The organism is Kocuria rosea (assembly GCF_023715525.1).
GTDB classification, from domain to species: domain Bacteria; phylum Actinomycetota; class Actinomycetes; order Actinomycetales; family Micrococcaceae; genus Kocuria; species Kocuria rosea_A.
Genome location: NZ_JAMBOG010000023.1, coordinates 1 through 50,274 on the forward strand (window position 1 = coordinate 1; position 50,274 = coordinate 50,274).

A 50,274-nucleotide genomic window follows, 5' to 3' on the forward strand; every position below is an offset into this window, starting at 1 on the left:
CAGCACAATGCGCGCCCGCTGCACCAGCCCGGCTCGCACCGAGGAGGACCGCACCAGCCGAGTCAGCTCCGCCCGATCTCCGTGGCGCAACAGCAACGCCGGCGCCGGATGATTCGCCATACTCCATGGTCATCCCCACTGAAGCGTCAAGCAACTAACCACACGCGCCACTAGGACGAATACGGCGGCGGTAGTGGGGGCGGGTCCGAATGGCCTGACGGCTGCTGTGATGCTGGCTCGGGCGGGGCTGGAGGTGACCGTCCACGAGGCGGGGGACGCCCCGGGCGGGGCCTGTCGGTCGGGGCGACTGTTGGGGGAGGGTGTCATCAGTGACTTGGGGGCCGCCGCCCACCCGTTGGGTGTGGTCTCTCCGGTCCGTACGGGAAGATGTCCTCCACCAACACTGCTCGGGCCTTGACCCGTTCATCCCAGTGGCTGTGGAGTGTGCTGGTGTGTCGTCGGTGGCGCTCAATAGAGGATCGTCTGTGGCAGTCCGGTGTGCAGGGAGAGCGTGGCGGCCTCGGCGATGGCCTGCGCGCGCAGTCCATCGCCCAAGGTGGCCGGTGGGGTCGTGTGCTCGTCGAGGGCTGACACGAACGCCGCCAGCGCCGCCGCGTACGTGGGCTGGACGCGTTCGAACCATCCGGGGTGCAGGCCGTCGGTCGTGGCGGTGGAGCCGAGGAAACGTGTGAGATTGCCGGCGCGCATGCGACCCGATTCGGCCATGCCGGCCGATCCGAGGACTTCGATGCGTTCGTCGTAGCCGTAGCCGGTGTGACGCACGCTGTCGATCTGCACGAGTGCACCGGAGGGCAGACGCAGGGTCGCGATCGAGGTGTCGACGTCGCCGATCTGTCCGACCCGCGGATCGGACAGTGCCGAGCCCATCACGTGCACCTCGACCGGGTCGCAGCCGGTGATCCAGCGCGCGAGATCGAAGAAGTGCACGGTCTGATCGCGCAGCTGTCCGCCCGAGACCTTGAGGTAGTCGATCGGCGGCAGCGACGGGCCGCGGGAGGTGAGTTGCACCAGGGCGATCTCGCCGAGCTCACCGGAGTCGACCACGCGTTTGAGGGCGGCGTGGTCGCGGTCGAAGCGCCGGTTGAAGTCGACCATCGCAGGAATCCCGGCGGCCTCGACGTAGGCGACGACCTCTTTGGCGTGGGCGAGGTCGAGGTCGATCGGTTTCTCGACGAGGGCGGCGATCCCAGCATCGGCGGCGCGACGCAGATGCGCAGCATGCGTGTCGGTCGAGGAGGCGATGAAGACGGCATCCACCTCGGCGGGATCGAAGGCCTCCTCGAGGCAGCGGGCGGGGCGGGCGCCGTGGGCTGCGGCGACGTGCGCTGCGCGGGCGGGGTCGAGGTCGTAGACGTAGCGGAACTCCACTCCCGGGTGGGCCGCGAGACTGTGGGCGTGGACGGAGCCGATGAATCCGGCGCCGATCAGGGCGAAGCGCTGCATGCTCACCCTCAGGAGACCATGATGTCGAGCAGGTTGCGCATGGTGGTGGCGACCTTGAGGAAGTCGTGCTCGTTGGCCTTGTCGCTGAACATCTCCGACACCCACCAGCCGTCGTAGCCGGTGGACTGGATCGCCTCGATCCACTGCTGCAGCGGGATCGCCCCACCACCGATGACCACGTTGCGGTGCACGCTCTGGTCCGGCACGTCGTTCTGCCGGTCGAGGTCGAGCCCGTCGGAGATGTGCGCGGCCTTGATGAGCTCCTTCGGGGTCGCGGCGACCTCCTCGAGGGTGTCCCCGGTGGTCCAGTAGTGCCAGGTGTCCAGGGCGATGCCGACGTTGTCACGACCGGCGCGTTCGATGATCTCCAGCGCATGGCGGTGCCGGTTGAGGTTCGACCAGGCCAGCGGCTCGAGGTAGAGGTCCAGGCCGTGGCCGGCCGCGATGTCGGCGGCCTCGCGCACGTTGGACGCGGCCGCCGCCAGGGCCTCGTCCTCGGTCGATCCGAGCGTCCCGCGGTAGCGGGAGTCCTCGGCGGTGAGCCTCCCGGCCTTGAAGTCCTTGACGACGTTCCAGTCGACCGGACCCGTGCACAGCTGCACGATCGGTGCCCCGACCACCACGGCGATGTCGCACATACGCGTGACCTCGGCGAGGAAGCCGTCCCGCGCCGCGCCCTGGCGTTCGAGGTCCAGCACCGCGCCGATACCGGTGACCTCGAGATCCTCCAGCAGCGGCAGCAGCGACTCGGCGGAGTAGCCTGCGTCGAGGTAGCGGTAGAGCTTCGGGCTCTGCAGCTCGATCCCGCCGTACCCTGCCGCCTTCGCCACGGCGATGTCGTTGACGACGTTGCCGTAGAAGGTCGTGGTGACGTTCATCGAGAGCTTGGTCATGGTGCGACTCCTCCGGGCGACAACATTGTCCTGACAATAGGTCTGCCAGAAGTAGAGTGCACGCAACGGCTGACGTCAAGGTGGGTCTTGCGCCGCACCGATGGCGACCGGGGCGAGGAGGGACTCCCAGACCCGTACGGGCTTTCCCTGAGCCCCTCGATCCTTCCGTGTGCGCAGGTCCCCGCTGCTCCACCGGGCCGATGCCGTAGCCGCGGTCCTGTGCATCGCAGGGCTGTGTCCGGCGCTGAGCGCCTCGGCGGGGCGACACTGGTCTCGCCTCCTCCGGTGGGCTCGCCTCAGGCGTCCTCGGTCTCCGGGCCGGCCTCGTCCTGGCCCCGCAGGGCCGGATCCTCCGACGCGTCGCTGTCGCCGCTCACGACCGGTGCTACGGGCGCGTCCGCCTCAGAGGTTCCCGTGAGGGAGTCGGGGCAGGGCGCTGTCACGCGGTCTTGATTCTTGCCGCCGGGAGCACCGGGAACACCCGGCCCCCGGGTGCTGCGGGGTCCTGGTCAGGCCTTGAAGTGGGTGCTGGTCGGGCCCTTGCCCACCTGGGCGACGAGGTCGGCGGCCAGATCCCGCAGCTTGATGTTGCGGTGGCTGGAGGCCGCCCGCAGGATCTCGAAGGCCCTCTCCTGGGTGCAGCGGTTCTGGCCCATGACGATGCCCACCGCCAGGTCAATGGTCGTGCGCGATTCCATGGCGGCTTTGAGGTCGGCTGCGGTGTCGCGGTGGCGGGCCAGGCGCACCGCCAGGCGCAGCACCGTGGAGGCGGAAGCCACCTGGGCCTGGACCACCTTGATGGTCGCCGCGTCGTAGGTGTCGGCGGTGTCGGCGTAGACGTCCAGCCCGGCCTCGGCCTCCCCGCCCAGGTCGAAGGGCACCCCCAGGGCCGAGAGGATCCCCGCTTCGGCGGCGGCCTTGCCGTAGGCCGGCCACCGGGGATCGGTGCGGGTATCGGCCACGTACACCACCCGGTGCTCGCGGGCGGCGGTGAGGCAGGGCCCGTCGCCGTAGTGGTACTGGATCTCGTCCAGCGCCTCGGCCCGGTCGCTGGAGGCGGCCACGGTGGCGGAGCGCTTGGGGCGCAGCAGGGTCACCGCGCACCACACCTGCTCCCCGTCCCCGGCCAGCGCCTCGGCGATGGAAGCGGTGAAGGCGTCGAGGAAGCCGGTGATGTCCTCGCTGGCGAGCAGCAGCTCGTGTAGCTCCGCCACGGAACCCCCGCCCGGTGGGTGATCTGACATGATCGGTCCTTTGCTCGGTTCGGGGAGCACCCCGGTGCTCTGGCGCGAGGCACCCGCCCCGGGGTGGGTGGGGTGGGGCCCTTATTTCCCGGGTGTTCCGGGATCGGTGTCGTTGCGCCCCTCGCCGTCCTGGGCCGGGGCCCGATCGTCGGCAGCACCGTCGTGGACCGGGTCGGGGTGGCCCTGGAGCAGGTCCGCGGCGTAAGGGGCTTTGGGCGGGGCGAGGTCGGCGAGGATCTCGTTGGCGGCCTGGGCCAGCAAATCCCGCTGCAACCGCGGCAGGGTCAGGGCGTGGTGCAGATAGGCGTCCAGCTCCAGCTCGGACACGTCCCCGCCGATGCCGAAGTAGTACAACCACAGCTGGGCCCGGTCGATGCCGGCGGCGACCATGGTGACCCGCAGGCACCGCGCCTGCTCGTGGACGGTCGCCTCGTCGTCGGCACCCCACGGCGTTCCCATCAGCGATCCTCCTGTGGTCCTCGGGCGGTTCTGGGGGTGGTCCTAGGCCGTCTCCAGCACTGCGGCGGCGACCTCGGCCACCCGCCGCCCCTGGGTGCGGGCCTGCTCGAGCAGTACGGTCCGGGCGCCCTCGGCGCTGAGGTGGTCCCGGGCCATCAGCACCCCGGAGGCCACTCCGATGGCCTCCCGGGTGGCCAGCGCGTGCTTGAGTGCCGCGCTCAGGCGGGTCGGGGCCTCGGTGGGTTGGGCGGCCCCGAGCAGGGTGGCCGCCGCGGCGGCCAGCTGCCCCAGCAACTCCTCCTCGGCCTCCCCGAAGGCAGAGGGGGTGGTGGCGTAGACCTTCAGCGCCCCCAGCGCCCGGCCCTGGTGGACCAAAGGGGTGCTGTACACCGAGCGGATCCCGGTCCCGGCGGCTGCAGCCGACCAGTCCCTCCAGCGGGTCTCGGTGGTGGTGTCGGTGATGCGCTGGGGCTCCCCGGTGGCCCAGGCGCTCAGGCACGGACCCACCCCGAGTCCGTACTGCAGCGCGTCGGCGGCCTCCACGGCCGGGTCGGTGGCCGCGGTGGTGACCCGGGTGCCCTCCGCGTCCAGCAACGAGACCCCGGCTCCGGTCGCGGTGGGGATCAGCCGGTGGGCGGTGCGCGCCAGGCTGCCCACCGCGGTGGTGGCCTCGTGCTGGCTCAACAGCATCCCGTGCAAGCGGGCGAAGACGGTGGTCAGCTCCCCGGGAAAGGATTCAGGGGACATGGGTTCAACCGTTCGGCAGAGGTGGTCGGGCTGACACGATGGCCGCTGCCGGACCCGTCAGCGAAGAAAGCGCCTCAGTCTCACCGACTCCCCCTCAAAGACCAGTCTACTGCTGTTTGGTGATGTCGGAGATTTGCCGTGGATCCGTCGAGCAGTCAGGCCATGGCCCACCTCACCCACCACCTCAATCATCACCCGCGGCCGGCCGATCCGGCCGATCTCCAGGTGGTGACCAAGACGCTGGAGCATTGGCGCACCCAGGGGTGCCGGTACAGGGGTCAGGCGTCGATGACGACGACGGTGACCAAGGGGGCCCGGCGGTAGGCGCGGTCGAGGTGACGGGTCACGGTGTCGGCAATGATCGACTCGAGTTTGTCGAGGTCATCGATCTTGGCGGTGGCCGGTTTCGCCAGGGCGTGCTTCACCTTCGCGGCCGCGCCGTCGAAGATGTGCTTTTCGTGGACGAAGCCCTTCGCGATGAACTCCAGCGGTTCGGCCAGCGCGTTGGTGTCGGCGTCGACGATCGCCACGACGGTGACCACCCCGCCTTCTTGGAGCAGCCGTCGTTCCACCAGGGTCTCCTCGGTGACCTTGCCCACGGTGTGGCCGTCGACGTAGACCAGCCCGGCCTCGACCTGCCCGGAGATCCGCGCCTTGCCGTCCACGAGGTCGATGGTGGTGCCGTCGCGGGCGATGAGCACCCGTTCGGGGTCCACCCCGGTGCGGATCGCCAGTTCGGCGTTGGCGTGCAGGTGCTTGGACTCCCCGTGCACGGGCATCACGTGGGTGGGCTTCACGATGTTGTAGCAGTAGACCAGCTCCCCGGCGGAGGCGTGGCCGGAGACGTGGACCTTGGCGTTGCCCTTGTGCACGACCTTCACCCCGAGGTCGGTGAGCTTGTTGATGATCCCGTAGATGGCGTTCTCGTTGCCCGGGATCAGGGAGCTGGCCAGCAGCACGGTGTCGCCCTCGGTGAGCCGGATCTGGTGGGTCTGGGCGGCCATGCGCGAGAGCGCGGCCAACGGCTCGCCCTGGGAGCCGGTACAGATCAGGGCGACCTTGGCATCGGGCATGGACTGGAGCTTCTTGAAGTCCACCACCAGCCCGCGGGGGATCTTCAGGTAGCCCAGCTCGGCGGCGATGCCCATGTTCTTGACCATGGACCGGCCCACGAAGGCGACCTTGCGCCCGTGGGCGTGGGCGGCGTCGAGGACCTGTTGGATGCGGTGGACGTGGCTGGCGAAGCTGGAGACGATGATCCGGCGCGGGGCGGTGGCGAAGACCTGGTCGATGGCCGGGGTCAGCTCGCGTTCGGAGGTGGTGAACCCGGGGACCTCGGCGTTGGTGGAGTCGGTGAGGAACACGTCCACCCCCTCCTCGCCCAGGCGGGCGAAGTGGCGCAGGTCGGTGATCCGCTCATCCAGCGGGAACTGGTCCATCTTGAAGTCCCCGGTGTGCAGCACCAGTCCGGCGTCGGTGCGGATGGCCACGGCCAGCCCGTCGGGGATCGAGTGGTTGACCGCCACGAACTCGCACTCGAACGGTCCGGTATGGTGGCGGTCCCCGGCCTCGACGTGGACCGTGGAGGGGGTGATGCGGTGCTCGGCGAGTTTGGCGGTGATGAACGCCAGGGTCAGCTGGGAGCCGATCACCGGGATGTCCGGGCGTTCCTTGAGCAGATACGGGACCCCGCCAATGTGGTCTTCGTGCCCGTGGGTGAGCACGATCCCGACGATGTCGCCCAACCGATGGCGGATGGAGGTGAAGTCGGGCAGGATCACATCGATCCCCGGCTGGTGCTCCTCGGGGAACAGGACCCCGCAGTCGACGATCAGCAGCTTGCCGGCGTACTCGAAGACGGTCATGTTCCGCCCGATCTCGCCCAGCCCCCCCAGGGCGGTGATGCGCAACCCGCCCCGCGGCAGGGACGGGGGAGAAGAGAGCTTGCGTGCAGTAGTGGGCAAAAGGTCTCACTTTCAGGGTCGGACAATAACGGACCGGCCCCATATGGGCGGGCCCCAACCATGCTCACGAACAGGGTGCCACCGTGGAGGGAAAGGTGCACCCGGTGAATTCGGGATCAACCCGCATCGCAGGTAAAAATCATAGAAGAGGACAGAAAAAGCCCGGGGAAGGGCGTATGTGCGGGCAGCACCGCCCGCACGGCGAGCTCTTCCCGGGACGAGTTCATCCCTCACCCCGCCACCCCGGGACGGGGGTGGCCCTGCCGCCGCCACAGTGCACGGGATTCCGCCCTGGTCGTCGGTGCCGGCCCTGGTGGGCGGCATGGCGCGGAGGCACGGTGGGGGTGGTGGCCGGTGCCGGGGCAAAAAGGAATCGCCACCCGGGGTGAGCGGGCGGCGAATCCTTTCGGTGACGTCAGGCGGTTCAACCCGTCACTGGTGATCTCAGAAGGAGATCAGTGGGTTCTCAGGCAAGAACGGTGATGTTCGCGGCCTGAGGGCCCTTGGGCCCGTCCTGGGTCTCGAACTGAACGGTCGCGTTCTCCTCCAGGGAGCGGAACCCGCTGGAGTTGATGGCGGAGAAGTGCGCGAACACGTCCTTGGAGCCGTCCTCGGGGGTGATGAAGCCGAAGCCCTTGTCGGCGTTGAACCACTTCACGGTGCCAGTAGTCATGGTGGACCTGCTTTCTCAGAAAACGGAGCGTCCCCGACGATCGGGGTGCTCGGGCGTTGCGATGCCTGCCAAAACGTCTTCTCAGAAAAACTGCCGCACCCCAGATAAGGGCGAACTGCTCCAAATGCAAAAACGAAACTTCAACAACTGGTCTTGACTGTACACGCCACCACCGGAAAGCGCTGTGGCCCCCATCACCGACACCCAGTTCCACACCCGATGGGCTTTGCGGTCCTCACCGCCATGGTCGCCCCGACCCGGACTGACGGAGCTGGGGGCATGCGGGGGTCAGCACGGACACGGCGACCCAGTGCCGGGCCAAGGGAAAGGACCGTGGTGGCAGACAGGCAGGCAGGCATGCGGTCGGGACGAGTTGCGCCTGTGCGAGCAGTTCCGCCGCACGCGGGCCACGACCGGGGGCCGGAGGGCGCCAGGGCGCGAGGCATCGGTCCGTCGGGTCCCGTGAGACGGGGGCCCGAGAGGCTCACCCGTGGGGGAGGGACTGGTCCAGGGGCCTGCGGGCCGGGCCCGTCAGGGGTCCCCGGCAGCGGAGGGCGGGCCACCGGCCGGTGACGGCTCGGGGAGGATGAAGCACACCGGCTGAGCAGGACGGTGGGGTTCGTCGTGGTCGATCTGCCCATACAACAGGTCCAGCGAGCCCGCCTCGAGGTGCTCGACCGCGCTGAGGTCGACGATGACCTCGGTCGATGAGGTGAGGGCCCGGGCGCGGTGGATCATCGAGGACAGCACCTGCTGGTTCGTCGCGGTCAGGTGCCTGGTGGTCATCAGACGGACTAGTTTCTCATCCGGGGCGACCTCGACAATCACGGACAGCTGAAGTTCCACGGGAAGGCTCCTGGGCCGAGAGAGGATCATGGCCGGCTGCTGGACCCTACTTCCAGGCTAAGTGGGTGGGTGCCCGCTGACCAGCAGCGTTGGCCATCTCGTTCCCCTACTGGGGCGGTGCATCAGGAGGCAGGCCGTGTCCACGATCCAGGAGTGTGGTGGAACGGCCACCGGTCACGGGAGTGTTCTGCGGGGTGTCTGCCCAGAGCAGGGTGGATTCAGAAGTGATGGGGGCCTCGGTGGATGTGCCGGGCCCAGGACGGACCGGCCCTCTAACAGCCAGTTGCTCGAGCACCGGCCGGCCGGTCCAGTAACCCGTCAGAGCCTGGTGTCCGGTGGGGGAGGAGCCCCTGTCGGTTTCCGCCCCCCGGTCGGTGTCGAGGCGAGAAGGAAGCGGTCCGCGCTCTTGTGGCACGTCGGGCCTGTGCCTACCGTGGGTCATGAACACGAACCAGCGCGTCATCGCCGCCACCGCCGCCGCGATCGCCGGGCTCTTCCTGGCCGGGTGCGACAACACGGAAACCGAAGAAGCCCCGCAAGCCCCCGCCGACACAAGTGCTCCCCTGAACGAGACCGGTGGCGTGGGGGAGGGCGATGAGGCTGATGGTCCCGACAGCGAGACCGGTGGGGTGGGTGACGGCGACCTGGGCGGCAATGACGGCGAGGAGGGCACCGGCTGAGGCAACCTCGCTTCCGGGGCGCGCCGACCGCGGAGCCACAGCCCAGCCTGCCTGGGGGACGCCGGCCGGCGCCGCACCGGGAGCAGACCCAGGCGTCCCGACAAGAAGGCCGAGGGCGTTTTTCCTGGGGCGTGTTCTGGCCTGGGTGTCAGAGGCGGGGGATGGCCAAGGGCCTGGGGCTGAGGTGCCCGGCGACGACCCGCAGGTCCGGGAGGGATGCTCCCTCCACCCGGGGCAGCACATCGGTGGCCAACAACTCCGTGGCGTTCGAGGCAATGGGCAAACCCATCTCACCACCGAACTGCCGGCCAGGCACGCCACTACGAGAGAGCGGGGTGATGAGATAGCGCCCGTCCCTGGGCCTGAAAGACGCCTGGCCATGGCATCACCCAACGCGACGTCATGGCCATTGGCTGCGCCCAGGCAGGGGACTGTCGCCTCCGGCCACCCGGTGCGGTGATACCCGCCCCCCTCCGGTGCCCTTTGTCCTCGCCGCGCCGACCAAAATATGCCCTGAAGAGGTCGCCGGAACTGGGGATCGGCCCAAGGTGGTCCCTACCATTGGGGGCATGTCCTCACGTCAGCGCGGCGGCAGCCCCGGTGTCGGTGTGGTGATCCCGGCCTTCAACGAAGAGGCCGTCCTGCGCAGATGTCTACTGGCCGTGCTGGATCAGACGGTGGCCGCCGAGCAGATCATCGTGGTGGACAACGGCTCCACGGACGGCACCCGCGCCGTGGTGACCCGGGTGCAAGCCCAGCACCCGAAGGCCCCGATCACCCTGATCCGACAGTGTGCAGAACAAGGCCTGGTTCCTACCCGCAATGCTGGTCTCGATGCCGCCGACGCCGAGGTGCTGGGCCGGATCGATGCGGACTCCGTGCTGGCCCCGGACTGGGTCGAGCAGGTGCAGCAGGCGTTCCAGGACCCAGAGCTGGCCGCCGTCACCGGCCCGGTGCTCTACTACGACCTCCCGATGCCCCGGCTGGGACTGGCCATCGATGCCGCCGGGCGTCACCTGGTGATGAAACTGGTCGCCGACCGGCACCCGTTCCTCTACGGCTCCAACATGGCCATCCGCCGCACCGCGTGGGAGAGGATCCGCTCCACCACCTGCCGGGACGAGCACGACCGGATGCACGAGGACGTCGACCTGTCCCTGCACCTGGCCGAGCACGGGCTGAAGGTCGCCTACCGGCCGACCATGATCACCGGGGTCTCAGCCCGGCGCATGGACGACTCTCCCGCGCGCTTTCGCTACTACGTGGGCCGCTACCGCCGCACCTACAGCGCCCATCAGGTCACCAGCCCCATCCCCCTGACAGCGACCATCATCCTCCGCTGCCTGTACTGGCCACTGAAGCTGGTGAGGTTCTTGCGTCGCCCTCCGCTGTCCTCCCCCACGACCGGTCCACCGCTGCCCTTGACCACCCAGGGCACCACAGGTGGCCATCCGCCAACGTCCACCTGATTCACGGCCGAGTCCCTAATTTCGCCCAGGTCGGCGAGGGCTTCGCCCCCGTCCAGTGCACTATCCACGTTCAGGACCGGCCACGCCGCTGGGCACTCAGCAATCTCGCACCCTCTACGGGTCTCGATCGTGGCGGTGCGCCATCCCCGCGGCAGCGCACCGACCTGCTCGCTCACCGTGATCTGCAGCCCCGAGCGAGACCGGCGGGTGCCGTCATTAGCCACACCCCATGACCGGGGGGACTGTGCACCATGATGGTCGCTGCTCAGGAGGGGTGCTGGCCGGCGCGGGCGCGCAGCACCAGCTCGAGCTCGAACCTCGCCTGCGGGTCGTTGAGCGCCTCACCGAAGATCTCGCGCAGCTGGTTGACCCGGTAGCCGACCGTCTGCTCGTGGATCTCCAGCTCCGCGGCCATCGCCGCGCGCTGGCCGTGGTGCTTGAGCCAGGACAGCAGGGTCGCCACCAGCCGCTCCTGCTGCGCGGGCCGCAGCCGCTCCAGCGGCGCCAGCCGCTGGGCGCCCAAATCCTCCACCACGGTGCGCTCCCCCAGCAGGACGAGCTCCGCCAGGCGCTCCGAGACCCACAGCGGCCCCTCCCCGCCGGTCCCGCCGGGGTCGTGGGCCAGCAGCTCCCGGGCCATGACGGCGAGCCGCAGGGAGTCGGGGGCCGCCTGCCAGGGCCGTCCCGGGCCGACCACCGCGGCCCGCCCGGCCAGCACGCGCCCCAGCTCCTGGCGCGCCGTCGGGGAGGCGGGCTCGGGCACGACCGCCACGACGTCGCCGGGGCGGGAGGTGAGCAGCGCCCGCCGGCCCAGGCGGGAGCGCAGCCCGGTGCGCCGGTCGGCGGGCAGGGTGACCACCACCACGCGCTCGGGCAGGGTCCAGCCGGCCGCGTGCACGGCCGCGCGCACGGACTCCTCGTCGGCGTTGCCGCGGATCAGCATCTCCGCCACCGTGTCCAGCAGCCGGTCCCGCTCGCCCGCCCGCTCGGACTGCTCGGCGGCGTAGCCCTCGGCGCTGGCGGCGGAGAGCTCCTCGATGTAGGCGAACACCGACTCTGCCAGGCCGATCAGCACGGAGGCCTCGAAGCCGGCCTCCATGGCCACGCGGGACAGCGAGCGCAGGGTGGTGCGGGCGCCCGAGCGGTAGGCCGCGAACAGGGCGTCCATGGGCCGGCCCTGGTGCACCTCGGCCCGGCCCAGGCCCTCATAGACGGCCCGGTCCTCCTCGCGCAGGGCCGGTTGCTCGGTCTCGGCCAAGTCCAGGACCCGGGTCAGGGCCGCTTCCACCCCCTGCCGGATTTCCTCTTGCAGAGGACCGTCCAAGGGCCCGGCATAGACCGGGACGTCCTGGCGCACCCCGGCCAGCAGCTCTTCTGCGATGACCGGCGCATGGGCTCGGAACAGCGGCGTGAGAGACAGCGGCAACGCCGTCCACGGCAGATCCCGATCCACTTCCACCACCGTGCACCCCCCTTTGTTCGTGCTCAGGCCACAGTCTCTCGATCCCGCCGCCGACGGGCAACGCTGACCGCCACCGGCAAATGGCCACGGCTGGCGACCCCGTCCGCTGGCTCCTGCTCCCCTGCCCTGCTCGGGCCCATGCTGGGCACCGGGAACTGAGCCGGTGGAACACCTGGACGGTCGGCTGAGCGCAACGGCAGAAAGAGGCGTGAGCGCACAGTGGGCTGGTACTGCCGGTTTCGGCGCCAGTCGGCTGTGGCCTGCGGTGAAACCTGTCTATGGTTCCACCGTCGATCCGGCACACCGCCCCCCAGGATCCGGACACCGAGGGGGCCCGAGGTGCCGTCCCGGCGCCCCGGTGTGGTCACGACTGCGGCTCAGTGGCAGGGCCCCCACCGTCAGCGACCGCACCCCTATGCGCAGACCAGGTGGCGGGGGCCATGCGCGGTCAGCATCCCATGCGGAAAGCCGGCCCCTCCATCCCCGCAACTGGTGCCGTCGCGCCGGTGTGTCACTGTGGGGCCGCGGGGTTCCCACGGTCGGGGGAGGACCCGTGCTGTTCGGGACCATGGTGCTCAGCCCGCCCGGGTGCCGAAGACCGGGCAATGGAGCGGCCATCCCGTCCCACAGGTCCGGCTACCGGAGCTGATTTCGCCGGCCGAGTCCTCCGATCACCGGGGCGAGGCAGTTGCCGGCCCGGTCAGCCGATGACGGTCAGGGCCGAGGGGGCGGATTCGACCCGCACCCGGGTGTTCGCCGCAACGGAGCGGACCTCCCCGTCGAGCTGATAGGGCATCGGTTTGAGGGTGGTGAACTCGTAGCGGGCCACACTGGGCTGGTCCCCCAGCCCGGTCGTGGTGGCGCGCGCCGCTTTGAGCAGGATGCGCCACTTGGCGGTGTGCGGGAAGAGGATCACCTCGAAGCGCCCGTCGGCGGGGCGGTCCTCGGCCTCGCTCAAGGTGGCGTACTTGGCCATCTGCGGGATGTTGGCGAAGACCAGGCTGTCAATCCTCTGCCGGGTGCCGTCGGGGTGGGCGATGCGGAAGGGGCGGAACTTCGCAAAGGTCCGCACCACCGACACCATCTCCTTCCAGGCCCCTTTGTTGCCCTTCTCCATGTCGATGGCCACCACCGGGGTCAGCCCGAAACCGATGTAGGAGTGGGCGTAGACGGCCTCCGCCCCTGGCCCGGCCCCGGTGCTCAGGTGCAGCAGGTCCATCTGACGCACCTTTCCCTCAGCGATGGCCTCGGGCAGGGGCTGGCGAGCGGTGGTGCGCTGGTGGTCGTTGGCGTTGCCGGCGCCCACCACCGCGCACACGGTGTCGGTGGTGGGCGCAGCCATGACGCCGTTGACGACCTCGTTGTAGCCCCCGTCGCCGCTGACCGAGACCACCAAGGCGTTCGGTGTCGTAGCCGCCTCACGGGCCAGGTCCACGGCGTGCCCGGCGTACTCGGTGGGCAGCAGCCGGATGTGCGGGGTGTAGGGCAGGCCCGTGGTGAGCTCATCGCGCAGTTTCGCGGCCAGCTCGGGGGCGTCGCCGGTGCTGTTCGGGTTGTAGATCACGAAGACGGCATCGAACCTGCGGCCTGCGCTGGGCTCGGTGGAGCCGGTGGTGGTGGGGTCGGTGGTGGTCATGACGGCTCCTGGGGAATGGGCTCAGGCATCGGGCTGGTCGGGTCGCCCCGGGTGACTTTCGGGTCCGCCGGGAGCGGTGGGGCGGAGCTGGGCGGCGAGCCCGTCCAGGAGGATGGTGATGCCCGCCTCGAGTTCGGCCGCCCCGTCGTAGTCGGCCAGCACCGGGGCCAGGGCGCGCAGCTGAGGGAACTTGCGGGCGGGCAGCCGGTGCAGGCCCAGGCGCAGGAGGTCCTCGTTCTCCTCCGGGTCCACGACGATCTCCTGGAGCTCGTTGAGGACGTGCCCGTAGAGGAACCCGTAGTAGGCCCGGTAGACGTGCAGGGCGGACGCCGGGGCGAAGCCGGCCCCGGTGAGCAGGGCAAGGATGTTCTCCAGGGGCCGCAGAGTGCCCAGCGGGCGCAGCCCCAGGGGCGTGGACAGTGGCCGGGTCACCAGCAGCGGCACCACGTGGGGGTGGGCCAGCGCCAGGGCGCGGAAGTCGTGGGCAGTGGAACGCAGCTGGGCCTGCCAGTGGCTCCCGTCGGTGGGGATGACCAGTTGGTCCAGCACCAGTTCGGTGATCCCGTCGAGCAGATCCCCCCGGTTTCGGGCGTAGCGGTACAGGCCCATGGGGTCCCGGCCCAGCTCGTTGCCCAGCCTGCGCATGGTCAACGCCTCCAGGCCCTCGCTGTCCACCAGGCGCAGGGCTGCGGTGAGCACGACCTCCCGGCTCAGCCGCGGCCGGCGCGCCCGGGGCTGCGGCGTCGGCGCCGGTGCGGAGTCCTCGTGAGGGCCGGGCTCGAGAGCGCCGGGGGCGGGGTCTTCGGGGGAAGACGGGGGAGAGGGGGGAGGCATGACGTTCAGGTCCTTCGGTAAGCCAGCTTTGCTTTCCCCTAGTCTACAGCTAATGTCTACACCGTAGAGCCGGGGTGGGGTAATCCCACCGCGGCTCTACTTCCCAGCGCTGACCGGCACCCCTTCCGGTTGAGCGCCGTGCCGATCCGGCAACCCACACTTTTCAGGAGATCTCCTTGACGACCACTGCCTCCCACGCCGCCACCGCCACGACTGCTGCTGACCGCCCGGTGCGCCGCACCGCCGAGACCAAGGCCGCGACGAGGACCACCGAGCTCCTTGCCTACCTGGGCGTGCTGGTGGCCATCGTCGTGACCGCCAGCCTGGTCGGGGACAACGGGGCCGAGAACCGGGTGGACCTCTTCGATGCCCGTCAGGCGGTGGAGTACATCACCTACCTGACCATCGGGTACCTGGGGGCCCGCGGACTGGCCAAGTCCGGCAGCCGCGAGCACCACGCCGCCTGAGCACTGCTCCGCCTGAGCACCCTTTCGGCTCTGGCCGTTCGCCCGGTCCTGGTTTTCCAGGCACGTCGTGCACGTGCTCGCGGGCATCCTGTTGATCCGACCCCCGGCCGTCACCGCTCTACCGGGCCGCCGCCTCGTGTCGGGTCTTTCCTTGCTCGCTCCCGTGCCGGTTTACGGTGGTTTCTGCACCTGGGTGAATACCCGGAAGGGGCCTCGTCGTTGAGTCTTCGACACTTCGTGCGTCGGCCACCGGCAGTCACCGCGCAGGAGGCCCTGAGCCTCATCGACGCAGGTGCGCTCATCATCGACGTCCGCCGCGAGCAGGACCGGCGTCGGAACCACATCCCGGGGGCGTGGCACATTCCGCTGGACCAACTCGAACAGCGCGCTGTCGAACTGCCGGAAGACCAGCTGCTCATCACCTTCTGCACGGGTGGGCTCCTGTCCTCGGGAGCAGCGAACCTCCTTCGCGAACTGGGATTCGACGCCGTCAACAAGTCCCGGGGGCTCATCGACTGGCGGGTGATCGGCGGGTCCCTCATCAGCGGCACCGGCTAGGTGCACCCGGTCATGCGGTTCGTGGCAGACGGCTGATCGGTGTGGGTCGGGGCCAGCAGCCGAAGCGCGGTGGGCACTTCGGTGATGTCTTCGCTACCGAGAAAGTGCCCGCAGCCCAGCACGATCGTGAGGACGAGCAAAAATCCCCGACGACCCCGCCCTCCGGGCGGCCTTCACCGCCGGCCTGCCGGGCTGGTTGCACTACGGCCCCGACACCAGCTGTACCGCGCCCGAGGACAGAAACATCACTTAGACGCGCGTCCGGCTGCTGGAAGTCGGCTCCTGACTCCGCCGTCCCCCTCGAGCGTGACCCTCTGGCTCCGGGCGACGCGACACGTGATGACAGTGTGCTGACCCGCCCTGTCTGCCATCTCCTGCCGCACCTGCGGTGATGCCCAGCGGCGCCACAGCTGGACGAAAGTCCTGGAAATCGACACGGCTAATCCGTAGGGTGACCCCGGTTGTCCGATGACCCCCATCACGGTTCAACCGCGCGCCCATTTCCCTCCATCAGCGACGGCGCAGGACCACGCACCTGCACTGGGCCCCGTCGCAGAAAAGGACCCCTCATGCGCACCCCCTCTCCCCGGACCCGCAAGATCGCCGGGCTCTCCGCCGCCCCCGTCGCCGTGCTCGTGGCCGGCCTGATGGTCTGGCAGGGCTCCACCGCCGCCTTCACCGCCACCACCCGCAACTCCGGCAACTCCTGGGCCACCGGTCAGGTCGCCCTCACTGACGACGACGCCGGCCGCGCCGGCTTCACCGTGGAGAACCTCGTCCCGGGTGCGACCGGTGAGCGCTGCATCGTGGTGACCTCCAACTCGACCGTCGCCGGCGAGGTGCGCGCCTACACGCAGAACCTCTCCGGCTCCGCCGCCGGACTGGAGGACCACATCGACCTACGGGTCGAGCGCGGCACGGGCGGCTCCTTCGACTCCTGCGACGGCTTCACCCCCGTCCCCGGGGCGCTTCCGGCCCAGTCGCTGACCACTCTGGCTCAGGCCAACCGCGACTACGCCACCGGCGGCGCCGCCTGGGAGACCGAAGGCACCTCGGGGGAGTCCACGACCTACCGCGGCATCTGGACCTTCGACACCGCGAACATGTCTCAAGCCCAGATCGACGCGCTCCAGGGTTCTCGCGTGAGCGTGGACCTGGTCTGGGAGCTGCAGAGCAACGACGCCGCCTGACCCGCTCCTCCGTGTGGAACCAGTCCGACCCCGCACCCAGCTCCACCGCCGAGCCAGCTCCTGAGAACGTGACGGCCGTGCTGTGGGGCTGGGTGCAGCTGTTTATCGGCACCGCCGCCCAGATCTACCTCGTGATGATCGCCGCCCTGGCGTCGATCGCCGTGATTCCGGCCCTGTTCGGCTGGCACGCCACCGTCATCGAGACCGGGTCCATGGAACCGCACATCGCCCCCGGCGATGTCGTCGTGCTCTCCGACCTTCCCGCTGACCGGGCGGTGCCGGTCGGGGGAGTCGTGCAGTTCACCAGCCCCGCCGGAGCCCAGCCCAGCGGGGTGGAACGCTCGATGCTGCACCGGATCGTGATCGACCACGAGGACGGCACCTACGCCACCGCCGGAGACGCCAACGCCGACGTGGACTCCACCCTTCTGGTCCGAGACCAGATCACCGGCCAGGCCCGTCTGCTGGTGCCGTTCATCGGACTGCCCGCCCTGTGGCTGGGCGCCGGACAACATCTGCCCCTAGGACTGTGGGCCGCGGCCACCGTAGCAGCGCTGCTGCTCACCCTGACCGGATTCGTTCCGCGCGGTCACGACGACGAGGACGATGGAGTCTCTGATACCCAGGAGCTCCCGGCGCTCGCCCGCCGCGGCGCCATGACCGTGGCCGGCGTCGCGGTCCTGGGCGGGCTGACCGGCCTGCCTGCGCCACCGAGCACAGCCGCCTTCACCGCCCGCACAGGCACCGCAGCCTCGTGGCGGTACGTGGGGATGCCTCCGATCACCCTGGGAAGGGCCGGACCGTTCGCGCTCCTGGCTTCCACCCGACTCACCGACCACACCCCCTTGGGGCACCCCTCATCGGTGGGCGGCAGCGTGGGCTCCCACCCCGGCCTGGCTATCGAGGGCCTGCAGTCCAGCGGGGCGCGCCGCAACGTCTCCGGGACGGTCGAGCCCGGCACCGCCACGGCGGCCAACGCCATGACAGACGCCCGTGCGCTGGAGAGCGCACTGCTCGCCCGGCCAGCCACCGCCAGCCGGCCCACGGTACTGACCGGCCGGATCACACCGGGAATCCACACCAGCGCCACCGGAACCTTCACCGTCACCGGCGACCTCACCCTGGACGCCCAAGGCAACCCGGCAGCACAGTTCATCTTCCGAGCCGCCACCATCACCGCCACGGACAGCAGTCGTGTACTGCTGAGCAACCAGGCGAGAGCAGCCCACGTCTACTGGACCGCCACCGGGAACATCACCCTCGGGATCAGCACCACCGCCCGGGGCACCTACCTGACCCGCGGCAACATCGCGGCCAACCTCACCCCCGGCAGCCCCACCCAACGGCTCACCCTGGAGGGCCGCCTGATCAGCCTGGGAACGACGTCACCGGGCGGCACCATCGAGGTGAATCGTCCCACCACCACCCTCCCCGCCTGAGCCGCACCGGGCCGCCCGTCCGCCCACATGGACTTCACGGTGATGGCTGCACTGGCCTAGGCGGAGCTGGAGATCAAATGGGAGCGGATCACCGACTCAGGGGTCAAATGGCGGGCCGCAGGCACTGTGGCGGCAGCCATCTGCGACACCTCGCTGAATCCGACCGTCGCAACGGGTCCCAGGGTTCGAGCACCCGGGGTGGGCACTGCTGGAGAACTGTGGCCAGATGGCGCTGTGGTGGTCCCCGGTCCAGCCGCAGCTCCACGACGTCAGGTCTGGACCGGAGTGAAGGGGTGGGCATTGATGGCCACAGACAACTTCCCGGGCAGCTCGTCGAGGTACTTCGAGGTGGTGGTCAGCGTGGCGCGGACCAGCAGCCGGGCGACGACCTTCACGTCCCACCCCTCGGCCAGCATCAGAGTCGCGGCGGTGTGGCGCAGCCCGTGCGGGACCACCGCCCTCGCACGGGCAGGGTCCGCAGCCCGGACGCGCATAACCGCCCGCCCCAGGAGACGTTCGAGGTCGCGCACCGCCAGGCGCGCGCCCGGTGGGGAGAGCAGCAGCGGGGCCGGGGCTCCGGTGCCCAGCCGTGCCCGGTAGGCGGTGATCAGCTGCTCGAGCCAGGGCGGGGCCGTGACAGTGCGCCAGGTGCGGCCCTTGCCGCAGACCTGCAACGACCTCGAGGCGGTACCCGGGCGCTGGAGGGCCGGCCCGCCCATCCCATGCTGTTCCGGAACGACCATGCCCTGGAGCCATGCCGTCGTCTCCTGTGCGGCGGAGGTCGTCAGCGCGCCCGTACCGCGCGCGGGATCGTGGACCAGCACGGCAGCACACCGGTGTGGTGAGCAAGGACGGTCGGGTGCGTCGGGGTGGGCTGCGGTCAGACTAGGGTCATGACGGATCAGGAACGGGATCGACTGCGTGAGCTGCTCGACGCGGTGCTTGATGAGAACAACCGCACTCTGGAGGACATGGCCGGTGACGCCTGTTCCTCGCCGTACCACTTCAGCCGCCAGCTCAGCCGTGGGGCTGGAGAACCGCCGGTGACGATGCGGCGCCGGGTCTTGCTCGAGCGGGCCGCGTGGGAACTGGGCACCGGTCGATCGGTGACCGAGGCGGCATGGTCGGCCGGTTACGAGTCCGTCGACGGCTTCACCCGCGCGTTCACCCGTGCGTTCGGTCATTCGCCCAGCGCCACCGCTGACCGGACCACGGGCCACTGGTTACCGGCTCCCAACGGCATCCACTTCCACCCCCCGACCTCCCTGTGGGTCGACGCCCAGGAGGCCGCCACGGCCCGACCGGCGGCGGGTGTGACGGAGCTGATGCTGCACCACGACGTCGAGGACGTGGGGAAGCTGCTGCAGCTGGCCCAAGGGGTGTCCGCACCGGACTACCGCAGGGTGCAGGTGCCGGGCAGCGCACCGTTGGGCTGGGACGGGCCTGATGAGACGCTCGCGCAAGTGCTGGCCCACCTGGTGACCACCAAGGAGATCTGGCTGGCGGCCATCGAAGGACACGACACCCCGGACACCGGCAGTGACGACCTTGCGGCGCTGGCGGACCGGCACGGGCAGATCGCACCCCGTTGGCTGACCATGGTCCGGGACATCGACCGCAGAGTCGCCTGGAGCGACCGGATCATCGACGCATTGTGCGAGCCGCCGGAAAGCTTCGTGATCGGCAGCGTCATCGCCCATGTGCTCACGTTCTCCGTCCACCGGCGCCAGCTGGCCCGGCTGATGCTGCGCCAGGCCGGAGTCACCCCCGATCCCGGGGACCCGATCGAGTGGTGGCAACAACGTACAGGAGGCCTCCGGTGACCCGCACCGTCTTCTACACCGCCACCACCCTGGACGGCTACCTCGCCGACGAGCAGGACCGCCTGGACTGGCTGTTCGCCCAGGACATCGACAGCACCGGCCCGCACAGCTACGAGAAGTTCCTCGCTCGTGTCGGGGCGGTCGTGATGGGGCGAACCACCTACGAGTGGGTGCTCGAGCACCTGCACGCCACCGGTGAGGGCTGGCCCTATGAGATGCCCGCCTGGGTGGTCTCCCACGCGCAGCTGCCGGCGATCACCGGGGCGGACATCCGCTTCGCCCAAGGAGAGGTGGCCCCGATCCACGCCGGGCTCACCGACGCCGCCGGCGGGAAGGACATCTGGGTCGTGGGCGGCGGGGATCTGGCCGCCCAGTTCGCGGACGCCGGACTGCTGGATGAGCTGATGGTCTCCATCGCGCCAGTCACCCTCGGGGCAGGCCGCCCCCTGTTCCCCCGCCGGTTCGATCTGCACCTGAAGGACGTGGCACGCAACCGAGCATTCATCTGCGCGACCTACGACGTGGTGGGCCCACCTCCCGCTCCAAGCACGAGCCCGGCCTCGTGACAGGAACCGGCAGGGCCCGGCCGCAGATGTCCGCCCGACACAGGACCGGGCGAAACCATGACGTTCCCACTACCGCGTCGATCGCGGTAGAACCTGGCGCCTGCCATGGGGCACGACCCGCCAGATCGAGGACCACGTAAGAATGACTCGGCCCGTCGACCCCTGGCGCCGACTCCTGGCCCGCTCCCTCTCAGAGGCCTGTCGGGCTGCTACGACACGACATCGGAACGGATATGGTCCCCAGCCGATCGAGGCGTTGACCGGTGGGCTGGCAGGGTGTTGCGGTGAATGGTGCGGTGGCTCGTGGCGTGGGAGGCGGCGAACGGCTCAGCCCATCTGGTGGAAGTGCGCCGACCGGCCTTGCCGCAGGAGAACCGCTGGTGCGGCGGTGCCTCGGAGGGATGCGGTGTCGTGCCGCGCAGCCGCCCGGTGGTCCTGCCGCGGCCGTGCCGTCGCCGGGACGCCCCCGGTGCAGGGCGGCTTCGACTTTGGGGGACGCTTCCAGGCACCTGGTGAGTGGTGCGGCCATCGACCTCCCCGTCCATCTTCAGACTATGGCTCGCCGGGGGGCTTGCCGCAAGGCCCCCGGCGAGGAGAAGAATGAGCGGCCGCAACCAGATTTTGCGGGACGTAGGGCGGCGCAGCGGGATACTGCGTCGCAGGGTCACGGGCCGGCGCGTACGTTCCTGGAGTGGAGGGTTCCATGGTCGACGTGATCATTGCCGGGGGCGGACCGACCGGGATGATGCTGGCCGGTGAGCTGCGGCTGCACGGGGTGGAGGTGCTCGTGCTGGAGAAAGACCCGCAGCCGAGCCCGCAGGTGCGCTCGCTGGGCCTGCATCCGCGCAGCATCGAGATCATGGACCAGCGCGGGCTGCTGGACCGGTTCCTCGCTCACGGGCAGCAGTATCCCGGTGGCGCCCGCTTCGCCGGGATCGACAAGGCCTGGCCGGCGGGCCTGGACACCGCCCACGGGTACGTGCTGGGCATCGCCCAACCGGTCACCGACCGGCTGCTGGCCGAACACGCCGCCGAGCTCGGGGCGCGCATCCGGCGGGGGGTCGAGCTGGTGGGGCTGGACCAGGACGAGGAGGGGGTGAGCGTGGAGCTGGGAGGGGGCATCCGGTGGCGCTGCCGCTGGCTGGTCGGTTGCGACGGCGGGCGCAGCCGGGTGCGCCGGGTGGCCGGGGTCGGGTTTCCCGGGGAGCCGGCCACGGCCGAGTGGCTGCTGGGGGAGGTGCGGGTGAGCACCCCACCGGATGAGCTGGCGGCGGTGGCGGCCGAGGTCCGCAAGACGCACCAGGGGTTCGGGATCGGCCCGGCCGGCAACGGGACCTATCGTGCGGTGGTGCCGGCCGCGACCGTGGCCGAGGACCGCACGGTCGCCCCGGCCCTGGAGGAGTTCCGGGACCAGCTGCGCGCCTGTGCGGGCACCGACTTCGGCGCGCACTCCCCGGCCTGGTTGTCGCGTTTCACCGACGCCACCCGGCTGGCCGAGCGCTACCGCACCGGGCGGGTGCTGTTGGCCGGCGACGCCGCCCACGTCCACCCGCCCTTGGGCGGGCAGGGACTCAACCTCGGGATCCAGGACGCGTTCAACCTCGGCTGGAAACTCGCCGCCCAAGTCAACGGCTGGGCCCCGGCAGTGCTGCTGGACAGCTACCACACCGAGCGCCACCCGGTGGCCGCCGAGGTGCTGACCACCACCCGCGCCCAGTCCGAGCTGATCTCCCCGGCCCCCGGGCCGCAGGCGGTCCGCCGGCTGCTGAGCGAGCTGATGGACTTCCAGGACGTGAACCGGGCGCTGATCGAGAAGGTCACCGCCATCGGCATCCGTTACGACGTCGGTGAGGGCCACGACCTGCTCGGCAAACGGCTACGCGACATCCGTCTGGGGCGGGGTCGTCTCTACGAGCTGATGCGCCAGGGCCGTGGAGTGCTGCTCGATGCGACCGGGTCGCTGTCCGTGGCGGGCTGGGCGGACCGGATCGACCACGTCATCGACACCGGCGCGGAACTGGAGCAGATGGACGCCCCCGCGGTGCTGCTGCGACCGGACGGCCACGTGGTGTGGGTCGGTGCGGACCAGGCCGGTCTGCTCGACCAGGTGCCCCGGTGGTTCGGCGCCCCGGCCTCCGCATCCTGACGCTGGAGAAGGCCCGGTCGAACGGCTGCCTCGTGCACCGTGGTGTGCGGGCAACCCGGTGAGCGTGTTCTCCCCAACAGCGACGGTCCTCGGGTGAACCCGTGACTGTTGCTGTGGGGAACGCCGTAGAACGCCCTGTTCTGGAATCGCTGTCGGTGTTGCACCAGGACCGGTGAGGGCGGCAAGCCGTTCATCCGATCCGTGGGCTGGACAGGGAGCGACGCACACAGGTGGCCGGCGGTATCTGCATGGTGACCCCGGCCTGAACAAAGCCCGGCAACGGCGGCGGACGCGCGGGCCGGCCTCACATGCAGTGGCTCTCGCAGCCGCGGAACCGCTGGCGGTGGTGGAAGGAGGACTGGCGCTCGCTGCCCGGACGCCGGCGCTTGGGGTGCGGGTCCACGGGGTCATCGGCACTGGCCAGCAGAGCGGCGGTGACCAACAGCATCCCGCCGTCGTCGCCCTGGAGGTGGCCCGACTCCAGCACCGGGGTGGAGCGCTGACCTCCGGTCGCTGGTGACTCCGGCGGTGAAGCCGGTGGCCGACGCGCTCGCCGGGACGGCCGCGGGGCGCTCCATCGCGGTGACGTCCACCTCGGGCAGCTGTTGGCCGGTGAGGCGGTAGTCCGGCAGGACTTGCTCGCCCAGGGAGAGCAGAGGCGGCACCGGGGTGGTGGGCGCAGGGGTTCCCGGGTTGCTCGGCCCGAGGATCAAAACGCTCGAACTGCTCATCGAGGGGTTGTCGAGCCGCTGCGGGCTGGTCCGCTCCGGGGTGGGGCAGGACTGCAACGGAATGCAGTGGACAGCAATGATTGTGACGGGCGCTGGACGAGGCGGATTCATCGCAGGCAACTGGGATGAGCTCCTGTCCTGCGGGTGGGTGGGAAGCAGGGGCCAGGAGATGGGCGCGGTCGAACACTGATGGACGCTCACGGGCATCGGCCGGTCACCGCTTGCGCAGTAGGACCGCCTGCCCAGGCCGTGCCGCACGCCCCCGGGACCGGTGGGCACCCCACGGGGAAGAGGGTCGAGGAGCATTCTTGCCGTGGGCGGGGCCGCCGGGGCTGGGCCTTCACCGGGGGAGATGACCCCGTTAGGCTCGGTTCTCACCCGGGAGCGAGAGCTCGTGTCCGTCCCGCACCGGACAAGCACAGTTGGTGCGGGCGGCATGTCCCGGATCCTGGAAACCCCTGATGTGAGGAGATCCCGATGGCCCGCCAGACCTTCAACCAGTTGCTCGTCCAACAGGTGGGCCATGAGTTCGCGGCCTCCCACCAGTACGTGGCCGTAGCGGTGTGGTTCGACGGCCAGGACCTGCCCCAGCTGGCCAGGCACTTTTACCGGCAGTCGCTGGAGGAGCGCAACCACGCCATGATGATCGTCCGGTACGCCCTGGACCGGAACCTGCCCCTGACCATTCCGGGGGTCGGTCCGGTGCGCAACGACTTTGCCGACGTCCACCAGCCCCTGGCCCTGGCACTGGCCCAGGAGCAGGAGGTCACCGATCAGATCAAGGCCCTGTTCGCCGCCGCGCGGGCCGAGAACGACGCGCTGGGGGAGCAGTTCATGCTCTGGTTCCTCAAGGAGCAGGTCGAGGAGATCGCCTCGATGACCACCCTGGTGAACATCGCACGCCGGGCGGAGAACCTCTTCGATCTGGAGAACTTCGTGGCCCGGGAGCAGGTGGGCGACGGCGGTCACGGCTCGGGGGCCCCGGAGGCCGCCGGCGGGGCCGTCTGACCCCGCCGGCACCCCACGGGTCCGGGCTCGACGCAGTCTTCAGGCCACCGGCTCCAGGCGGACGTTGTCGAAGGTGACGGTTGCGGGTTCCAGCAGGGTCAGCTCGTGGGCGTGCTCCCCGTGGTGGGGGAACTGCGGGGCCTGCAGGCTCGCGCGCAGGGTGTAGTCGCCGGCCTCGGGCACGCTGAAGTTGTGGGCGTAGTGGAAGAACTCCGCGTGGAAGAACATCAGCTCCTTCTCGTCCACCACGGTGCCGTCCTCGTCGAGGACCTCGAGCCGGATCGGCACCTCGGGCACGATGCGACCGGTGGCGGCCTCGATCGGGATGATCTCCAGGTGGTGGGTCTCGCCGGCGGCCGGTTCCCGCCGGGTGGGCTCCCCGCCGGTGGTCTCGAACCACGGCTCGGCGGGCTCCACGATGTAGGCCACCTCCCAGTCCCCGGAGGTGGTGCGCCCGCCTTCGGCCTCCACCTCCTCGTTGAGCACCGCGTACTGGGCGGCCACCCCCTCAGGCACCGCACCGGCCGCCTCGGCCGTGGTGGCCGCGCCGGTGTCCGGGGTGGTGCCAAGGGTCTCCGCGCCGGGGCTCTCGGCGTCGGTGGTCTCGGTGCTGGCGCCGGTGTCGGCGCCGCAGCCGGTCAGCAGCAGGGTGGTGAGGGCCGCTGCGGCGGCCACGGGGCGGTACTGGGACATGGTCATCGTCTCCCTCGCAGGCAGGTGTGCAGAACAGGACGTGCCGGACACGAGGTGTCCGGTGCTGGCCGAGGGGTGACGAGGAGCCCGCCCCGCGCCCCGCAAAGCGGTGTGCTCCCCCTCGTCACTGCCAACTTAGGCCATCCTAACCAAGGTGGTTCCACCGGTGCGCGGGACGACGTGGTACTACACGGGCCCCGTGCCGTAGCCGGCCCTGTGACAGCACCCCGGGCATGCTGGGTATGGCGCGCTGCTGTCGCGCCGGCCCCCACGGGTGCGTCCAGGCCTGGTCTCATCACCCTGTCGGTTGCTGCCTGCTCCCTGCGTCATCGTCGACGGGGACGTCATCCTGAGGAGGGAGCAGGCACGGGTGGTGCGCTGCCGGCTGTGGGCGCCGTTGGCTCCACGGATTCCCGTCCCACCCCCGGGCTCAGGAGCGAGGTGGGTGGCCCTGGCTCGAGGGCCGGAACGCCTCGAAGGCGCGCTGCTCGGCATGGCCGGCCGGGTTCATCGGCACAGGGAACGATGCGGTGCCAGGGTCACGCAGAAGGACTCGGGGGTGCCCACCCGATCCGGGTCGAGCTCGTTGCCGCACTGCACGGCCCCACCCCTGGGGTGGGGAGGTCATCGCGTAGGCGTAGTGGCGAAGGGGGTGGTGCCTGGATCGCGGTGATCTCCACGGCCTCGAGTTCCTCCCAGTCCTCCACCATCACCACCGCGGGGGGGCTGCGCTCATGTGGCGCAGTGGCCGGCGGTGGAACCGAGGACGGGCCGGGCGTGCCGGACGCAGCGTTGCGGGCCGGCCGGCGGGGAGGAGGCGGCCCCGTGCATCTGGCACAGCCCGGCGGTGTCACCGGTGTGGTAGGCCGGCGGCGTGAGAGAAGCCCCCGCCGGCAGGCGCCCCCTCGGTCGCCTCGGCGCTGCCGAGGAGGTCGCCCACCTCGTGAGCTTCCTCCTCTCGTCAGGGCCTCGTTCATGACCGGCGGCTACTCCCTCGTCGAGGGCGGCTACACCGCCGTGTGACCTCGCGGCCGGGCAGGATCGGGTCCTGCCCGGCACCAGCGGTGTGCGGGGCGATCGCCGAACGGTTGCTCCACGAACGGCCGCCACGGCGGGGAATCGTGGCAGCGGATACCCGTTGCGCGCTCAGCGCTCCATTGCGGGCATCGAGAGCAGGATCACGGTCCCGCACCGGTGCGGCTGAAACCATTCCCGAGACCCTGCCGAGCATTGCGCACGGTGTGACCCGCGCCGTGAATCATGGTGGCGGTTCGTCAAGGTGTGCAGTCGGGGCGGGTCTGCCTTCCAGGAGGCGCCGTGCTGCATCCGATGGCCAGCGTAGGAGGCAGCAGTTCGTCCGCGGGGCGGGGGGCGCCGGGAGTTAGCTGAGCCAGCAGCACTTCGGCGGCCCTGCGTCCTGCGGCGTGGCTGGCGTTGTCCACCGAGGTCAGACTGATTCGGCGCATCCGGGCCAGGGGAGTGTTGTCGTAGCCTGCCACCGAGAGGTCTCCGGGCACGGACAGCCCCTGCTCCTCGGCGGCGGACATGACCCCCAGGGCGGCCATGTCGTTGACGGCGAAAACAGCCGTGGGCCGATCCGTGCCGGCCAGCAGCTCCATTCCGGCCTGGTAGCCGGCTTCCTCCGTCAGATCCCCATCGATCCAGCGCATCCGGTCCGCCAGGCCGGCGGCGCGCATGGCCTGTTCGTAGCCTCGGCGGCGAGCCGCCCCGACCGCCGTCGACGCCGCGCTCACGTGGGTGATCGCACGGTGGCCGAGGCCCACCAGGTGGTCCACGACGGAGACGGCGCCGGCGACGTCGTCGTTGGTCACCACGGTGGCGGAAGGACCGGGCCCAGCAGGGGCGCCCAGCACGACGGTGGGCACCTGCTCGAGCGCTGCGACGAGGACCGGGCTGTCCGGCATGGTGCCCACGAGGACGAGTCCTTCGACGTTCATCTCCAGCAGCTTGGACAGCAAGGACCCGCCGCTGCGCCCGTCCAGGCGGAAGTCCCCCATCAGCATCTGCATGCCTCCCGCGATCAGTCCGGCGTTGAGCCCTTCAACGGCCGGGACGAACCACGGATTTCGCATGTCGTGCAGGATCACACCCACGGTGCGGCTGCGCGATTCGACCAGGGCCCGGGCTGCCGCATTGGGCCGGTAGCCCAGCTCCTGGGCGGCCCATTCGACGGCAGCACGCTTCTCGGCGCTGACGTAGCCGGTGTTGCGCAGCACCAGGGACACCACCGACTTTGACACCCCGGCACGGGTGGCGACATCGACGATGGTCACGCCGCGGCGGCGCCGAGGAGCAGTCACGGGATCCTTCCGGGCAGATGCGGGCGGTTGACGTGGCGGAGACCACATGCGTAGCCTACCGGCGATGTAGGAACGTTCCAATATCTCAATTTCCGGGGCGCCCCGGCTCTGGTGCTGCGAAGGAGCAATCATGAAGGACATCACTGTGGGACTGGTCGGGGTGGGGCGCATCGGCGTCATGCACGCGGCCAACCTGGTCGGGCTCGGCGAGGTCCTGCATCCCCGGGGGATCGACGTGCGCCTGAGACTCACGGACGTGGCGACCGAGCACGCGCAGCGGGTGGCGCAGCAGCTGGAGGCCGAGTACCTGCCCTCGGTGGAGGAGCTGCTCGCCTCGGGGATCGACGGGCTCGTGGTCGCCACCGGCACCGCAACCCATCCCGCCCTGATCCGGGCCGGGGTGGACGCCGGGATCCCCGTGTTCTGCGAGAAGCCCGTGGCCCTGGACGTGGCCGACTCGCTGCCGGTGCTGGAGCATGTCCGGGAGCAGGGCGGGGTCGTGCAGATCGGGCACCAGCGCCGTTTCGACGCGGGCTACCTGCGGGCCAAGGAAGCCTTCGAGGCCCGGGAGCTCGGCTGGATCCACTCCCTGCGGGCGGTCACCTGCGACATGACCCCGCCGCCGGTGGAGTTCCTGGCCTCCTCCGGCGGGCTGTTCCGCGACTGCTCCGTCCACGACTTCGACATCCTGCGCTGGCTCACCGGGCGCGAGATCGTGGAGGTCTACGCCAAGGGCTCCAACAACGGCGACCCCGCCATCGGGGCGGTCGGCGACGTCGACACGGCCCTGGCCGTGGTCACCTTCGACGACGGCACCGTGGGCACCGTCTCGGCGAGCCGCTACAACGGCGCCGGCCACGACGTGCGCCTGGAGCTGCAGGGCTCGGCCGCGTCTTTGACCGTCGGGCTGGACGAGCGGGCCGCCGTGCGCTCGGCCGAGCCCGGGGTGGACTTCCCCTCCGGGACCCCGCACCGGACCTTCGCCGAACGCTTCGCCCAGGCCTACCGGGACGAGATGGTGGCCTTCGTCGAGCTGATCCTGGGGCTTCGCCCCAATCCCTGCACCCCCGAGGACGCCGTGGCGGCCGCCCGCGTGGCGGACGCCGCCCAGCAGTCCCTGGCCACCGGCGCGCCCGTGCGGGTGGCATCCACCCCAGCCGGCTCTGCCCTCTGACGCCCGGACAACACCGAGGTGGAGCATCCACAGATGGCCACCATCATCGGCTACCTGCCCGCCGCCCCATTTTCGGGGAGCGGGGTGCAAGGCCGGCAACCAGGGTTGCCGGCTGAGCCCCGAGCGGGTCTTGAGCAGGAAGGAAGACCAAAATCTCCTCGGCGCGGCGGGTACGACAGCAAGGACTCCCTCGGGTGGACGGCAACGACATGTGGTGGCGATGTCCCGGGCGCCCGGGGAGAGGGTGGGCGCCGAGGTGCCGGCACGGCGGCGGTTGATGGATGCCCGCGGTACCGCAGGGCGTGCCGTGCCGGATCCCCGCAGCGCACCGGAGAAACAACGGTCGGGCGGGCGCCCCGTCGGTACCCGTTCCCATGGACCAGCGGGCTTCCGCCGTCGATAATGAGACGCCAGCACACTGACGGATCGACCCGCGCAGGGCCGCTCCCGCGGAAGGGGAACGCACCATGCAGGAGTTGACCGAGCGGTTCATCGACGCGCTGCACAGGTTGCACACCGACGACGACGTCGAGCCCATGGTGGCGCTGTATGCCGAGGACGCGCAGCTGTCCAAACTGGGCCAGCAGCATCACCAGCGTGGCCCGGAGGGAGCGCGAAGGTTCTGGCGGACCTATCGGGACGTCTTCGACGAGATCCAGGCCACCTTCGTCCACACCGTCCGCAACCAGGACAGCGCGGCCCTGGAGTGGACCTCCACGGGCACACTGCGTGATGGCGGGCCCATCTCCTACGCGGGCGTGAGCGTGCTGGTGGGACAGGAGTCAATCGCAGCCTTCCGCACCTACTACGACTCCGCGCCCTTCCTCAACGACCAGGCATGACACCCCAGGGGTGGGCGGGTCGTCGCGGACGCACGGGTCATGCGGTGCAACAGTGGTTCCCGGCGGGAGCCGGAGCCGGTGAGCCGGGCCCGTGCCCTGTTCTGGGTGGGAGGCTCCCACCCCGATCGGCGGACCCCGCCCGTCCTGCGGTCAGTAACGCGGGCGACGCAGATGGGTTAGCTCTGCCTGCGGGCCTCGCCGTGTCGGGCTTGAGGTGGCCGCAGTTGGCGCCGGCCCAGGCATGGAAGAGTGGGAGTCGGCGGAGATCCGTGCAACCACGGCCAGTATGAGTTCCTGTCCGGGGTTGGGAAGAGGCAGGCGCCTTCCTTGGCGCCGGTAGGCGCCTCCAAGAAACCACCATGGACACAAGGCCAATGGCCGACGACAAAAGGACACCACCAGGTTCCCAGCCGGTGACAAGAACACCGAGGTCACATGTTTCCGTCGATGAGCGCAGCCAGCTCCGTACTGGCTTGGCGATAGGCGTGGAACCACCCCGTGGCGGCAGTGGAGTCATCGGGTGGCATCGGCATTCCTGCGTGCGGTCGGTGCTGGGGATGATCGACACGAGCTCGAGCGGTCTCTGCCCTGTCCTGGCCGTGCCAAGAAAGCGCCTCATGTGCTGATGGGACCCCACTACGGTTGACCGGCCTCACGTTTCGATAGGGGGTCCGGTCAGCGACAGGTCACCGCCCATCATGGGGCGGGTCCCGGTCGGTGCGGCGGGCCTCGTCTCCGGGCACCTGGCCCGGAGACGAGGCCCGCACAGCGCGACGGAGCTCAGCACGCCGCGATCTGTGCTGATCCTAGTGCTGCTGGGCGAACCAGGCGGCCACGGGCTTGGCGAAGGCGGTGATCAGCCAGAGGATGTCGACGATGAGCACGGCCACGCCGATGGCGATCAGCGCGATGGCCCAGCCGCCGAAGATCAGCGAACCCACGAACCCGAACACGGTGCCGATGATGCTCAGGATGGCCAGGACGATGCCGAGGACCCTCGCCCAGTTCTTGCCCTTCTTCAGGCCGGTGTAGACCAGCCCGTACGCGCCGAGGGCGATCATCAGGATGATGAGGCTGAACACCGTGGAGCCACCGGACTGGTCGGCCATGGCCTGGGCCTGGTCGGCCGGCACCCCGAGGCGTTCGTAGGCGCCGGTGAGGTCGGTGGTGGCCGTGGCGATCATCGAGACGATGCCGTTGAGCACGTACAACGCGGCGGAGACCAGGGTCAGGGTCAGCAGCCGCCGGTGCTGCGGCGGGGCCGGGACGGGCCCGCGGTGCTGCCCGTAGAGTCCGGTCCCGTACTGGTCGCCCTGCCCGTAGGCCGGGGTGTAGCGGGGCGGGCCCGCCGGGGCCGGGCTCACCGGGTGGGCGTGCGGGGTGTCCCCGGGGTTGGGGGTCGAGGAGGTGGTCATGGCGGTGTCTCCTTTGCCGTGGCGGGTCGCTGTGGCGGGGCATCGAAAGCCAGGGACACGGCCGCTGTCAGCTTGCCCGGTCCGCGTCCTTCCGGAGATCGAGGTTCCTGCCCCTCACCCCCAGTATGTGCGATAGCGAAACCTGTGTGGGGTCGTGCCGGTGTCCGCACTCCGGGGGCGCCGTCATTGACGGGCGCGGATACCGCTCCTCACGAAAAACCGGCCTCAGTGCTTGGCCGATCGGTGGGCTCGGTGTCATGGAGCCAGGCGTTGTCTGCGAGTGGGGGGACAGGTGTCCCATGCCGGAGACGATCTTCGAAGGACCCCGCTGATGCCGGCTCCTGTCGTGGTCCGGATGTTCAACGAGCACGGCTGCCCGTGGCCCTTCTTCGGCCCGGACAGCGTGATGAGCCAAGCGGAGTTCCCCCTTCCTCCTGAGCTCACCCAGCAGGTGCTGGCCTGGACTGCTGACGTCGATGACCATTACGACCCAGAGCCGGGGTGGGCCTCGACCGCCGCCCGTGACCGAGGGATGTCGAGGTCAGTTCTTCTTGCTGCATCGGTGGGCGCCCGTGCCGATCATCTGAGCGGGCATGGGACTTCTGGTCCGGTGGGCGCGCAATGCCCGTTTCGGAGGACGCAGTGCGGGGTGGGCCCACCGCGCAGCGATGTTTCTTCTGGGAGTTCCTTGCCGGTGTCCGAACCGGTGCGCTGCCGTGACAGCGGACGGCCGGGGTCGCTCCGCCGCCGATATACGGTACGCCCTCGAGGGCCTCGGGACTGCTCGCCACCGACTCGGCAGGGGACAAGCACACAGCGGATGTCCTGACGATCAACTGATCATCGCCTGCCCATCTCCTCGTGACGCCGAAGGGGTGGAGCCGTCATGGCGGCTCCACCCCTTCGTCGTGGGCGGGCATCAAGGCCCGACGATGCGTGCCCGCGCCACCGTGATCAGTCCCGCTCCGGACCGGCGCGGTCCGTCCGATGGCGTGGGGTTTCGTTTCAGCGGCGCCGGGTGGGGCGCTGAACCGTGCCGCGGGCCTGCTTCTGCCGCTGATGCCGCAGGACGCGCCCGATGATCATGGGGGCGAGGGTGAGAAGGAGCTTCTTCATGGTGGACCTCACTGGTCGTGGTGGGGATGGGGCGGTGTCACCGGGCCGCCGAGGAGGCGACTCGGTCACCAGGGGTGGGCCTGGCAGAGGGCCGCCGGACCGGGAGCGTCACAGGGGCCGATGCTCCCCAGCTGCTCCTGGTGCGGAGCCCGGCAACGCTACCTCACCGTGCCTTGGTGCGTTGCCTCGGGCAGGGGCGGCCCCCGGCCGATGGGATGACCAACGAGGCGGGGGCCGGCTCACCTCCATCCGGCCGGCTACTTGACCGGATGACAGCAAGCTCACTTAGTGTCTCACGGCTGTTCGGTGGACACCGCACCCGGACCACAGCGGCGCGATCCTCGACGGGCGCCTGCGGGGAACTCCACCGGCAGTTCTTTGCCGGCGTCCTGGTCGGTGGTGCCGTCATCGCCGGGCCGCTCTGCCTGACGGGTGCCGCAAGGCTCCTCGCCTGCCGTTTTCACCGTGCTGTCCTCCGGTGACGATGCTCCCCGCACCGGATTCGTGGTCGATGCCGGGCCGGCTCCACCGGTCCGGGAATCGGCGGAGCTGGCGGTGGCGGCTGTCGCGGGCGCACGGGGTGCACCGGGGAGCAGCGGCGCCGGTCCCCGAGCCCGGGAGCGGTCCCGGAACAGGGCGTGGCAGACGGTGTCGGGGCGGCCTGTGATACGGTCCAGCGCACCGGTGGCCACCTGCTCCCGCCACGGAACCATGGTGGCCACCCGGTCCCTCGCCGGTGGGTCTGCGCCGAGCACGGCGCTGGTGACAGACCTCTGCGTGCTCCTGTCCCTCGAGGAAGCGACCCGGGAGCGGATCCGGGGCCGACCCCAGCGCGGCTCTGGGCAGGGCGTCACGGGTGCGCGGGGGCGAGGAGGTCGCTGTGGCGGGTGTGGAGTTCGGCCACCAGGTCCTGGTGGCGGTCCAGGGTCACCGGATGCGCCCCCTCGGGGGAGTCCAGGTATTCGCGCTCGAGCTGGAGACAGGCCCGGGAGTGGAGCACCTGCAGCTGTTCCAGGGTCGGCTCGGCGAGCTCGGTGGGGAAGTCCTGGGCCGGGTCCAGGTGCGTGCTGGCCCCCTCCGTTGCACCGGGCACGTGCTGATGCTCCTGCATGCCGGTGTCAGCGGGGCTCACCGGGGTGGGCCGGTTCATGCCGCCACCGTCCCGGCGCAGACCAGCACCGGCGCCGGCGAGGACGCAGGCCACAACACCTGCACCGGGGCGCCCCGGCCGGTGAGCTCTGCGTGGTGGAGTGCTTCCTGGAGCAGTCGGGCACCGGCGGCCTCGACCCGGAGGGCTCCGGTGAGGTCCACGGTGACACGGATGCCCGGGATGAGAGTGCGCGCCCGCCGGATCAGCGGGTACAAGCCTTGCTGGGAGACGGCGGTGAGCGCGCCGGTGACCTTGATGATCACTCGTGGGGTGTCGAGGTCGACCTGGACGAGCACGGAAAGTTTCGGGGGCACAGCAGCGACTTTCTTGACTCCGCGGACAGGAGGGAACAAGGGCCGCTACTTGACCAGGGCACCAGCGTAGAGCACCACCGGGCACCCGGGGCAGTGCAGACGCTGATGGCGTGCGTCACAGCCGTCCGGACCGGCGACAGGACAGATCAGCAGTTCGATCGGCATCCCGTTCGTGCAGGTGCTCGCGCAGGCGATGGTGCTCTTCCTCGACGCCGCCGCCCGCAGCCGGCTCAACACCGCCTGCGTGGTCGGCAACGTCATCGGTGGCGCCATGGGCTCGACCCTGACTACCCTGCTGTGGTCGCTGGGCGGGTGGGCGGCGGTCACCACCGGGGGCATCGTGCTCAGCGTGACCGGGCTCATCGTGTGGGCCACGGGCCGCCGCGGCCCCCTGCGCGCGCCCTGACCCGGGCGCCGGGTGCCCCGCTGCCACTCCACTGTTCCAGGAGCCGCTGACACCCGGCGCCCCGTCCATCCCTTCCGTTGAACGCGGCACGAACCGCCCACGGCGCGTGCCCGTCGCAAGGAGAACCACCATGCCCACCTCCACCCCCATCGACCGGCAGCGCGTGCTCGTCCTGGGCGCCGGACCCGGCCTCGGTACCTCTGTCGCCCGGCGCTTCGGCCGTGAGGGCTTCTCGGTCACGCTCGTCGCCCGCAGCGAGGAGCACCTCGCCGACCTCGCCGACGGGCTGCGCGGCACGGGCATCAGCGTCGACGCCGTCGCGGCCCACGCCGCCGACCCGCACGGGTTCCGGACAGCCCTCGAGGGACTGGCCGGGTTCCTCGCCCCCGAGCGTTCGCGGTCTACAACGCCGCGGTCATTGCCAGCGACAACGTGCTGAGCAGCGACATCGACTACCTGCAGTCGACCTGCTACGTCGATGCTCTCGGAGCCATCAGCGCCGCCCAGGTGCTCGCCCCGGAAGAACACCCTGACCGCCTTCGGGATCACCGTGACCCTGTGGCTGCTGCCGGCCGTGGCCAGCCTGATCGGCGGCACCGACTCGGCCGCCTACATCTTCCTCGACGACCGCCTCGACGAGGGCATCGTCGCCGTGCTCGGCGCCTCCCTGCTGTTCGTCCTGCCCACCAACTGGGCCAAGCGCGAGGCCACCCTCACCTGGTCGGACGCGGCGAAGATCGACTGGGGCACCATCATCCTCTTCGGCACCGGCATCATCTTCGGCTCCCTGCTGGCCGCCACCGGCCTGGCCGAGACCATCGGCACCGGCGCGGCGGAGAACCTGGCCATCACCAACGTCGTGGCGATCACCGTGTTCTCCGCGGTGCTGGCCATCCTCATCTCGGAGACCACCTCCAACACCGCCTCGGCGGCGGTGATCGTGCCCATCGTCATCCCGCTGTGCCAGGCCATCGGGGTGGACCCCTTCGTCCCGGCCCTCGCGGCCACGTTCGCGGCGTCCTTCGGGTTCATGCTCCCGGTCTCCACCCCGCAGAACGCCATCGTCTACGGCACCGGGGCCGTGCCCATCACCCGCATGATCCGCACCGGCATCGTCTTCGACATCCTCGGCGCGATCCTCATCGTCTCCATCGTCCCGGTGATGATCGCCCTCGTCGGCATCGGCGGATAACCCTTCCCACCCAACCCCCACGCCCGGACCCGGTAACCATCGGACGGGTCGAGGACCACGAACCCTTGGGGCCCCACCACCACGGTGGGGCCCCAGGGGCGTTCCCGAGGCAGCCCTCCACCCATTCCGCGTGGGGACCCTCGCGAGAGGGTTACCCTCAATCCGGCCCTCAGTACCGTGGACCCCGCTCGGTCCCTTTCTCGGCCTGCGTGCTGTCGCAGTGGTCCCGGAGGCGCCGGCACAGAACGCGACGCCGTCCAACGGCGCGGGCGCCCCCGAGAGGAAAGGCCTGGACAATGCAGGAGGACCGGTCATGACACCTTCACCATCACTCAGTGGTGCCCTCTGCCTTTCGGTACCGGTGCCGGGCATCACCTCGACAGCCTCCCTGGCCTGGCGGGACTCGTGAGGCGTCCGGGGCTGGAGGCAGCCGCAGTGGTCGCGGCCGTGCTGGTGACCGTCCTGACCAGCATGCCGGTGTTCCTCCTGGGAGCACTGGCCACCGAGATCACCGCCACCGTCCACGTCCCCGCCTCCGGGATCGGCGTGGCGGTGGGAATCTACTGGGTGGCCGCTGCCCTGACCTCGGCCGGTACCGGTGCGATCGGGCGGGGGCTCAGCGAGAAGCGCATGGGGATCACCGCCGTGCTGCTGGCGGTGCTGAGCCTGTCCGGCAGCGCGTTCTGGATCCCCGCGTGGCCGTGGCTGATCGTGTGGGCGGCCCTGGGCGGCGCCGGCAACGGCCTGGGGCACCCGTCCTCCAACCACCTGCTGGTCACGCACATCCGATCGTCGTCGCGTGGTCTGGCGTTCGGGGTGAAACAAGCCGCCGTGCCCCTGGCAGGCCTCATCGCCGGCGTATCCATCCCGCTGGTCGCCCTCACTCTCGGGTGGTCGGTCGCGTTCCTGCTGATGGCCGTCCTGGGGGTGCTGGTGCTGGTCGCGACGGCTCTGATCCGTGCCGCACCCTCCGCCGAGGGCGGGACCCGTCCGGCGGGACAGCTGGATCCGCGCCTGCGTCCCGCGTTGCTGCTGATGGCCATGATGACGATGTTCGCCGCCGGCTCGGCCAACTCCGCCGTCGCGTTCTGCGTGACCGGCGCGGTGGAGCGCGGGATCGACGCCGGTGCGGCAGGGGTGCTGCTGGCCGTCGGCAGCGCCGCCGGCGCGATGACCCGCATCATGGTGGGACGGGTCGTCGATCGGGGCGTCGTCTCGGCTCTGCCGCTGATCCGTCTCGCCGTCGCGGCGTGCGCCGTTGGCCTGTCCCTCATGGCGATCCCGTCGACCTGGAGCTACGTGGTGGGTTTTCTGCTCGCTGCAGGCCTCGGGTGGGGGTGGCCCGGGCTGGTGCACTTCTTCGTCTCCCACCTGGCGCCGGATGCCGCAGCGCCGGCCACGGGTCTCGTCCAGACCGGCTCCTACATCGGCAGCGCCGTCGGCCCCGTGCTCACCGGCGTGGTCCTCGCCCTGGGCAGCTCGAGCCTGGCCTGGGCCATGCTGACCACCATGGCCGTGGTCGCGGTCGCCCTCTCATTTCTCGTCGGACACCGGCTGCGAAAGGCCGGCCTGACGCCATGACCGCCCAGATGGACCCACCCCCCCCTCCACCAGCAGCACCCGCCCTGGTCCCTCAAGCTCCTGCGGCATCGCCAGGAGCGTGGAACCAAGTGGTGCCCGCCTATCCCTCGGCGCTGCGGTCGGGGTTCCTGGGCGGGCATTTTCACGGGGCGGGTCTGACGTGCATGCCAGAGCTTTCCGGGGGCCTGCGCCACCGGTGAGCATTTCAGCGCCCGGCTGCGGTCTGACTTGCGGGCGCGACGGCGCGGCCTGGAAGCTAGTGTGCACCCAGGGTGGATGGCGCGTGGCAGCAAAGCCACCCACACCTGGGCCTGCTGGTTGCACGGCGTGCCGCAGGCGCTGGTCCAGCTGAGGGTCGGTCGGCCGGGAGGGGAATAGATGCGCATCATCGGAATGCTCGGCGGTATGAGCTGGGAGTCGACGGCCGAGTACTACCGGCTGACGAACGAGCTGGTACGTGATCAGCTTGGCGGGGTGCACTCGGCCCGTATCCTGCTCGATTCCATGGACTTCGCCGACATGGAGCAGCTGCAGTCGGCGGGGCGGTGGCAGGAAGCCGGCGAGCTGCTCGCCGCCAAGGCCTCCGCGCTGGAATCAGCGGGTGCGCAGATGCTCGTCCTGTGCACGAACACCATGCACGTCGTCGTCGATGCGATCGAGCAGGCCGTGACGATTCCAGTGCTCCATATCCTCGATGCCACGTCGGCGAGAGTCCGGCAGGAAGGCCTCAGTCGCGTCGGAGTGCTGGGCACCGCGTTCACCATGGAGCAGGACTTCTACCGTGACCGCCTCGCCGCCGGCGGGATCCAGGCCATCGTGCCGGAACCGCAGGACCGGGCGACCGTGCACCGGATCATCTACGAGGAGCTCGTCCGCGGTGTGGTGACGGAGGCATCGCGGGCGCGATACCGGGCGATCATCGATCGCCTGGTGGCCGGCGGGGCGGAGGGCATCGTGCTGGGGTGCACGGAGATCGAGTTGCTGGTGAGCGCGGAGGACAGCTCGGTACCGGTGTTTCCCACCACGCGCCTCCACGTGGAAGCGGCCGTGGAGATGGCTCTCACCTGAACGGGAGACTTCCCCCGGTCTGCACTGTGGGTGCCTCGGCGCAGCCGCAGCGGCAGTCACCGCGGCTGCGCCGAGGCACGTGTCCCGTGCTGCAGTATGGGTTCCTCTTGGTGCGCCAGCCGGGTCCGTGAGGTCCGCGCCGTGGTGGCTCCTGTCCAGGGTGTCTTACTTCTCGACGCGGGGGCATTGTGGCGTGGGCCTCGACTAGCGTGGGCGGTCACGGCCATCACCGGGGCGAGGAGGATCGCGATGTCGACCAAGCTGACCGTCGTCACCGGTGGCGGCCGCGGGATCGGGGCGGCGATCAGCCGTCGTCTGGCCGCGCAGGGCCACGACGTGGTCATCGCCTACCGGCGGGACCGGGACGCCGCCGAGGCTGTCGCCGAGGACGTGCGCCGCAGCGGCCGCCGCGCCCTGACCGCACCGGTGGAGATGACCAATCCGGGCTCGGTCGCCGAGCTCTTCGACCGGGTCCAGGCGTTCGGACCCCTGACGGGATTGGTGAACAACGCCGGGGCCGCCGCGGCGGTGGGCCCGTTGGAGACCAACGACCTCGAGACGATCCGCCGGGACCTGGAGGTGAACCTCTTCGGGGTCATCGCCTGCACGCAGCAGGCGATCGGTGCGCTCCGGCGCGCCGGCGGTGGCGCGGTCGTCAACATCTCCTCCGTTGCCGCGTCGTTGGGTGGGCCTGGCATGTACGTGCACTACGCGGCGGCCAAGGCCGGAGTGGAGGCCTTCACCGTGGGCCTGGCCAAGGAGCTGGCCGTCGAGAACATCCGGGTCAACGCGGTGGCCCCGGGCACGGTGTGGACGGATTTTCACCGGGATCCGGAGCGGCCGGCCAAGATCGCCGCGACGATCCCGATGGGCCGGGCCGGGCGGCCCGAGGAGATCGCCGGGGCGGTGGCCTGGTTGCTCTCCGACGATGCCTCGTACGCCACCGGAACGACCTTGCGGATCAGCGGAGGACTCTGACGCGCCCGTGATCCGCGCACAAGCACGGCCCGGCTCTGCGCGTAGGCGCCGGGGACGTCCTGTTTTGGTCGCCGGCACACACGGTCAGCGCAACCAGCAGACCTGCACGGAGCGGGTGAGCGGCGGACTGTGCTGCGGTGGGGGTGCGGCTGTCGGGTGCTGCCGGGCTGGGGCTACCATCTGGCCATGACGCCACCGCCCCGGCACCACTCGCTGAACTACGTTGAGCTGACCGTCACCGACCTCGCCGCGGCGAAGGCCTTCTACGCGCAGGCCTTCGGCTGGCGCTTCGTCGACTACGGTCCCGACTACGCCGGCATCGCCTCCCCGGAGGGTGACGGGGAGGACGTGGGAGGGCTGCTGGTCGCTGCTCAGCCACGCCCCCAGGGCGGTCCGTTCGTGCTGCTCTACTCGGAGGACCTCGAGGAGACGGAGTGGGCCATCGTGCGGGCGGGGGGTCGCATCGTGCAGGCACCGTATGGGTTTCCGGGGGGCCGGAGGCTGCACTTCGCTGACCCCAGCGGCAATGAGCTCGGGGTCTGGGGGCAGTAGGAGCCGGCGGGGCAGACCGTCGGTCTGCATCCGTTCTGCGGACTCTGCCGGTGCCGCCGGATGTCTTGAGGATCGCCCGCGCCGGCTGCACCGCACCCGGGGCCTCCGTGCTGTGCTCCCGCCTCGACGTGGCGCCAGGAAGGCCGGTCGGCTTCCGGGTGCAGGCACCTCCGGTCGATCCGTTCAGTGCTCCCTGTCCTCGGTATCCGGGCACGGCTGGCTACGATGACCCCCATGCTCCATGGCGCCTCCTTCCGGTCGCTCAGGGCCTTGCTGACAAGGGCCACGCTCGGGAACCTCACCTGGCGCCGGGAGCGGTTCTCGGTGATCGACGTGCACACACGGGCGGAGCTCTCCCACTACACGCACCTGGACCTCCCACCGCGGGGACTTCGGATGGATGGCGCAGACCGGGACGGAGGCCGTGGGTGTCGTCCGGGCCCAGTACCTGCCCCCGGACGACCCCGGGTACGGATTCCTCGCCGAGGACGCCCCGGAAGCGAGCCTCTGGGTGCGAGGCGACTGGCGTGGCCGTGGCCGGGGAACAGCGCTGCTGCGCCGGATGCAGGACGAGGCGGAAGCACGGCGGGTGCCGCGGATCAGCCTCTCGGTGGAGGCCGGCAACGACGCCAAGCGGCTCTACCTGGCCGAGGGTTTCCTGGACGTCCCCGGGCGCGAAAGCGACGGCGTCATGGTGTGGACCCCACAGTAGGCGCCGTGCTGGTCATCGTGGTGTTCCCGTCGGCGCTGTCCTACCTGCTCTAGAACAGGTTCCTGACCGTCCTGCCGGCCGGCGGCGCCGGGGTCCTCCTCAACCTCATCACCGTCTTCACCACCACACCGACGATCCTCACCGGCCACGCCTGCACCCTGTCGCGACTGATCGGCGGCGCCGTGGTCATCGGCGGGGTGATCATCACTGACGTCCCCCTTCCACCGCCGCACCACCTCACAGGAACAGGCCGCCGTACAGCTGGAGCTGGAGATTGCACGCGGACGGGTCACTGACTCGGTGGCCGAGCGCGGGGCCACCGGCAAGGACCTCGGCGGGCTGCGCCGAACCCTCACCGACGCCCAGATCCGCAACTTGTTGCGGCGCGTCGGCGGATCGGCCCGGTCCGGACAATCAAGGGCGGGACGATTACTATAGGAAACATGCTTTTCGATGTAGTGGATGCGGCTGAGACGGCCCGCCTGCAGGCCCTGCACGCTCTGGACGTGCTGGACACCCCGCGGGAGGAGCGCTTCGACCGGATCGTGCGCCTGGCTCAAGAGGTCTTCGGGGTGGACGCCGCCGCGGTGAACCTCATCGCCGCCGACCGGCAGTTCACCAAGGCCGAGGTGGGCCTGGACGGGGCGGGCAACTGCGCCCGTGAGGACTCGTTCTGCACCCACACGATCCGGCAACCCCAGGCCCTGGTGGTGGAGGACGCCCTGCGTGATGAGCGCTTCTGGGACAACCCGTTCGTCACCGGTGACCCACACATCCGCTTCTACGCCGGGTACCCCCTGCACGCCGCGGGCGGGCACAGGGTGGGCACGCTGTGCCTGATCGATCCCGCTCCCCGGGCCTGGGATGCCGGGCAGGAGCGGATCCTGGCGCAGATGGCCGGGTGGGCGGAGGCCGAACTGGTCCGGGCCGCCGAGCTGGACCGGGCCGCGCAGGTCCAGCAGGTGCTCATGCCGACCACCACCCCGGATCTGCCCGGGTGGGAGGCCGCCGGGCGGTGCGTGCCCACCCAGGCCATCGGTGGGGACTTCTACACCTGGCACGGCCTCCCGGACGGAAAGTTGCAGGTGCACGTGGCCGACGTGATGGGCAAGGGCATCCCGGCGGCGTTGATCGCCGCCTCGATGCGGGCGACGCTGGTGGGGGCGGCCCAGTTCAACGACCAGCAGCAGACGATCCAGCGCACCGCGGCCGCGACCCAGCAGCTGCTGGAGGACACCGGGGCGTTCGTCACCGCCTTCTCCGCCCGCCTGGACCCGGCCACCGGGGTCCTGGAGTACGTCGATGCCGGGCACGGGCTGGCGTTCGTGCTGGGCGAGGACGGCTACCGCGGGCTCGAGCACTCCGGCCCGCCCCTGGGCATCTTCTCCGACACCACCTGGCAGACCCACCGCACCACCCTGGCCCCCGGCGAGACCCTGGTGGTGGTCTCCGACGGGTTCCTGGACTTCTTCCCCACCCTGGAGGAGACCCTGGAACGGGCCCGGCAAGCCCGGCTGCACCGGTTGCCGGTCGCGGAGCTGGTCGAACGGGCCACCGCCTTCGCCCGGGCCACCGGCCACCCCGACGACGTCACCGTCGTGGCCGTCCGCCGCTGCCACCCGACCTGAGCCCCACCCACCACGGGCGCCTCCGCCGACGCCGTCGTGGGGAGAGGGACACCGCCGTGGAAGACCCGCCCCCGTCACAGCCGGTGGACCGGGACCCCTGCGGTGCCCGGGAGATCGTCACGCCTGGACGGCCGCCTCCGCCCGACTGCGCGGGGACGACGCCCCAGTTCCTCACCACGCCCAGGCCTTCGGGGACGCCCATCAGGCGCCGCAGGGATCGTGGACCGCCGAGGAGCCCTGGGCCGAGCTGGTCACCGACCACGGCCCCTGGTGCGGCATGGACCGGTCCGCCCTGATCGAGAACACCTACGATCCTGGTGCGCTCCTCCACCCCCACGGTGTGGAACACCGGGCCGGCGGCACCGGACAGCTCCACCATCCCGGACCCCGACCCAGGTGCGGGCCGAGGCCGGCTGGTCCCGCCGCGGCCCGGTCGCCACCCACGCACCGGCTGGATGGACCGGCGGCCGGGACCGCGCGTCGCCCAGCAAGCGGGGCGGTGGAGGACGTCTTCCACCATGCGGCGGCGGGCCCGCCATGCCGGTGACACGGGCGCTCCGCAGTGCCTGGTGGGTGGCTGCGGCTGCACCGAGGCCATCATCGGGCGAGCAGGGGCGGATGGATGACGGGACGGTCGCCCGGGCGCAGGCACGGCGGATCCGTCTTCACCGAGTCCTCGATCCGCAACGCGCTGCGGCTGATCGACGCCGGAGAGCCGGCCACCCAGGTGGCACGTAACCTCGCCATGTCGAGGGCGACGCTCTACCGGCGCATCCGGGAACGGCCGTCAGCGACGACCATTTGAGGTCGGCGGCCCTGGCGGAGTTCGTGATGCGTGTGGTGCCGGACGGTCCGTTGCGCCCGCCGGTCCGTTGCGCCCGCCGGGAGGCGCGGGCGAGGGCCGTTAGGATGCGGTCATGTCGATGGTGAGTCGTTGTCGTACCTTGGCGGCTGGGGTACTTGGTGTGGTCGTTGTCCTATCCGCGGCCGGTTGCATCTCTTCCGTCGGTGTGGAAGAGGAAGACGGCCCGTTGCGGATCAGCGCGATCCCGGATGTGGATCCTTCCGATCTGGCTGAGCGGGAGGAGGCGATGGCGGCGTATCTGGCTGAGGAGCTCGATGTCGCGGTGGAGTACGTCCCGGTCAGCGACTATGCGGCGTCGGTGAGTCTGTTGGGCACCGGTGATCTGGACCTGGTGTTCTACGGGGGCTTGACCGGGGTGCAGGCCCGGTTGCGCACCGAGGGGGCGAGGGTGCTGGCGCAGCGAGACATCGACGAACGCTTCCGCAGCGTCTTCATCGCCCATCGTGATGCCGGGCTGGAGCCGGTCGACGACGTTGCCGGTTTGTCGGAGCTGGCCGGCTCCCGGTTCACCTTCGGCAGCGAGTCCTCCACCTCGGGCCGGCTGATGCCGGCGTACTTCCTCGAGCAGGCCGGGATCGACCCGGAGGCCGACTTCGCCGGGGCCCCGGGCTTCTCGGGCTCGCACGATCTGACGATCGACCTGGTGGAGGCCGGCAGTTATGAGGCCGGGGCGCTGAACCTGCAGGTCTGGCAGGCCCGTACCGAGGCCGGAACGGTGGACACCGACACGGTGCGGGAAATCATGAGGACTCCCGCCTACGCCGACTACCACTGGGTCGGTGCCCCTGGGCTGGACGAGCGCTTCGGAGGCGGGTTCACCGATGATCTGCGGCAGGCGTTGCTGGATGTGGACGGATCGGATGCCGAGGAGACGGCGCTGCTGGAGCAGTACGGGGCGGAGGCGATCGTCCCTGCCGAGCCGGGGGACTACGAGCGGATCGAGGAGATCGCCCGCACCCTTGACCTGATCCGATGAGCTGTGAACCGGTGGTGCCCCGTTCCGGGAAGGTCGGCCAGGATGATGCGGGGATCGCGCTGCGCGTGCAGGGTGTGAGCGTGGCCTACGGGAACCGCTTGGCCCTGGACGGTGTGGACCTGTCCGTGCGCCAGGGTGAGCGAGTGGCCCTGGTGGGACCCAGCGGGGCGGGCAAGTCCACGCTGCTCGGGCTGGGCAGCGGCACCGTGGTCCCCACACAGGGACGTCTGGAGGTTCTCGGCGTCGATCCGTGGGCGGTCTCACCGGGCGCTCTGCGGAGGCTGCGGGCCAGGATCGGCTCGGTGCATCAGCAGTTGCATCTGGTCGGGCCGTTGCCGGTGGTGCACAACGTCAACGCCGGGCGGCTGGGGACATGGGGCCGGCTGCGGGCCCTGCGTTCTCTGGTCCGTCCGCTCCAGGTGGACGAGGCGCGAATGGCGCTGGATCGGGTGGGCATCGGCCCGTACCTGCACGTGCGCACCGATCGGCTCTCTGGAGGTGAGCAGCAGCGAGTCGCCCTGGCCCGCCTGCTGGTGCAGGACCCCGAGCTGGTGCTGGCCGATGAACCGGTCGCCAGCCTGGACCCGGCCCGGGCCGAGGAAGTGATGAGCCTGCTCTGCGGGTTGCTCGAGCAGCCCGCCGGCCACCGGCGCACCCTGGTGGTGAGCCTGCACGACTTCGATCTGGCCGTGCGCCACTGCGATCGGGTGGTGGCCCTGCGCCAGGGCCGGGTGGTCCTCGACGTCCCTGTCGAGGAGGTGGACGAGGGCACCCGTGCGCGGATCTACGACCTGGCCCCCGACACGTGAGACCCAGCGGCGTAGGCGCCTCCACCCGGTGGGAGGTGGCCGCTGGCCCCGGGGGCCGGGCCGGCATGTGGCGGCCGCCCGATGGCGGACGGGCGTGGGCCACGGTGTGGGCGCTCGCGGTGGCGTGGTCGGTGGGCGGCTGGCTGATCGCGGAAGGCTTGGTCATCAATGCCTCGGGCTGGTCACGGTTCGCCGAGTTCTTCCGAGCCGCGCTGACTCCCCAGCTGTCGGGGGAGTTCCTGGCGAGGACCGGTGCCGCGGCCCTGAGCACACTGTCGTACGCGGTGCTGGGCACCCTCCTGGCGGTCGTCGTGGGCCTCGTCGTGGGGGTGCTGGTCTCGGAGACCTGGTGGGCCACCGGAACGGGGGCCCGGACCCGTCGGAGGGCGCGCCGGGCCGGATGGCTGCTCACCCGGCTCGGACTGGCGCTGCCGCGGGGCGTCCACGAGGCCGTCTGGGCGCTGCTGCTGCTCAGTGTGCTGGGACGGGACCCGCTGGTGGGGGTGCTGGCGATCGCGATCCCGTTCGGGGCCATCACGGCCAAGGTCTACGCGGAGATCATCGACGAGTCAGCCCGTGGACCTTACGAGGCGTTGCGCGCGGCCGGGGCTGGGCGCGCAGTGGCGCTGTTGTATGCGGTGCTGCCGATCGCGTGGCCGGAGCTGGTGTCCTACGCCTTCTACAGGTTCGAGTGCGCGGTGCGGTCCGCGGTCGTCCTCGGCATGGTCGGCGCCGGGGGCCTGGGCTTCGAGCTGGTCCTCAGTTTCTCCGGATCCCGGCACGCCGAGGTGTGGACGTTGATCTACACGATCGTCGTGATCGGGGCTGTGGTCGAGCGGTGGGGCGCCGGACTTCGACGCGCCGACGGGGTCCGGCGCTCCGGAATCTCCGCGGTGGCGGCCCTCGGGCTGCTGCTCGCCGCCCTGGTGCACCTGGGCCCGGACCTGTCCCGGGTGGTCTCCTCGCGGACCGCTGAGCTGCTCGTTGGCCTCATGGCGGAGATGGTCCCCCCGGGCCTGCCCGAGGGCGGATGGGTCCGACTGCTGGAGGAAGCGCTGGTCACGCTGCAGATGTCCCTGGTGGCCGGCACGATCGCCGCGGTGGCCGCGGTGGCCGTGGCCTTCGTGGCCGCTCGCGGCGGGACCACCCCGGCGCACCGATCCGCCGGGATGCTGGCGCGCTGGCTGCTGCTGCTCACCCGGTCACTGCCACCGCCGGTCTGGGCGCTGCTGTTCCTGTTCCTACTCCTGCCCGGCCCCCTGCCGGGAGCACTGGCGCTGGGCGTGTACAACTTCGGCATCCTGGGCCGGCTCTGCGCCGAGGTCGTGGAGAACATCGACCGCCGGCCCCACGACCATCTCGTGGCCACCGGGGCGCCAGCGGTGAGCGCGTTCGGCTACGCCATCGTCCCCCAGGCCGGTGGACGCTTCCTCGCCTACGGCCTGTACCGCTGGGAGGTCGCCATACGTGAGACCGTCGTCGTCGGGATCGTCGGAGCCGGAGGACTCGGACGGTTGCTCGAGGACCAACGCGTCGCCTTCGACCTCGACGCCATGGCCGGCACCGTCCTGGCCCTCATCGCACTCTGCGCCCTCGTCGACATGATCAGCACCGCCGTCCGCCGCACCCTGCGCTGACGACCACGAGCCCGCGGTGCCACCACAGCAGGGCAGGCGGCACGACCTGCCCCCGTTGGCTAGAGCCAACGACCACGAACCGCCCGCCCCACGGGCAGCACCTGGGCGAGGCCGTCGTCGTGCTGGCCTGCTCGCTGTCCTCCGTGCTCCTGCCGGCAGCCACCGCAGACCCCGGGGTCGGCGGTACGATCTCCCCGCCGGTCGCCGCCGCGCTCGCGCTGCCGCCCCTGGGTCTGACCGGCCCCCCTGCTCGGCCGCATCGCTGCGCAATCTCCATGCCGTCACCCCCACTACCCCTCGGCGAGGCGCCACGGCTCGCCACTGGGCCGGCACCGACCCGGATCCGGGAGCTGGCACCGACCGACCTGGCCGTCACCTGACCCGGGCCGCGGCCCCGGTATCCCGCCACCTCAGCGCCACCGTGCGCCGCGGTCAGTGGCTCATCATCGAAGGCCGCTCCGGGGCTGGCAGATCCACCCTGCGGGCCGCCCTCCTCGGCCACCTGCTCGCCATGGAGGGCTCGTGGCAGGCCAACGGCTCCGGGAGCACCGCCTTCAACGCCGGGCAGCTGCGGCGGCGCATCGCCTGGTGCCCCAGGAGGCGCACCTGTTCGACTCCACCATCCGCGGCAACCGTCTGCTCGCCTGAAGACAGGACGACCCGTCCACCGAGGAGAAGAGCACGAGGTTCCCGCCCGCGTGGGCTGGCGCTGCTCACCCGCGCCGACGTCATGCTCCTCGGCGAACCGACGCCCACCTCGACGCCCCCGCCGCCGACTCGCTCAGGGCGGACCTGCGGGCCGCCCTGTCCGACCGCGTCGTCGTCCTCGTGACCCGCCCCGCCGAACCATGCAGCGAAGCGGACAGCCTCCTGCGTCTGCCCGCCGCGCATCACCAGCCGACACCACAGCACACCGAAAGAGCGCACACGGGGAGCGTCGAACGGTCGTTGACGCCGGTTCTCCGCCCCGGTGATGCCGGTGACCACACATGCCTCCAATCCGGTTGGTCCGCAGTAAGCGGGAACCAGCGAAACGCAGCGTCTGTGGCGCTCGCTGTGACGAACTCGAGCCAGCAGGTGGGGCACTCGGGGGAGAGGGCGCGCTCGCGCTGCCTCCACGGGTCCCGGGTGTGGGCAACAGCGCGGGAACGGGGCAGCGGATGGTCTCGGTGGTCGGGGTGGCGAAGACGTCGTCCTGCGCGCAGCGACAGGAGAACGGGTGGACGGCGGTGCCAGCGGCGGCGTTCACCCGTTCTCGTTGCCCGGCGTTGCCGGATTGTTCCCGATGCTCCGAAGGCACCCCGCTGCGGACAGGCCTGCACGGGCGGTCTCACTCAGACCAGGTGGCGGGCGGCCGTGCCGGGCCGGGTCCAGAGCCCCTCGGCCTCGAGCAGCGGCAGGACGCCCTCGCCGAACCAGTAGGCCTCCTCCAGGCACGGATAGCCGGAGAGCACGAACTCCTCGAAGCCGACGGCGGCGTACTGCTTGATGAGCTCGGCGACCTCCTGGTGCGAGCCCACCATGGCGGTGCCGGCCCCGCCGCGGACCAGTCCGACCCCGGCCCACAGGTTGGGGTGGATTTCCAGGCCGGTGCGGTCCCCGGCGTTGAGCTCCAGCATCCGGCGCTGGCCCTCCGACTCCGACTCGCGCAGCTTGGCCTGCTGCTGGGCGACTAGCTCCTCGGGGATGGCCTCCAGCAGCCGCGCCGCCTCGGTCCAGGCGGCCTCGGAGGTGTCCCGGGTGATGGTGTGCAAGCGGATCCCGAAGCGCACCGTGCGTCCCTGGGCGGCGGCGAGGTGCCGGATCGTCTCGATCTTCTCCGCCGCCTGGGCCGGGGGCTCCCCCCAGGTGAGGTACACGTCCGCGTGTCGGGCCGCCACCGTGGCGGCCGCCGGGGAGGAGCCGCCAAAGTAGATGCCCGGGAGCGGATCGGGCAGCTGCTGCAGCTGGGCGTTCTCGACCCGCAAGTGCTGCCCGTCCAGGTTCACCCGCTCCCCGGCCCACAGCCGGGCCACGATGTCAAGGAACTCGTCGGCGCGGCCGTAGCGGGCGTCCTTGTCGTGGAAGTCCCCGTAGGCCCGTTGCTCGGGGGACTCACCGCCGACGACGACGTTGAGCAGCAGCCGCCCGGCGGAGTGCTTCTGGAAGGTCGCGGCCATCTGGGCCGACAGGGTCGGGGAGATCAGCCCCGGGCGGAAGGCCACCAGGAACCGCAGCCGCTCGGTGGCCGGGATCAGGGCCGCGGTGGTCAGCCAGGCGTCGCGGCACCAGGTGCCGGTGGGGGTCAGCACGGCGTCGAAGCCGTTGTGCTCGGCCGCCCGGGCCACCTGGGTCAGGTAGTCCAGGGAGGGCTCGCGCAGGGATCCGGTGCTGCGGACGGCCGCACCGTGGCCGCCGGAGACGATGTTGCGGGAGTCCCCGGCGGTGGGTAGGAACCAGTGGAACGTCAGCTCGGTCATCATGCATGTCCTTTACGTGGGAAGGGGCGAGGGAGGAGGCGTGGCGGAAGGGGCGCGCTCAGGCGCTGTCGGGCAGGATCACGACGCGCCCGGCGAAGTCCATCTGGCCGAGCACGGACAGTCGGGGGCTCACGGCATGTCCTTTCAGCAGCTGGCGGGTCCCGCCCCCGGCAGCTACGGCCAGGTTGGACGGGAAGAAGGAGGGTGCAGGGCGGCCTCGCCCGCGGGCGCGCGGACCGCTCAGCGGGCAGGCGGGGCCGGTGGGAGCCGGCCAGGGCATTCGTGCCCTCACCGCCCCGCCGCCACGGCGGTGGCGGCCGCGCAGAGCTCCCGGTCGAGGGCCGGTTCGTGGCGGCTGGTGCCGTCGATGAACGGCAGTCCGCGCCGGACAGCAGTGGCGATCCGTTGGGCCAGCAGCGGGGAGGAGATGCGGTAGTCGGTGAAGTCGTGGTCGTGGGCGTAGACGCCCACCGGCAGGGTGAGGGCCTGGAAGAAGGCGAACAGCGGGCGCAGCTGGTGCTCGATGACCAGGCCGTGCCGTTCGGAGCCGCCGGTGGCCGCCAGCAGCACGGGGGTGTCCACCAGGGCGTACTGGTCGACGAGGTCGAACAGGTGCTTGAACAGGCCCGTGAAGGAGGCCCGGTAGACGGGGGTGGCGACCACGAGCAGGTCCGCGGCCTCGATGCGCTGCAGGTGCTCCTCGACCGGCTCGGGCACCTGGGACCGGTAGAGGGCGCCGCCCAGCAGGGGACCGACCTCCTCCAGCCGGACGGCGTGGGGCTCGATCGGCAGGACCCCGGCGAGCTCCTCGAGGATCGCCTCGGCGAGCACCGCGGTCTTGGCGGGCCGGTGGGTGCTGCCCACTACGGCGACCACCGACAGCGGGGAGGTGGGGCCTGCGGCGGGGTGGAGAGTCATCGTGACAAGGCCTTTCCGGTAGGGAGGAGCTGACGAGCCGCCCGAGATGAACCCTGCCCGGCCTGCTGCCGGGGATGTGGACGGCCGTCCGCGCCCTGCGCGACCGGCCGGACCTAGGACCATCGCGGCCCGCAGGGCACCTGTCGGCAGCGCCGGCGGGGAGTTCTCGGGTGGAGCGGAACACTGCTCACGCTAGGGTCCTCAGCGAGGTCGCTGAAGGCCCACGACATCCGAGGACACACGCCATGCGCTCGGATGTGCATTTGTCAAATTGTTACGAAGCCCTTGGGGATGCTGTTTGCGGGCCCCTACGGTCAAGGCATGTTCGTCGACTCGATGCGTTGTTGTAGCTCGTCGCGAATGTCCTGACGGCCCCGTCGCAGGGCATCGTCACCGCAGCTTTCCTCCCCTTTTCTCCTGGTCTCGCCCCACCCCCGTCCTGTGAGGGGGCGATTTGGCGTACCCAAAACTTTGAGGATCACCATGGCTTTGTTCCGCCCCGCATCGTCGGCTCCGTTGCTGCTGACCCCGGCCTCCCGCCACGCCTTCCTGCGCTCGAGCTTGGCGGTGGGAGCGGCGGGGATGCTCTCCGGCTGCGGTGGAGCCACCGCCGCCCGGATCCCCACGACCGCCGGCGGGGCGACGGTGGTGCGCTACCAGGGCTGGCCCAACACGGTGCTCAACGTGGAACTGGCCGAGAACCTGGGCTACCTCGACGGGGTGGACCTGCAGTGGGTGGGCAGCACCAGCAGCGGCCCGCAGGACATCCAATCGGTGGCCACCGGCGCCGCCGACATCGGCTACGCCTTCACCGGAGCGGTCATCAAGCTCGTCGAAGCCGGTGCTGCGGTTACCGCGGTGTCGAACTACTACGGTCCCGACACCCAGACCTTCCACGGCCTCTACGTGGTCAAGGTCAGTGGCATCCGCGACCCCCGGGACCGGATCGGCCGTTCCGTGGCGATGAACACCCTCGGCGCCCACGCCGAGGCCTTCGTCTCCACCTGGCTGCGGCAGGCCGGGTTGAGCGAGGAGGAGATCGCCGATACCCGGATCCGCAACACCGTGGGCCTGATCGCGGCGGGGGCCGGCTTGCGTCGGCGGATCCGGGAGGTAGTGACACCAGGACGCCGCACCGGGTGAGAGCGGCGGCCGAGCCCGTCGCCGAG

At 70.6% G+C, this 50,274-nt stretch carries 49 protein-coding genes; 28 read left to right on the forward strand and 21 right to left on the reverse strand.

Annotated features, from left to right (window positions below; all coding sequences use genetic code 11):
* The first annotated feature begins 226 nt into the window (after positions 1–226).
* On the forward strand, positions 227–418 hold the full coding sequence (locus tag M3185_RS14035; RefSeq protein ID WP_374238521.1) for an NAD(P)-binding protein: 192 nt from the start codon (positions 227–229) through the stop codon (positions 416–418).
* A gap of 50 nt (positions 419–468) precedes the next feature.
* Here the strand turns inward: M3185_RS14035 and M3185_RS14040 are convergent, their stop codons facing one another.
* The 8 genes from M3185_RS14040 to M3185_RS14075 form a co-directional block, all read right to left on the reverse strand.
* A complete protein-coding gene (locus tag M3185_RS14040) occupies positions 469–1,464 on the reverse strand; it encodes a Gfo/Idh/MocA family protein (RefSeq protein WP_251334348.1) in 996 nt (331 codons plus the stop codon).
* 8 nt (positions 1,465–1,472) lie between these two features.
* Entirely contained in the window at positions 1,473–2,357 is an 885-nt protein-coding gene (locus M3185_RS14045) for a sugar phosphate isomerase/epimerase family protein (RefSeq protein ID WP_251334302.1), read from the reverse strand.
* Positions 2,358–2,866: 509 nt separating this feature from the next.
* Entirely contained in the window at positions 2,867–3,601 is a 735-nt protein-coding gene (locus M3185_RS14050) for a GAF and ANTAR domain-containing protein (protein WP_251334303.1), read from the reverse strand.
* Between the two features lie 81 nt (positions 3,602–3,682).
* Positions 3,683–4,060, reverse strand: coding sequence for a hypothetical protein (locus M3185_RS14055; protein ID WP_251334304.1), 378 nt, complete (start codon positions 4,058–4,060; stop codon positions 3,683–3,685).
* A 42-nt stretch (positions 4,061–4,102) separates the two neighbouring features.
* Positions 4,103–4,807: a GAF and ANTAR domain-containing protein gene (locus M3185_RS14060; protein ID WP_251334305.1), complete on the reverse strand. Its 705-nt coding sequence runs from the start codon at positions 4,805–4,807 to the stop codon at positions 4,103–4,105.
* Between the two features lie 278 nt (positions 4,808–5,085).
* Complete coding sequence (locus M3185_RS14065) at positions 5,086–6,672, reverse strand: ribonuclease J (RefSeq protein ID WP_374238523.1); 1,587 nt, start codon at positions 6,670–6,672, stop codon at positions 5,086–5,088.
* Between the two features lie 565 nt (positions 6,673–7,237).
* The gene (cspE, locus tag M3185_RS14070) at positions 7,238–7,444 is read right to left on the reverse strand and encodes a transcription antiterminator/RNA stability regulator CspE (protein WP_251334307.1); all 207 of its coding nucleotides are present in this window, start codon (positions 7,442–7,444) and stop codon (positions 7,238–7,240) included.
* Positions 7,445–7,975: 531 nt separating this feature from the next.
* On the reverse strand, positions 7,976–8,290 hold the full coding sequence (locus M3185_RS14075) for a hypothetical protein (RefSeq protein ID WP_251334308.1): 315 nt from the start codon (positions 8,288–8,290) through the stop codon (positions 7,976–7,978).
* A 440-nt stretch (positions 8,291–8,730) separates the two neighbouring features.
* Here M3185_RS14075 and M3185_RS14080 point away from each other — a divergent pair, with 440 nt between their 5' ends.
* Both M3185_RS14080 and M3185_RS14085 read left to right on the forward strand, forming a co-directional pair.
* The gene (locus tag M3185_RS14080) at positions 8,731–8,970 is read left to right on the forward strand and encodes a hypothetical protein (protein ID WP_251334309.1); all 240 of its coding nucleotides are present in this window, start codon (positions 8,731–8,733) and stop codon (positions 8,968–8,970) included.
* Between the two features lie 569 nt (positions 8,971–9,539).
* Positions 9,540–10,439: a glycosyltransferase gene (locus M3185_RS14085; protein ID WP_251334310.1), complete on the forward strand. Its 900-nt coding sequence runs from the start codon at positions 9,540–9,542 to the stop codon at positions 10,437–10,439.
* Between the two features lie 265 nt (positions 10,440–10,704).
* On the opposite strand, the gene M3185_RS14090 is transcribed toward M3185_RS14085, so the two are convergent.
* From M3185_RS14090 to M3185_RS14100, 3 genes are all read right to left on the reverse strand, one after another.
* Positions 10,705–11,727 carry a helix-turn-helix domain-containing protein gene (locus M3185_RS14090; protein ID WP_251334311.1) on the reverse strand — a complete coding sequence of 341 codons (1,023 nt, stop codon included), beginning with the start codon at positions 11,725–11,727 and terminating at the stop codon, positions 10,705–10,707.
* A gap of 874 nt (positions 11,728–12,601) precedes the next feature.
* Complete coding sequence (locus tag M3185_RS14095) at positions 12,602–13,537, reverse strand: diacylglycerol/lipid kinase family protein (RefSeq protein WP_251334312.1); 936 nt, start codon at positions 13,535–13,537, stop codon at positions 12,602–12,604.
* Positions 13,538–13,558: 21 nt separating this feature from the next.
* Entirely contained in the window at positions 13,559–14,236 is a 678-nt protein-coding gene (locus M3185_RS14100) for a TetR/AcrR family transcriptional regulator C-terminal domain-containing protein (protein ID WP_251334313.1), read from the reverse strand.
* A 311-nt stretch (positions 14,237–14,547) separates the two neighbouring features.
* On the opposite strand from M3185_RS14100, the gene M3185_RS14105 reads away from it, so the two are divergent.
* The 4 genes from M3185_RS14105 (at position 14,548) to M3185_RS17440 (ending at position 18,025) form a co-directional block, all read left to right on the forward strand.
* Positions 14,548–14,838: a hypothetical protein gene (locus M3185_RS14105; protein WP_251334314.1), complete on the forward strand. Its 291-nt coding sequence runs from the start codon at positions 14,548–14,550 to the stop codon at positions 14,836–14,838.
* Between the two features lie 219 nt (positions 14,839–15,057).
* Entirely contained in the window at positions 15,058–15,396 is a 339-nt protein-coding gene (locus M3185_RS14110; protein ID WP_251334315.1) for a rhodanese-like domain-containing protein, read from the forward strand.
* A 569-nt stretch (positions 15,397–15,965) separates the two neighbouring features.
* Positions 15,966–16,586, forward strand: coding sequence for a hypothetical protein (locus M3185_RS14115; protein ID WP_251334316.1), 621 nt, complete (start codon positions 15,966–15,968; stop codon positions 16,584–16,586).
* A gap of 11 nt (positions 16,587–16,597) precedes the next feature.
* Positions 16,598–18,025 (forward strand): ice-binding family protein, encoded by a 1,428-nt coding sequence (locus M3185_RS17440; RefSeq protein WP_251334317.1) that lies wholly within the window; start codon positions 16,598–16,600, stop codon positions 18,023–18,025.
* A 269-nt stretch (positions 18,026–18,294) separates the two neighbouring features.
* Here the strand turns inward: M3185_RS17440 and M3185_RS14125 are convergent, their stop codons facing one another.
* On the reverse strand, positions 18,295–18,768 hold the full coding sequence (locus tag M3185_RS14125) for a tyrosine-type recombinase/integrase (RefSeq protein ID WP_251334318.1): 474 nt from the start codon (positions 18,766–18,768) through the stop codon (positions 18,295–18,297).
* Positions 18,769–18,918: 150 nt separating this feature from the next.
* On the opposite strand from M3185_RS14125, the gene M3185_RS14130 reads away from it, so the two are divergent.
* The 3 genes from M3185_RS14130 to rox all read left to right on the forward strand — a co-directional run bounded on the left by M3185_RS14130 (position 18,919) and on the right by rox (position 22,560).
* On the forward strand, positions 18,919–19,848 hold the full coding sequence (locus M3185_RS14130; protein WP_251334319.1) for a helix-turn-helix domain-containing protein: 930 nt from the start codon (positions 18,919–18,921) through the stop codon (positions 19,846–19,848).
* Positions 19,845–20,414, forward strand: a complete 570-nt coding sequence (locus M3185_RS14135) for a dihydrofolate reductase family protein (protein WP_251334320.1) — start codon at positions 19,845–19,847, stop codon at positions 20,412–20,414. The genes M3185_RS14130 and M3185_RS14135 overlap by 4 nt, the downstream gene beginning before the upstream one ends.
* Positions 20,415–21,117: 703 nt before the next feature.
* Positions 21,118–22,560: a rifampin monooxygenase gene (gene rox, locus M3185_RS14140; RefSeq protein WP_251334321.1), complete on the forward strand. Its 1,443-nt coding sequence runs from the start codon at positions 21,118–21,120 to the stop codon at positions 22,558–22,560.
* Between the two features lie 304 nt (positions 22,561–22,864).
* Here the strand turns inward: rox and M3185_RS14145 are convergent, their stop codons facing one another.
* Positions 22,865–23,047 (reverse strand): hypothetical protein, encoded by a 183-nt coding sequence (locus M3185_RS14145; RefSeq protein WP_251334322.1) that lies wholly within the window; start codon positions 23,045–23,047, stop codon positions 22,865–22,867.
* Positions 23,048–23,768: 721 nt separating this feature from the next.
* Between M3185_RS14145 and M3185_RS14150 the strand changes: the two genes are divergently transcribed.
* Positions 23,769–24,299 carry a ferritin gene (locus M3185_RS14150; protein ID WP_251334323.1) on the forward strand — a complete coding sequence of 177 codons (531 nt, stop codon included), beginning with the start codon at positions 23,769–23,771 and terminating at the stop codon, positions 24,297–24,299.
* Positions 24,300–24,338: 39 nt separating this feature from the next.
* Here the strand turns inward: M3185_RS14150 and M3185_RS14155 are convergent, their stop codons facing one another.
* Both M3185_RS14155 and M3185_RS14160 read right to left on the reverse strand, forming a co-directional pair.
* On the reverse strand, positions 24,339–24,998 hold the full coding sequence (locus M3185_RS14155) for an iron transporter (RefSeq protein ID WP_251334324.1): 660 nt from the start codon (positions 24,996–24,998) through the stop codon (positions 24,339–24,341).
* A 1,268-nt stretch (positions 24,999–26,266) separates the two neighbouring features.
* Positions 26,267–27,313 carry a LacI family DNA-binding transcriptional regulator gene (locus M3185_RS14160; protein ID WP_251334325.1) on the reverse strand — a complete coding sequence of 349 codons (1,047 nt, stop codon included), beginning with the start codon at positions 27,311–27,313 and terminating at the stop codon, positions 26,267–26,269.
* Positions 27,314–27,443: 130 nt separating this feature from the next.
* Here M3185_RS14160 and M3185_RS14165 point away from each other — a divergent pair, with 130 nt between their 5' ends.
* Both M3185_RS14165 and M3185_RS14170 read left to right on the forward strand, forming a co-directional pair.
* Positions 27,444–28,487, forward strand: a complete 1,044-nt coding sequence (locus tag M3185_RS14165) for a Gfo/Idh/MocA family oxidoreductase (protein ID WP_251334326.1) — start codon at positions 27,444–27,446, stop codon at positions 28,485–28,487.
* 467 nt (positions 28,488–28,954) lie between these two features.
* The gene (locus tag M3185_RS14170; RefSeq protein WP_251334327.1) at positions 28,955–29,329 is read left to right on the forward strand and encodes a nuclear transport factor 2 family protein; all 375 of its coding nucleotides are present in this window, start codon (positions 28,955–28,957) and stop codon (positions 29,327–29,329) included.
* 806 nt (positions 29,330–30,135) lie between these two features.
* Here the strand turns inward: M3185_RS14170 and M3185_RS14175 are convergent.
* The 3 genes from M3185_RS14175 to M3185_RS14185 all read right to left on the reverse strand — a co-directional run bounded on the left by M3185_RS14175 (position 30,136) and on the right by M3185_RS14185 (position 33,324).
* Positions 30,136–30,744 carry a hypothetical protein gene (locus M3185_RS14175; RefSeq protein WP_251334328.1) on the reverse strand — a complete coding sequence of 203 codons (609 nt, stop codon included), beginning with the start codon at positions 30,742–30,744 and terminating at the stop codon, positions 30,136–30,138.
* A gap of 1,966 nt (positions 30,745–32,710) precedes the next feature.
* On the reverse strand, positions 32,711–33,010 hold the full coding sequence (locus M3185_RS14180) for a hypothetical protein (protein ID WP_251334329.1): 300 nt from the start codon (positions 33,008–33,010) through the stop codon (positions 32,711–32,713).
* Entirely contained in the window at positions 33,007–33,324 is a 318-nt protein-coding gene (locus tag M3185_RS14185; RefSeq protein WP_251334330.1) for a hypothetical protein, read from the reverse strand. The genes M3185_RS14180 and M3185_RS14185 overlap by 4 nt, the downstream gene beginning before the upstream one ends.
* A 172-nt stretch (positions 33,325–33,496) precedes the next feature.
* On the opposite strand from M3185_RS14185, the gene M3185_RS14190 reads away from it, so the two are divergent.
* From M3185_RS14190 to M3185_RS17445, 14 genes are all read left to right on the forward strand, one after another.
* The gene (locus M3185_RS14190; protein ID WP_251334331.1) at positions 33,497–33,730 is read left to right on the forward strand and encodes a hypothetical protein; all 234 of its coding nucleotides are present in this window, start codon (positions 33,497–33,499) and stop codon (positions 33,728–33,730) included.
* Between the two features lie 130 nt (positions 33,731–33,860).
* Entirely contained in the window at positions 33,861–34,169 is a 309-nt protein-coding gene (locus tag M3185_RS14195; RefSeq protein ID WP_251334332.1) for an SDR family NAD(P)-dependent oxidoreductase, read from the forward strand.
* A gap of 39 nt (positions 34,170–34,208) precedes the next feature.
* On the forward strand, positions 34,209–34,922 hold the full coding sequence (locus M3185_RS14200) for an SLC13 family permease (RefSeq protein WP_285859916.1): 714 nt from the start codon (positions 34,209–34,211) through the stop codon (positions 34,920–34,922).
* 447 nt (positions 34,923–35,369) lie between these two features.
* The gene (locus M3185_RS14205; protein WP_251334334.1) at positions 35,370–36,503 is read left to right on the forward strand and encodes an MFS transporter; all 1,134 of its coding nucleotides are present in this window, start codon (positions 35,370–35,372) and stop codon (positions 36,501–36,503) included.
* Positions 36,504–36,881: 378 nt separating this feature from the next.
* Positions 36,882–37,571, forward strand: a complete 690-nt coding sequence (locus tag M3185_RS14210; protein ID WP_251334335.1) for an aspartate/glutamate racemase family protein — start codon at positions 36,882–36,884, stop codon at positions 37,569–37,571.
* 249 nt (positions 37,572–37,820) lie between these two features.
* Positions 37,821–38,549, forward strand: a complete 729-nt coding sequence (locus tag M3185_RS14215) for an SDR family NAD(P)-dependent oxidoreductase (protein ID WP_251334336.1) — start codon at positions 37,821–37,823, stop codon at positions 38,547–38,549.
* A gap of 186 nt (positions 38,550–38,735) precedes the next feature.
* Positions 38,736–39,101, forward strand: a complete 366-nt coding sequence (locus M3185_RS14220) for a VOC family protein (RefSeq protein ID WP_251334337.1) — start codon at positions 38,736–38,738, stop codon at positions 39,099–39,101.
* Between the two features lie 400 nt (positions 39,102–39,501).
* Entirely contained in the window at positions 39,502–39,813 is a 312-nt protein-coding gene (locus tag M3185_RS14225) for a GNAT family N-acetyltransferase (RefSeq protein WP_251334338.1), read from the forward strand.
* A gap of 443 nt (positions 39,814–40,256) precedes the next feature.
* Positions 40,257–41,441 carry a PP2C family protein-serine/threonine phosphatase gene (locus M3185_RS14230; protein WP_251334339.1) on the forward strand — a complete coding sequence of 395 codons (1,185 nt, stop codon included), beginning with the start codon at positions 40,257–40,259 and terminating at the stop codon, positions 41,439–41,441.
* Positions 41,442–42,063: 622 nt separating this feature from the next.
* The gene (locus M3185_RS14235) at positions 42,064–42,246 is read left to right on the forward strand and encodes a helix-turn-helix domain-containing protein (RefSeq protein WP_374238522.1); all 183 of its coding nucleotides are present in this window, start codon (positions 42,064–42,066) and stop codon (positions 42,244–42,246) included.
* A gap of 112 nt (positions 42,247–42,358) precedes the next feature.
* Positions 42,359–43,282: a putative selenate ABC transporter substrate-binding protein gene (locus M3185_RS14240; RefSeq protein ID WP_251334340.1), complete on the forward strand. Its 924-nt coding sequence runs from the start codon at positions 42,359–42,361 to the stop codon at positions 43,280–43,282.
* On the forward strand, positions 43,279–44,091 hold the full coding sequence (locus M3185_RS14245) for a phosphonate ABC transporter ATP-binding protein (protein WP_251334341.1): 813 nt from the start codon (positions 43,279–43,281) through the stop codon (positions 44,089–44,091). The genes M3185_RS14240 and M3185_RS14245 overlap by 4 nt, the downstream gene beginning before the upstream one ends.
* 35 nt (positions 44,092–44,126) lie before the next feature.
* A complete protein-coding gene (locus M3185_RS14250; protein ID WP_251334342.1) occupies positions 44,127–45,728 on the forward strand; it encodes a PhnE/PtxC family ABC transporter permease in 1,602 nt (533 codons plus the stop codon).
* A gap of 421 nt (positions 45,729–46,149) precedes the next feature.
* Positions 46,150–46,560, forward strand: a complete 411-nt coding sequence (locus M3185_RS17445; RefSeq protein ID WP_251334343.1) for an ATP-binding cassette domain-containing protein — start codon at positions 46,150–46,152, stop codon at positions 46,558–46,560.
* 502 nt (positions 46,561–47,062) lie between these two features.
* Here M3185_RS17445 and M3185_RS14260 read toward each other — a convergent pair.
* Genes M3185_RS14260 through msuE form a run of 3 tightly spaced genes read right to left on the reverse strand, consistent with a single transcriptional unit; the run spans position 47,063 to position 49,105 of the window.
* The gene (locus tag M3185_RS14260; protein ID WP_251334344.1) at positions 47,063–48,187 is read right to left on the reverse strand and encodes an LLM class flavin-dependent oxidoreductase; all 1,125 of its coding nucleotides are present in this window, start codon (positions 48,185–48,187) and stop codon (positions 47,063–47,065) included.
* A gap of 58 nt (positions 48,188–48,245) precedes the next feature.
* Positions 48,246–48,467 carry a hypothetical protein gene (locus tag M3185_RS14265; RefSeq protein WP_251334345.1) on the reverse strand — a complete coding sequence of 74 codons (222 nt, stop codon included), beginning with the start codon at positions 48,465–48,467 and terminating at the stop codon, positions 48,246–48,248.
* Positions 48,468–48,475: 8 nt separating this feature from the next.
* A complete protein-coding gene (gene msuE / locus M3185_RS14270) occupies positions 48,476–49,105 on the reverse strand; it encodes an FMN reductase (RefSeq protein ID WP_251334346.1) in 630 nt (209 codons plus the stop codon).
* Between the two features lie 483 nt (positions 49,106–49,588).
* On the opposite strand from msuE, the gene M3185_RS14275 reads away from it, so the two are divergent.
* Complete coding sequence (locus M3185_RS14275) at positions 49,589–50,248, forward strand: ABC transporter substrate-binding protein (protein WP_251334347.1); 660 nt, start codon at positions 49,589–49,591, stop codon at positions 50,246–50,248.
* Positions 50,249–50,274 lie beyond the last annotated feature (26 nt).

Excerpts from the sequence above, each read along its gene's own strand:
- M3185_RS14125 (WP_251334318.1), bottom strand. The coding sequence starts at position 18,768 with ATGGTCGTTCCGGAACAGCATGGGATGGGCGGGCCGGCCCTCCAGCGC.
- M3185_RS14060 (WP_251334305.1), bottom strand. The coding sequence starts at position 4,807 with ATGTCCCCTGAATCCTTTCCCGGGGAGCTGACCACCGTCTTCGCCCGC.
- M3185_RS14180 (WP_251334329.1), bottom strand. The coding sequence starts at position 33,010 with ATGAACCGGCCCACCCCGGTGAGCCCCGCTGACACCGGCATGCAGGAG.
- M3185_RS14195 (WP_251334332.1), top strand. The coding sequence starts at position 33,861 with ATGCCCACCTCCACCCCCATCGACCGGCAGCGCGTGCTCGTCCTGGGC.
- M3185_RS14055 (WP_251334304.1), bottom strand. The coding sequence starts at position 4,060 with ATGGGAACGCCGTGGGGTGCCGACGACGAGGCGACCGTCCACGAGCAG.
- M3185_RS14220 (WP_251334337.1), top strand. The coding sequence starts at position 38,736 with ATGACGCCACCGCCCCGGCACCACTCGCTGAACTACGTTGAGCTGACC.
- M3185_RS14065 (WP_374238523.1), bottom strand. The coding sequence starts at position 6,672 with ATGACCGTCTTCGAGTACGCCGGCAAGCTGCTGATCGTCGACTGCGGG.
- M3185_RS14225 (WP_251334338.1), top strand. The coding sequence starts at position 39,502 with ATGGCGCAGACCGGGACGGAGGCCGTGGGTGTCGTCCGGGCCCAGTAC.
- M3185_RS14080 (WP_251334309.1), top strand. The coding sequence starts at position 8,731 with ATGAACACGAACCAGCGCGTCATCGCCGCCACCGCCGCCGCGATCGCC.
- M3185_RS14130 (WP_251334319.1), top strand. The coding sequence starts at position 18,919 with ATGACGGATCAGGAACGGGATCGACTGCGTGAGCTGCTCGACGCGGTG.
- msuE (WP_251334346.1), bottom strand. The coding sequence starts at position 49,105 with ATGACTCTCCACCCCGCCGCAGGCCCCACCTCCCCGCTGTCGGTGGTC.
- M3185_RS14230 (WP_251334339.1), top strand. The coding sequence starts at position 40,257 with ATGCTTTTCGATGTAGTGGATGCGGCTGAGACGGCCCGCCTGCAGGCC.
- M3185_RS14040 (WP_251334348.1), bottom strand. The coding sequence starts at position 1,464 with ATGCAGCGCTTCGCCCTGATCGGCGCCGGATTCATCGGCTCCGTCCAC.
- M3185_RS14165 (WP_251334326.1), top strand. The coding sequence starts at position 27,444 with ATGAAGGACATCACTGTGGGACTGGTCGGGGTGGGGCGCATCGGCGTC.
- M3185_RS14155 (WP_251334324.1), bottom strand. The coding sequence starts at position 24,998 with ATGACCATGTCCCAGTACCGCCCCGTGGCCGCCGCAGCGGCCCTCACC.
- M3185_RS14265 (WP_251334345.1), bottom strand. The coding sequence starts at position 48,467 with ATGCCCTGGCCGGCTCCCACCGGCCCCGCCTGCCCGCTGAGCGGTCCG.
- M3185_RS14200 (WP_285859916.1), top strand. The coding sequence starts at position 34,209 with ATGCTCTCGGAGCCATCAGCGCCGCCCAGGTGCTCGCCCCGGAAGAAC.
- M3185_RS14175 (WP_251334328.1), bottom strand. The coding sequence starts at position 30,744 with ATGACCACCTCCTCGACCCCCAACCCCGGGGACACCCCGCACGCCCAC.
- M3185_RS14085 (WP_251334310.1), top strand. The coding sequence starts at position 9,540 with ATGTCCTCACGTCAGCGCGGCGGCAGCCCCGGTGTCGGTGTGGTGATC.
- M3185_RS14240 (WP_251334340.1), top strand. The coding sequence starts at position 42,359 with ATGTCGATGGTGAGTCGTTGTCGTACCTTGGCGGCTGGGGTACTTGGT.
- M3185_RS14245 (WP_251334341.1), top strand. The coding sequence starts at position 43,279 with ATGAGCTGTGAACCGGTGGTGCCCCGTTCCGGGAAGGTCGGCCAGGAT.
- M3185_RS14235 (WP_374238522.1), top strand. The coding sequence starts at position 42,064 with ATGACGGGACGGTCGCCCGGGCGCAGGCACGGCGGATCCGTCTTCACC.
- M3185_RS14260 (WP_251334344.1), bottom strand. The coding sequence starts at position 48,187 with ATGACCGAGCTGACGTTCCACTGGTTCCTACCCACCGCCGGGGACTCC.
- rox (WP_251334321.1), top strand. The coding sequence starts at position 21,118 with ATGGTCGACGTGATCATTGCCGGGGGCGGACCGACCGGGATGATGCTG.
- M3185_RS14050 (WP_251334303.1), bottom strand. The coding sequence starts at position 3,601 with ATGTCAGATCACCCACCGGGCGGGGGTTCCGTGGCGGAGCTACACGAG.
- M3185_RS14095 (WP_251334312.1), bottom strand. The coding sequence starts at position 13,537 with ATGACCACCACCGACCCCACCACCACCGGCTCCACCGAGCCCAGCGCA.
- M3185_RS14115 (WP_251334316.1), top strand. The coding sequence starts at position 15,966 with ATGCGCACCCCCTCTCCCCGGACCCGCAAGATCGCCGGGCTCTCCGCC.
- M3185_RS14275 (WP_251334347.1), top strand. The coding sequence starts at position 49,589 with ATGGCTTTGTTCCGCCCCGCATCGTCGGCTCCGTTGCTGCTGACCCCG.
- cspE (WP_251334307.1), bottom strand. The coding sequence starts at position 7,444 with ATGACTACTGGCACCGTGAAGTGGTTCAACGCCGACAAGGGCTTCGGC.
- M3185_RS14210 (WP_251334335.1), top strand. The coding sequence starts at position 36,882 with ATGCGCATCATCGGAATGCTCGGCGGTATGAGCTGGGAGTCGACGGCC.
- M3185_RS14150 (WP_251334323.1), top strand. The coding sequence starts at position 23,769 with ATGGCCCGCCAGACCTTCAACCAGTTGCTCGTCCAACAGGTGGGCCAT.
- M3185_RS14170 (WP_251334327.1), top strand. The coding sequence starts at position 28,955 with ATGCAGGAGTTGACCGAGCGGTTCATCGACGCGCTGCACAGGTTGCAC.
- M3185_RS14045 (WP_251334302.1), bottom strand. The coding sequence starts at position 2,357 with ATGACCAAGCTCTCGATGAACGTCACCACGACCTTCTACGGCAACGTC.
- M3185_RS14215 (WP_251334336.1), top strand. The coding sequence starts at position 37,821 with ATGTCGACCAAGCTGACCGTCGTCACCGGTGGCGGCCGCGGGATCGGG.